The organism is Cohnella rhizoplanae, assembly GCF_948329515.1.
Taxonomy (GTDB): domain Bacteria; phylum Bacillota; class Bacilli; order Paenibacillales; family Paenibacillaceae; genus Cohnella; species Cohnella rhizoplanae.
In genome coordinates, this window is the sequence record NZ_CAOJCN010000029.1 from 1 (window position 1) to 57,671 (window position 57,671).

Sequence of the window (57,671 nt, forward strand, 5' to 3'; positions counted from 1 at the left end):
CCGTCACAGTCAACGTGGTCGCGGAGGTTGTGCTGACCGGGTCCCGTACATTATCCCAGGTGCAGGCTGACTTTGGGACGGCGTTCAGAGACTACCTGGCCAGCATCGCTTACAAAACCGATGCGAGCGTTAAGGTGGCGCGGGTCGGTTCGGTATTGCTGGACGTGCCCGGTGTAGAGGATTATTCGGAGCTGACGCTCAACGGTGGCACGGGTAACGTCGCGGTACCGGCCGGATCCGTTGCAGTCAAAGGGGGCGTGACGGTCAGTGAGTGATTTTCCGATTACTTCGCCCGCCGGCGCAGAGATGCTCAAGGATCTGCCAGGCTACTATGCGCCGATTCTCGAAATGCGCGTCTTGCTGCAGGCGAGTGGCGAGCAATTCGACCAGCTACAAGCGGATATCACCGATCAGCTCGCGCAGCGATTCGTCAGCATGGCCACATGGGATCTTGACGCGTGGGAAACTGAGCTTGGCATCGAATCGGCAGCAGGCCAACCTATCGAGCAGCGCCGAGCGGTCATCCGCTCTAAATTGCGCGGCTTCGGAAAGTTCAGCGGTCAGCTGCTGCAGAGTGTCGCGCAGGCGTACGACAATGGCGAGATCGACGTAGCGTTCGATGCGCCGAGCAGTACCTTTACGATTCGATTTGTCAGCACGGTCGGCATGCCGCCGAACATCGACAACCTCATGTCTGCGATCGCCGAGATTGTACCGGCTCATTTGCTCGTGGAATTTGAATACAGGTATCTATCGATCGGCGAAGTAGAGCAGCTTGGCTGGCTTGAAATGAATGCGCACGACTTGGGCGACTTCGCCCCATTCTTGGACTAAGGAGGGACAACATGCCGATCTATACGCCATTGCTCAATCTACTCAAGAAAGTGGCTGGTATCGATCCACCTACGGATAAGTTTAACATCCAGACCATGATGAATGACAACTGGGACAAGATTGATGCGGCCATGGCCATGCAGGCAGTGGATGGAAATGTGCGTGTTGCGACTACAGCAAATATATCCTTAACCGGATTGCAGACGGTTGATGGTGTAGTGCTTGTGGCAGGCGACCGCGTGCTCGTGAAGAATCAGACGACCGGCAGCCAAAACGGCATTTATCTCGCCGCATCCGGCGCATGGACTCGCTCCGCAGACGCAGATACCACTGCCAAGATGGCGGCGGGCATCAGTGTCTATGTCCGAGCCGGGACGGTAAACGCTGGGAAGACATTTGCCATGAGCAATGCCTCTGTCGTGATGCTGGGGACGACGGCAATAACATTCGCTGAGATAACCGCTGGGTACCTGGACCAGTCGGTCAAGACGACCTCCAGCCCGACGTTCGCGGGCGGCACGTTCACGGGGACGGTAACGGCGGCCCGGATTGTATCCACGCAGTCGTCAGGTACCGCGCCCTTTACGGTCACATCCACGACGAAAGTCACAAACCTGAACGCTGACCTGCTGGATGATATGAACGCCTCTGGAAGCGTCGCCGCAAACACGATAGCCGCCCGCGACGGATCGGGCGATCTAAGCGCCGCCACGTTTAAGTCTACGACGACAGGAGCGGCACCGCTCATTGTTACGTCTAATATCGTCGTCCCTAACCTGAACACTGACCTGTTAGACGGGAGGCACGCTTCAGGGTTTTATCAATATGAACCAACCGTCATAACAGATGCCAACGCACTAACTGTTAGTGGCGTTTACATCGTCGGGTCCGAGTTTACAGGAAGTCCGTTTACCGGATTGACTGGGGCGAATCAAGGATATTTAGAACATTTTGCGTGGGGTTCCAATGCGAACTATAGCATGCAAAGACATACCCCTATTAACGCCTCAATTGCCCAGCGCTATCGAATTAAGGATAACGGAACCTGGGGAGCATGGAGAACAGTTTTGGATGACTCCGCAACGTCTTTTATGTTCACCAAAACTAACGGACCTGTCTACATTGGAACGGGAACGAGCGGCTCTATTGTGTTCAACGTGAACGGGGACGTCAACGACATCACTAAATCCCCACTCTTCATGTCACCTAATTACTCTGTGACAATGAAGAATGTCACAATCGACCGAGGCGCAACGAATTCCCCAGCCCTTCAACTGACGTCCAGCAGCGGCGGCTGGGGGTCGGGCATGTACTTCGTAAATACCAACCCGACGGGCAAGACCTACGGCATCTATTCGGGGTCCGACGGTCAATTCCATATCGGATTAACGAATAGCGATGTCCTAACCATGAATTCGGACTTAACCGCAGCGTTCGCGTCCACGCTTACAGCGAAGCGCCTCGACGCCGTGAACACGTCGGCAACCCTATCCGTGCTATCCCGTACCGATTCGGCAACCAATGCCTCGACTGAGTACAGGACGACGGCGGGGAGCGTGTACGCGGGGAACGCAGACGGTACGAACTTCGGTATTTCCTCTGACGCGAATTTGAGCGTAGCGAAGTTCAAGGTCGATAAAACGACGGGCAAGGTACAGGCGCCGCAGTACACGGACGGCAATGCCTTCAGCAAGAACGTCGGATCATTTAATACGGCGGCGTCTACAGCGAATCAAAAGATTGACCTGTATTGGACGGGCGGCTTTGTCGGGTATCTTGACGTTACGGTACTTGGCGGCTGGAACAACGCTAACAATACGGGAGCCATTACCAAACGCTTCGGTATAGTGCTTTCCGGCGCGGGAACTATTAGTGCCCAAGAAACACGGTACACGGAAGCTATCGGCGCAATCAAAAACAGGGTCGCAATAACTGACGTCGTCTGGGATGCTACGAATAGCCGTTGGAAGATACAGATTTCTGTTCAAGCGACGTCGAACGGCGTCGAGACTTTCCGTGTGCTTATATCTGGGGCGGCGCAGGACAATACACCTGGACCGACGAATTTGCTTGCCGCAGCTTTAGGTACTGTATACACGACGGATACTTCAGTCCTCGCCCTCCCGCGCGTCACGTCGCCCGATCTGGTCGGACGAATGTCCAACGGAGAATTCCCGATTGGGACGACGAATACGACAATCCTGACAAGACCCACTAACGGCGGTAACTATATGGTCGGGGTTTACCTGCGCGTGTTAATCGCCGCGACTAACGTCACGGTCCAAGTCTGGCATCGAGATAGTGGGGGATCGCAGACGCTAACCATCGTCAACAATCAAAATATGGCGGTAGGTAGTTATTCCCTGCCGTTGACTATGGTCAATACGAATGGCGGGGCTGATAATTTATCGGTCGTTGTAAGTGCGAGTACAGCGAATCGCGTATTCGCTTCCTCGTCGATTCTGGAGGTGTAATCCATGAGTCAAATATTCATACCAGGTACCGCCGCACCGTCTGACGTTGCAGACTCCAAGACGTTCAGCGCGGGGACCAGTTACCAGGCCGCGGGGACCCTTCCCGATCGGAGGGGAAACCCTGCTGCGGGAACTTACTCGACCGCAGTTTCAGCCAAGGCGGACGGGGGCGGTAGTATCGTCTTGGAGCCGACGCTAGGGGTATACGGACCAGGTAAAAACACAAACGGATTCGGGTCGATAATTGCGACCGACCCGAACTTCGTAAAAGAAAACTGGCCGACGGACAGAACGATATTCGGGATTCAGGGGACGATGCCCACGCACTTAGGGGACCACGTGAATAGACAAGAGGTCGCTTACTGGGCAGCTGGGACGAACGGCGTAACAAACCCGAGAGTCTTTTTCCGTCCGCCGCCGGGTTATTATGACGGGAATGGATGGATATACGACGAGCCTCTTGATCTAAGACCACAAAATCTGCTAGCTGGTAAAAATCTTTTCGGGATGGTAGGAACAGCGCGCGGCCTTGAATCTGCGTTCGGGAACGGTACGTTGGGGGCGGGAGGTGCAATAAGCGCAAGCGGACTAGCTTTTCAGCCAAAAGCAATTGTAGTTTACACCGCCCCTATGGTCGGTAATGATTTTTACTATATCTCTAAATCCTACTTCGCCGCGTTCGGTCCCACGCAGTATTACACGATTACACGACGCGATATATACCAGGGCGGAACGCAGACAACGGTCGCGGATACAGGGACATGGTCTGTTGGGAGTAATAGTTTCTCGACAAGTTTCGGCAGCGGATGGGATGGGTTTTCCTTTTCCTGGCGCGCCTTCGGGGGGACCTAAATATGGAATTAGGACGAAGAATATACTATGACAAGGCGACGGGGAACGTCGTCCAGGACACGGGCGAACGGGCGGGCAGCGTCGTCGAGACGACCGTCGAGCAGGACTTCGAATCCTATCAGGCGCTGAAGGAACGCGACCCGGAAACCGTCGGGGTCCTTCAGCTGGAGTACGGGCAGTACGCCGAAGACTTCATGACCGCGACCGGCTACCGCGTCGACGTCGAGGCTGAAGAACCGCAGCTGCTCTTTACGTACCCCGACCCGGAGAACCCGCAGGAGCCACCCGTCTATCAGCTGCCGCTGACTGCCCAGGTCGCCGCGCTGCAGGCTGAGAGCGTGCAAACCATGCTCGCGGTCGCCGAGGTATACGAGACAGCCACGGCCGCCAACACGGCGCGCGAGGAAGAGGCGGTCAATACGATGCTCGGCCTCGCCGAGGCGTACGACACTATCATGCAACAGCAGGTCGTAATCGACGAGCTGAGGGCCCGGGTCGCCGCTCTCGAGGGAGGTGAGAGCTAATATGGCCCAAGTATACGCCAATCTGATCAGACGCGGTCTGAAGACGATCGACGATGTGCCCGAGAACAAGCGGGCAGAAGTTCAAGCCATCCTGGTTGCCGATGCTTAAGCGGCTGATAGGGCGGCTTTTATTTTTAATCCAAATAACGAAAGGGATGGTAGACATGGCAGTCGTATACGCAACGCTCATTATCAAGGGAGTATACACCTTCGACCGGGTACCGGTAGCGCAGCAACAAAAGGTTCGGGAGTATTTGGCCGCGATGGATCTGGATATCGACGGCACGCCGCTGCCGGATCCAGTAGGAGAGTAAGGCGACGGGCTCCGCTTCGGCGGGGCTCAATATATGACGGAGGCGGTGCGCAGCAATGAACCAAGAGATCGACCAAGTCGCCCAGCTTGCGCAGCTGGCCGAGAAGTACGGCGTCGCCCTGATCTTCGCGCTGATTTTCCTGGTGACGATGCTGTATGTCGTGCGCATGGTCGTGACCGGCAAGCTCGTACCGCGGGCGCTCTTCGATAAGGTCGAGCAGGACCGCGACGAGCTGCTGACGGCATTGATCGAGCAAAAAGATACGTATCGTTCTATCGCGGGCGTGGTAAGTAACTTGAAGAAGGATGATCCAGACGGAAGGAGCGGATGACCGCATGCTGAAATGGCTGATGCGGCTCTCCCCCTGGTATCGGGACAAGCAATCAGAGCTGAAGCGCGCCTCGCTTAAGACGAAGAGCGCGATCATCCAATATCGAACCGCGTCCCGCGAGCTGCAGGAGGAGATCCGGAGCAATAACTTCGCCAAGTACCTTATATACGAAAAAGGGGACTGATCCTTATGCTGGACTGGATCGATTACGCGCTCCTTGCCGTCTACACGGTGACGGTGGGGTGCGCCACTTATGTTTTGGCTGCTCATCGCAAGTACTTCCATGAGCGTTTCCGAAAGGGCGTCGTCAGCGCATTTATGCTGTCGATGCTCTTTTTTCTTGCCGCCTACGATTTCAAGATGATTACGGCCGTGTGGATCCGCGCGAGCGTCGCCTTCGGGTGGCAGACGCCGCGCATGGATGCAGCCCAGCGCCTCACGTGGCTGATCGTAACTGGCGGGACGATGGTCGGCCTGCTGTTGCTCGCCTACCAGACGTACACGCGCAAATATGACTTGTGGATTCGGCTGCGGCGCCGGGACAGCGAGCGGGAGGATGACGCGGAATGACAAGCGGCGATGCTCTATTTTCCTGGGACGCTCTCGCCACGCTGGCGGGGGCGTCTTTGCTGACGTCCTTCATCACGCAGTATTTTAAGGGGCTCATGGATCGCTGGGCGCCAGGCCTCCCGACGGACGTCTTCGCGGTGCTGATTGCCTGGGCGGTGCTGTCGGTGGCGCAGATCGCGGCGGGGGCGCCGGCAGCCGACTGGCGTCTGTACATCCTTGCATTCGCGAATGCGTTCCTGGTGGCGGCCGCGGCTGGCCAGATGCACAACAAGGCGCTCAACCCGCCCGGGACGACGAAAACGACGACAAAGACCCAGGCCGTCACGACGACGGAGACGGTATCCAAGGAGGAAGCGATCGATGCAAAAACGGAACAGCAATAACGCCGAGGGGATCGACGTCAGCCATCATAATGGAAAGGTTGACTGGGACAAGGTGGCCGCCGACGGAATCTCCTTCGTGTTTCTCAAGGCATCTCAGGGCAAGTCCTTCCGCGACGACACGTTCCCGGGCCACGTTAAGGCGGCGCGGGACGCGGGACTGCTGGTCGGCGCCTACCATTTCGTCGACGCGAAGACGGAAGCGGAAGCCAAGAGGGAGGCGGCCAACTTCGCAGGCGCGATCGCGGCTGCGGGCGGGGGGCAGCTGCTCGACCTGCCGCCGGTTATGGACTACGAGAATAACCCGGGCAACTTGTCCAGGACGCAGATCAACGCGGTTGCCATGACATTTCTTGGCGAGCTCGAGAGGCTGACCGGCCGGCGCCCGCTGGTCTATACCGGCAATACATTCGGCTTTAACTTCGGGCCATTGTTGTCCGGCTATCCACTCTGGATCGCCAGGTACAGCGCGTCCATTCCGCCCGACAACAACCAGGCTTGGCGCGAGTGGGCGTTCTGGCAGTACAGCGACGGCAGAGCGGGCGGCATGCGGCCGAGCGGCAGCCGGAAGGTGGCGGGCCTGGCGGGCGCCGTGGACCTGAACGTCTACGCGGGAACGGTGGAGGAGCTGCGGGCGGCGTACGGGCCAAAGACGGAGCCGAAGCCCGATGGCAAGGATACGATCAAAGTCGTCGTCAACGACAAGCTGGCAGCGTATGGGCGGCTGATTGACGGCCACGTGTACCTCCAGCTCCGGAAGCTCGGAGAGGCGCTGGGTAAGGAGATCCGCTGGGACAACGACAAAAGGCTTCCGTATATGGATGGCAAAGCCGTTTATACGTTCCTGCTGATCGACAACGTCGCGTTCGTCAGCGTGCGGGCAGCGGCTGACGTGCTTGGGGCGATGATGTCCTGGGACAATGAAGCGAAAAAGGTTTATCTGTATAAATAAGAAGCGCCCGGGCATCCGCTCCCGGGCGCTATCGTTCATTCTTCAATTAATGTATCAGCTATAGCAGAGCAAACACGATTGACTTCATCTTCAGACAGGCATTTTAAAGCCCACTCTTTAGCTAAAGTCTCCCAGACAGTTTGTTTACTTACACGAATTCTGTCTCCAATCTTAGTTGTCCAATCATGATGATCAGGTTCTAACATCGCATCTTCTAGAATACTAAATAATGTTCCGGCACCAATACCAAATCGCTCGGGGAGTTCATGCCAATTTGCATTCTTCAAATCTTGGAAAACAACTCGCTCAGGTGCTCCGTCTCCTGGAAGCTTTATAACTCCGACAGTTTCATCAGTATCGGAATCTACAACTCCCAGACCTTTGTAAGGAAGTTTTTTTTCGGAGGCTAACTTGCCCATCAGTTGGACAACATTTGCTGGTCCGACAATTAAAAAATCAAGAGATCGTATCAGCTCGGGGTCTTTTACGAGCAAAATCTCGCGTAATAGGACCTCCGCCTCCCGATCCTCTAAAAAGATATGAAGATCAGGATGGTCATCATCATCTAGTCTACTCATTGCAAATTCAGGTGATACTCCATAAACAACATTTATTGTTTGGGCACCTGGATGCAATAGAATTCTAGATTCTCTTGGTAGCTCTTGTAAAACATACGGGCTATGAGTGGACAGTATAATTTGTACCTTCTTTTGTCGACAAAACCATATTAAAAACCTAATAAGTCTGCGTTGGGCTTTGGGATGAAGAGACGCTTCAACTTCGTCTATGAGTAACAAAGAGTAGCTAGGAATGTTTTGTAGGGAACGTATTAAATCGAGAGTCGCATCCTCCCCGGCTCCTTGGTGGAATTGACTTATTTCCCCGAACTCTCTTCTTAAGAGCCCGACATCTCTTTTTACATCAACATCGGGTTTGGCAAATCTAGCATTTTCGTATGGTCTACCTAGTATGTAAGACAACCATGTCCGGTACTCTTCACTGATAACAGTATCAGCTGTTTCTCCGGCCGCAAGCTTTGCAATTCTTGCATATCCAGCTGTTGCATCAAGCGGTGCAGTTCTAGAAATATCAAGGATAAAAACATCTCTTTGATAGCGATGTTCAGGATAACTCCAACGAGCTGTTGGTTTAGAAATTTTAAATGACCGGGTTTCATCACCGCGTTTTATTCTATAGTTTAATGTTACACCTTCAATTTTATCCCAGTGTGTGTTGAAGAAGAAAGTTGAAGGATAAAAGGTTTTACTTTGATCTCTGTTTTCATAGGCACAAGCAATAGATTTAAGTATTGTACTCTTACCAGAGCCATTTTCACCAGCAATAGCAACAATAGGAAAATTAAAACTTATTGTTTGACCAGCCCAGCCTCGCAATCCATCAATTTCGATTGCTTCAACAAATTGAACCCATTGGCCAGCTCGGTATTGATCTCTTATTCTATTAATTTCTCTTCTAGAATCCATTAGCCCGTCCCCCGCGTCGTAATATGTTACCTTAATATTACAACAAGGGGATTCATTTGGCGAACCTTGGAAGACAATATTGACGATTTATATAATAAACTGCAAAAACTCCGGCGCCCGCAACATCCTTCGCCGCGTCCAATTTCTAAACCGCACCCGTGCACGTATCCGCGGTTCCATATAAACGAAGTTCTTGTCCTGCCCCGTAACCAGTCCACCAGCGACGGCGTGGAATGCTTTCTTGTGAGCTGCCGGCGCGAATTCAATGATTCCGGCCGGGCGACCTTCGTAGTGAGCGAGCCAGCCGAATTCGTCGCGGCGATATCCGGCGATCGCCACTTCGGCATATTCGTAGTTGATGACCTTTATCCAGCGCGGATCCCGGCGGCCTACGTACGGGCTATTTGCGCGTTTCGCGACGATCCCTTCAAGCTTCCGCTGCCGGATGACTTCGAACAGGTCCGTCCCCGATCCTTCCACGCTCATTACATTGCTGTAGTAAGCATTTGGCCGCAGCACTTCCTGCAGCAGCTCTTTGCGCCTTGTAAGCGGCCAGGAACGCAAGTCCTCGCCCTTATACCGAAGGATGTCGAACACGAAGAAATGAACCGGCCAGGCAGCCGCAGCCTCATGAATTTTCCGCTCTTGCCGGAGCTGAAATCGTTCCATGATCGATTCAAAATCGACGGCGCCGGTCAAGGGATCAACGCGTGCAACCTCGCCGTCTAGGATCGCATCTGAGAGATCCGCCAGAGGGACGTCGTGCAGTTCAGGGTATTGCGGCGTACATAGCGTCTCATGCCGCGTATAAAGCGTCGGGCGGCCGTCTTTGACCGAGAGGATAAGCCGATGCCCGTCGATCTTTGGTTCAAATAGATAGCGTGAATCGTCGAAGGGATCTTCGCGCTTATGAAGTAGCATGGGAGGGAGGAACATACTGCCAGCCGCCTTTCTAGATGTTCCTTCAATTGTAGCAAAGGGGAACGGCAGTATATCCCGGTAAGTATTGTAACTCCCTATCGTAATGTAAATATTTGTCGACAAACAGACTTATTATTCCTTAAATTCCCTTGTATGATTGTAGCATTACATATTGGGGAGAGGTTGCGTTTGAAAAAGTTTTTATCTTTAATTGCTTTTGTTGTTTTGTTTTCGAGTATTGGAATCAGTAGCGCGTTTGCGTTACCGACTTCGCCGGGAACTCTCAGGGGGATGGCTCCTTCATCCGTGTCTGGGACAGCTGTATTAAATCCCAACAACTTAACGGATGGTGATCCTGCAACATCCACTTACATTCCTGCTGGTAATTGGGTGGAATTCGATTTAGGACAAGCTACTGATTTGTTGAAATACTATTCACAAGTCAGCGTTAGTACTACAAACCATTTTATTTTGTATGACGCTAACCATGGGGCAATTTACGAAGGTAACTTCGCATCATACTACAATAACAATCAAACTACCTGGGTATACGATAACTTGGCTAGTGCGTTAGATAATAAGAATAAAAACATAAGGTATATCAGACTTGGCGCCCAAAATTCACCTACAGAAGTTTATGAACTTGATTTTATTACTACCTTAACTTCAGGGCCAACGGTTCCTGCAGGGCTCACTGCAACTCCCAACAGCGCTTCTGTGACGTTAAATTGGACTGCAGTAACTGGAGCAACAAGTTACAATATTAAACGCTCCATAACAGCTGGTGGTCCTTATACTACGGTCGCAACAGCCATCACCAGCACGACTTATACGAACATAGGCCTGACTAACGGCACGAAATATTATTACGTCGTCACGGCAGTAAACACAGGTGGCGAGAGCGGCAATTCCAATGAAGTGAGCGCAACGCCTGTTTCGTCCGGAGGCGGATCTGGTAGCTCCCGCGCCATTGTTACGATCCACTTAGTTGGCGGCGCTGAGAAGGAATATGACCTTTCCGCTGCCGAACTGGACAACTTTCTTAATTGGACAGACTCTGCTACACAGTCGTCCCGATATAAGTTCGTAAAGAACTGGAACATCGCACCTTTTAAGGCTAGAGCGGAATATATCGTTTACGGTAAAATAGTAAATTTTGATGTGGATGAACTTGACCCGGTTTAAAAATAATCGTAATAAGTAAGGAGTTGTTGGATTTGAAGAAAGTCGTATTAATTTTGTTTGCACTGGCTTTGCTTATACCGTTTGTCGGAACTACGGAGAAGGCTTCGGCTTATGCTGGAGGGCTTATCGCACCAAACCCATTAAAAGATTATGTTCATCAAATTGTAGGTGTATATACGGACAACGATGAATCCACTAGTGTAGGTATTTCGAGTGCAAACTACGTTTGGTATGAATTTGATTCTCCCAAAACTATTAAATCGTACAAAATGAAAGCAAATTGGGATGTTGATATCGAATTTTATGATTCCACTAATACTCTTTTACATACTGAGCATTTTCTTTGGAACAACAGCGAGAACTCTCAACACAATAACTTAGCTTTCCAATTGAACAATGTCTCCAAGGTCGTATTCATTCCTAAAACTGGTATGAGGATTTGGGAACTAGATGTATTTGATACTCTTGCTCCAGGGTCGGCAGTGAATCCTAGTGCCCCTGCTAATCTTACCGCAATGGGCGGAGACGCCGCCGCGGTTACATTGAATTGGACAGCCGTTTCGGGTGCAACCAGCTATGTCCTCAAACGCTCAACGACAGCAGGTGGTCCGTATACGACGATTGCATCGGCAGTTACCGGTACAACTTACATCGACACCGGACTGACAAACGGCACAAAGTATTACTACGTAGTTACAGCGATAAACTCGAGCGGATCGAGCGGCAATTCTAACGAAGCGAGCGCCACTCCGACAACTCCCGCATCCAGCGGCCGCGCGCTCCTAACAATCCACCTTGTCGGCGGTACTGAAAAAGAATACGACCTGTCAGCTACCGAGCTGGACACCTTCCTCGACTGGACCGATTCTGCAACGCAGTCCTCCCGGTACAAGTTTGTAAAGACCTGGAACAAGGGGCCGTTCAAGGCCCGTGCCGAGTACATTGTTTACGGAAAAATCGTCAACTTTGATGTAGACGAATACGATCCCGCTCAATAAGAATTGACCGTCTGGCTTCGGCTGGGCGGTTTTGTTTCTTCACCCCAGTGAATAACAGCTGGGGTATATTTTTGTCCTTGATTGAGAACGCTAGTTCGTATTATGATTATTGCGAACAAACGTTCGATATGGAGGCGGTCATCTTGGAGACAAAAGAGAATGTGGTTTGGGCTATCAAGGCATTAACAGACAAGCTCGGCTATCCGCCGACGGTGCGGGAGATCGCAGACGCTTCGTTCATTTCTTTGAGCGTGGCACACGGTCACCTGGAACGATTGCGCAAATGCGGGCTTGTCAGTTGGTCGCCCAATCGGTCGCGAACCATACATCTCGTCAAGCGTGGTGGTGGTCGCCATGAACCTAAATAAGCACATCGGCCGGGCTGTAGAAATGATCTACGAGGACCGTAACCATAAGATCACCCAGCGACAAGTCACGATCCGTTCACTTCGGGGAGACAACGTCATTGTATTTGATCACGGCATCGGGGAGCCGCGGTCGTTTAAGGCCGATCGCGTTCTGGCTGCCGAGCCGGTGCGTCGTCATGTCTGAGCGGACCATTTTTCTTATCGACGGGCAGTCGTTTTACGCCTCAATCGAGAAGGCGGCGCGTCCGGAACTTCGCGATAAACCCGTGGCCGTCGGGGATCCAGCACGGCGCAATGGCATCATTTTGGCAGCTTGCCCGATCGCTAAGGGCAAAGGTGTCACGACCGCCGAGCGCGTCGGCGAGGCATTGGCCAAATGTCCGGGCCTCGTCGTCGTTCGTCCGCGAATGGGGACGTACATCCAGATATCGCTGCTCATGACGCGGATCTACGAGATGTACACAGACCAAGTCGAGCCGTACAGCATCGATGAGCAATTCCTGGACGTCACCGGATCACTCTCTAACTTCGGCGCGCCCGCCGAGGTGGCCCGCAGCATCCAACAGCAGATCCAGCTCTCGACCGGCGTTTGGTCTCGGGTGGGGATTGGGCCCACAAAGATCTTGGCCAAGACGGCGACGGACAATTTTGCGAAGAAGCGGCCGGAAGGCGTATTCACACTAAACCAAGAAAACATCGAGCGAGACCTTTGGCCGCTGCCGGTCCATCAGATGTTTATGGTTGGCTCCCGAATGACGCGCCACTTTGTACGCATGGGGCTCAACACTATCGGCGACGTGGCCCGTCTGGAGCTCGGCGACTTCAAACGGCGGATGCGCCGGGAGATGGGTAAGCAGAGCGACATCCAGGCGGAGTATTACTGGCAGACCGCGCGAGGCATCGATCCAAGTCCCGTCGTGGCCGGCATCCGGAAGAAGCTGAAGTCTGTCGGCCACGGCAAAGCGCTGCGCGCTCATCTCTACCGCAAGCTCGAAGATATTGAGGTCGTGCTGCTTGAGCTTGTGATCGAGGTATGCCGGCGGGCACGGCGTCACGGCGTGATGGGCGATACGGTACATGTCGGTGCCTCCGAGACGGACGGTACACGATCGTCATATTTTGGGCGGCAGATCAAGCTGCAGCAACCGACAGCGCTCACTCACGAAGTGGCGGCCGCTGCGCTGAAGCTGCTCCGAGAATATTGGTCCGGCATGCCGGTCGCCAGGCTTTCGATAACACTCGGCGGGCTTGCCGATGACTCGGTCGATCAGCTGACGTTATTCGAGGATCGCACGAAGGTGACGAGCATTGAGCGCACGACCGATCGGCTCAAGGATCGCTATGGCCCTGCGGCAGTCATGCGCGCATCGTCTATGCTGGAGAGCGGTGTCGCCCGCGAGCGGGCAGAGCAGATCGGGGGGCACTACAAATGAGCAAGCTCGACGGTAACGAACGCTGGGGCTCCAAGATGCTGCTCACCGAGCACCAGGAACAATACGACGCCGAGAGGTCGGGGCCGGCGGCCGTTGGCGAGCCAACGCGGCCGGCCGGGCATCCGACTACGGAAGAGATGGTCATGATCCGGGACGTCATCTTACTCCCGCACATGCTGACGATGGCACAAAGGAGTATCGACGATAGCAAGCTGTCCGGCAACTTCATGAGTCAGCTGCATATCGCTGCGACCCAGGCAATCATGGACATGATCAGCAAAGACCTATATGCCCTTCGTCGCGAGCTCAGCCAACGACGGATCCGGATCGTGGCTGATGAGCAGGTTGATCTGGTGATCTATCACCGATACATTTGCCGTGGTTATGAGGAGCGGTTTGGCATTGTTCGCGAGGTCATGCGTGCGGAGATCAGCGTGAAGTTTAGCGGGTACATATCTAAAATTAAAACCATCATGAGGAGTGGACACGATGGAAATAAAAAAACCGGTGAAGAAATATAAGTCCAAGCGGCCGACACGAGACGAGTTCGAGATGGAAGAACTCGGGGAGCGCCTGGTCGAAGCAAAGGAAGAAGAGAGCGATGTCGTACTCGCAGTCTGGGACGCGGATCCGGTGCGCGGCAAGATCGTGGAAATGGATGCACGTACCAAACAGGTACACGTGCAACGACACGGCGAGCTGACGAAGGTACCCTTCATGGATATCATGCGGGTGGATAATGCTTCAGATTAAATAGGCTCCGGGTGTCGAGTGAAATTTTAGACCAAAGTGGATTAGGTGCTTATGAGAATTAAGTTTTAGACTGACCATAAAAGTGAACAGCGGCGGACCAAGACGCGATATTTAAACGTCTGAGACTGCCGATGTTCTTATTGATCTAACGTCTCCCGATAGCTCAATCAATCAGTGGAATCATTACCTTATCATTTCAATTAATTGTTGAACGTTGGCTATAAAGAAATCTAGTGCTTTTATCATCTTTCTCGATATCGGCGGCAGATGCGTATCTTGGCGTAGGAGTCGCACTCTAATGAAGGAAAACAGTGGAGGACTGATTACTAAAAGCGTACAATTGGAGCCTTGAAGCCTTGAAGCCTTGAAGCCTTGAAGCCTTGAAGCCTTGAAGCCTTGAAGCCTTGAAGCCTTGAAGCCTTGAAGCCTTGAAGCCTTGAAGCCTTGTGGGACAAGGGACTTCGGCGATAAGGCGAGGCTTCGAAATCGAATTAATTCGGTCTCGCATTCGGTGGCAGTGGTGGATCCGGAGTAATATTTTTAAAATCCTCAATTATTGTTGGCGTAGTTGTAATGCTAAATTTCAAGGTGTTAAACCAGTTGCGGTGCTCACTTGGTATACAATTGCGCACTTCTTCTATATATGTGTTCACTGCATCAAGTCGTGCCTTTTCCATAGTATCGTCTCTGATAACTCTTCCTGCATCTAATGAAACAATTTCATCAAACTTCTTAGCTGCATTTGGTGCATTTTTAAAGCAGTTTAGACTATCTAATAGATGGTGAGTATCAGGATTAGGATCCACTGCATTTACCGTTAATTTGATTCGTAGAATTCGCCTATATTTACAAGGCCATTCTTGTGATGACGGCTCACCACTACAGCCTAATGTAATCTTTTGCCCTCCGATGTTAATCTCTTGACATTTGTAATTTATTTCAATAAATTTAATGCATTTTTGATCTCGATATTCCTGATAATCCTTATAAAGTATATCGAAGTGCTTCGGGATACTAATTTTGAGTGGTGGAGGTATAATTAATGCGTTTGTAAGTGGTGGAGTAGTTGGAGTATCAGGTTGCATGGCCCTTCGTTGAGGAATTAAATTATTATAGTACGGTTGCGAGTAAAATTGTGGGGGCCAATTGGGGATGAGAAGATATCCATTGGAAAAATACACACGATTCATATCTCGATCTCCCTTCTTAATCCACATTATTCATATTTCAATAAATAGGTGTTTGTACTTAATGAACCCTTCCAAACCTTCCATCCTACCGAACTGTCTTCCTATTGGCACCGTTTGTTCAGCGCCTGGTGATTCCCCGGATCCCACGGTGCAGGATAATGTAATTGACGATCTGAGCCGAATACGGCACTTCTAGCTCCGCGCTTACATGAACCATACAGTTCTGACATTATCTTTATTTTATGATACGGTTCAGCGCGAATGATCTTAAAACTATCCTGCAAGTTAGTTTAATGTCGCGGCAGTTTCGAGAATCTGCGTGGGAGCCGCGTGGGAGCGAGGCGGGAGAAAACACCATATTTCAGTATCAAAAACTGTATTAATTAAGATCACGATTAAAAAGAAAAAGCCCGATTTTACGGGCTTTTTAGTAAATAAAATAGTATGGTATTTCTCAATCCGCCAAATTGAGGGGCTGGCGGTAGCAATACCGTGGAGGTTCGAGTCCTCTCGACCGCACCATAACTTAAATGACAAAATCCCTGGAGCCATAAGGGATTTTTTTTATTTTCTCAGAAGCGGATGCAAGGGACCGATTCAGTTGAACCCGTTCCTATTCAGGCGGCTTGTTGAAAATGGCGCGAACTAACAAACGAATTCTAGAATATGGAAGCAAGCCTTGTGAATATAGTCTCCATAAGGATCGTATGGAGGAGGAGTACGTTTGCCGGACGCATTCGTAGCCCGTTCACTGGATGAGATTCAATTCTGGTCGCGCATCATGAAAGAACATGCCTTGTTTTTAAAACTGGGTTTCAGGTGCGAAGATACGCAGCTGATTCAGGAAGCCAATCATTTCTATGCCGTTTTTGAAGCCATCGAAAACAGATCGCATCTGCTGCCGTTAGATTCGGATCCCCAAATCATTATGCGATTTAATCTCGAGGTGCACAACGCAGTATCCCACATCTGGGCATTTAAAAGAAAGATCCTGGGTTTAATCTTAGGATGTCAACTGCCTGGCGCGAACAATTTTCCGTTATTGGTGGATCACACGAGCAGAGAAGCCAACTATTTTCGGAATCGTCTGACGGAATTGAATATGGGTACGCTCGAACCTCTTCCGGACGCCATTATCGACGAGAACGTTTTTTTCCTGAGGATCATGGCCGATCATGCGAAGTTCATCAGTCATCTGCTGGACCCGTCGGAACGGAAGCTGGTCGATCAGGCGCGGGAATTCAGCCAAGACTTCGATCAGTTGTTGTTTCAGGCCAAAGATTTGGATTCGATGCGGCCTCAATCTCAGACGGTTCCCCTGCTCGATCAGTTCCTGGATCAAAATCGCGTATCCGTAAAGTCATTGCGGGATTTCAAGCAAACGGCCCGCGACTTAATCTATTCTTGCAAGATTAAAAGCATTATCCACCCCTTGTTAGCGGACCATGTATTTCGCGAAGCGGAGAGATTCCTGCACATTATCGATATGTTCGAGCAGCATTTAATGGGCAATAAGGTTCAATTGCAGCAGTTGGAGCATTGACTCCCCACGCCCATTGCCGCCCCTTCGGGGGCGGCTTTTTCCTTGCCCGGCAACGCCTTCGAATGCTTTCCGCGTGGCGCAAATCCGATTGTCCACAAAAAAATGGATTGACACTTCATTAAAAATCGCATATCTTTACGATAAATTGGTCAGACAACTTACTAATTTGATGAAGATAGGAGATAGAGCTTCTTGCTTAAACCTTTAAAGCGGCAAAGGCTGCATGAATCGATCTCGGAGGAAGTCCTCAAATACATCATGGACAACGGCCTGAGCCAAGGCGATCGCCTGCCGCCCGAACGTTTCTTTTGCGAACAATTCCAGATCAGCAGGGCTTCGTTCCGGGAGGCCATGAAAAAGCTGGAAGGCTATGGCATGATCGAGATCAAACCGGGCAGCGGAATGTTTCTCCGGGCCGAGAAAACGATATTGGGCGAGATCGCGGATCTGAAGCTGCGCGTATCGCTCGAGAAAAGGTCGCTGCTGGAAATGCTGGACCTTCGGGAAATGATGGAGCAGTACGCCATTGAGCAGATTGTGAACCAGGGCCAAAGCGCCTGCCTGGAGACGCTGGAAGCCATCATCTCGGAATACGACCGGAAACGAAACCAAGGAGAAATTCCCCGGCAAGAGGATTATTTGTTCCATAAAACCTTATATGAAGGCGCTAACAACAGGCTCCTGCTGAAATTGTTCCAATCGATCGAGGATCTTGAAAACCTCTGGGCGGTGCACGTCATCGATTCCGTTAACGTTTCCATATTCGGCAGGGAGACGGAGCCGCTGCATCGGCAAATCCTCGACGCCATGAAGTCCGGAGACGTGAAATCCGCAAAACGCCTGATGCGCAAACACTTTGAAATTCTTAGAGCGGACTTGTACCGGTTGGACGAGAAGCTGTTCCAATAAACGGCATGATCTTAAACTAACAGACAGGCAGGTGGCCTCCCATCTCAAACCTTGAAGATTGCCTAGAAATACTGCATCATCCGCCGGCTGAGGCGAAGGGATTCACGCGTTGGTGGTGGTACGGCGCGGCCGTGACCAAGGACGAGATTCGCCGGGAGCTTGCCTATATGCAGGAAGCGGGGTTAGGCGGGGTCGAACTTCAAATCACGTATCCCCTACAGGAGGATTCCGAAGCCCAGGGCATTAAGAATCATGCCTACTATTCGCCGGAATTCATGGAGCTGCTGGATTATACGCTGACGACAGCGGCGGAAATGGACCTCTTCGTTGACCTGACGCTCTGCTCGGGCTGGCCCTTCGGAGGGCCGTTCGTCCCCTACGACATGGCGCCGGATATCCTGATTCCCTACCAGGTCGATGTTATGGGACCTTCCGAATACGAGCAAGACTTTACGACGATCCTGCCGGGCAAGCCCTGCAAAGCCGTAATGGGTAAATTCGAGAACGGCGCGATCCTCGCGGAGACCTTGGTCGATATCTCGGATCGTCTGGACACGACTTGGCTGCACGGCTGGCAGTGGGGCGACCGACTGAACAAGGTGAGCATCCCGGAAGGCCACTGGAAGGTTTATCTCTTTATTACGAACATGTACAAGCAGCAGGTGGGCATACCGGCGCCGGGCATGGAGGGCTATGCCATCGACCATTGCCGCAAGGACGTGTCCGACTTTTACTTCGCGCAGTTAGGCGACCCGTTGTTGGAAAGGCTGGGGCAAGGACGCATACGCGCATTCTTCTGCGACTCGATCGAGCTCGGCGGCAACAACTGGACTCCGATCTTGCTCGAGGAATTCGCGGCACGCAGAGGCTATGATTTGACGCCGTTCATGCCGGCCTTATGGGGGCATATAGGCGAGATCACGGCGGATATCCGCTATGACTTTTACAGAACCTTTTCGGAGCTCACCATCGAGAACTTTTTCCGCAACTTTACCGAATGGAGCCATGCCAGGGGAGTCAAAACCAGAATACAAGCGCATGGGACTTGGGGCGATATTCTGCAGGCTTATTCGGCTGCCGATTATCCGGAAGGCGAGACGTTCGGCGCGAACGACAAGTACGAGGTGAACACGGTGCATCGCAGGCTGGCATCCTCTGCCGGTCATGTATACGGCCGCGCCGTTATCTCGAACGAGACGTTCACCTGGCTTCGGACGCCGCGGTTCTTGGAAACGCTGGAAATGATGAAAGCGGCGGTCGACGCGGTTTTCCTCGACGGCATCAACCAGATCGTCAATCATGGCTACTCCTATTCGCCGGAATCGGCAGGAAAGCCGGGCTGGGCATTTTATGCCTCCTCCTTCATTTCTCATAATAATACGTGGTGGGAATACTACCCGATCCTCTCTTCTTATATCCATACGGTGTCCGCTTTTCTGCAGACGGGGGAGAGCTATGCGGAAGCGGCGATCTATCTGCCGCAGGCCGACATCTGGTCCTCCATGCCGCTGGCCGAGCTGCATCTGGCGATGAAGCTGGAGGCGCATATCGGCAAAAGCCTGGTCGATCGGGTGCAGAAATCGGGTTATTATTTTGATTTTCTCAATGACGAGGCCATTACGCATTTATCCCGTAAGACGGCTGCGGGACTGGAAATCGGCGCAAACCGCTACAAAACGATGATTCTGCCGCATGTCTCCCGTCTGCCGCTGGATACCGCCTATCATTTGCTTGATTACGTACGCGCAGGAGGCGTCCTGATCGCCGTCTCGGATCGCCCTCGCACTGCGCCCGGTTACGTGGGCAGAGAATCGAACAATCCGAGCCTCGAGCAGCTGATGAACGAGTTGTTCTGCGGCGAGACGGGGCGATGGAGGACCGTGGGGAAAGGGAAGACGATTGTCGTCGAGAATGAAGATCAATTGGTTGAGCGGCTCAAGGAATCCGAGGCGCCCGATGTGAGGATCGAATCGTTGGGCGATGCAAGCGCCATCGACCAGGCTGCGCAGACCATCGGGTATGTGCATCGAATTTATAAAGGCGGCCACGTTTATTTTGTCGCGAACGTGAGCGGCGAGGCGCAGCATGCACGAATCCGGTTCAAATACGGAGGCCGATCCGCGACCGTGCTCGATCCGATGACGCGACGAACCCTCCGGCGCATCCAGCTTCCGCCGGAACGCGAAGCGGGCAGCCTGGAACTCGCGTTCGAGCCGTTTCAGTCCTTTATGGTCGTGTTCGACGAAGCTCCCGCGAATACGACGGCGGCGGCGGGGGACAACGGAGAATTGCCGGAAATGCGGCAGTCCGTCCAGTCCATCGACATCACGGAGAACTGGACGTTGCGCATTCCGGAAGCGCGTTTCGAGCAAGAACTAGACCAGCTGCAAACCTGGGAGCGGTTCGCGGACGTACGCCATTACTGCGGCAGCGCTTATTACGAGAAAAAGGTAACGTTACCCGCGATTCGGCCGGATCAGCGCGTATGGCTGCATCTGGAGGATGTTCGAGAAGTGGCCGAGGTGTTCGTGAACGGCCATAGCGCCGGCGTGCTCTGGAAAGCGCCGAGGCGGCTGGACTTGACGGATGGGTTGGCGGAGGGCGAGAACTCGCTAAGCATAAAAACAACCAACTTGTGGATTAACCATATGCTCGACCCGGAGCTGGATGAGCCCAAACCGAGCAGTCCGCTCTCGGAGAACTGGCCGCACTTTACGGAAAAGATCCAACAAATTCGCGACAGACGCCTGTATGCCCGCAAGGAAAGACAGCAAGTCCAGTCGCCGCAGCCCTCCGGCCTCTCCGGGAAGGCGACGCTGCAAATATCGATTCGGAAGGGAGAAGAGCCGTGCGAGGACTGAAGGGGAAAACGGCCGTCGTTACCGGCGGCGCGCAAGGGCTGGGAAAAGCTATCGCCCAGCGTTTAAGCGAAGAAGGCTGCCAGGTATGGATTCTCGACTTGCGGCAGGACGTCGAAGAAACGGCGAACGGCATTCGGCAAGCGACCGGTTATCCCGTTTATTTTGCGCAAACGGATATCGGCCAAGAGAATCAGATCGAACAGGCTTTCCGTCGCGTCGCGGAAGTGTCGGGCAGCGTCGATATTCTGATTAATAACGCCGCGCGATTCATATTCAAGGGGATCGAAGCAACGGCGCAGGAATGGAAAGAGATTCTGGACGTGAACATCGTCGGGACATCGCTCGTTACCCAGCATTGCGTGCCGCTGATGAAGAAGGCCGGCGGCGGAGCCATTGTTAATTTATCGTCCGTGAGCGGCTTTATCGGACAATCCAGCTTCGCGACCTACAATGCGACCAAATTCGCGATTCGCGGATTGACCAAGTGCTGGGCGATCGATCTAAACGAATTTAAGATACGCGTCAACAGCGTGTGCCCGGGCTACATCCGGACCGAGGCATTCGAGAATAGCTGCATCCAGCTCGGCATCGATCCGGAAGAGGAGAATGCGCGGATCTCGCAGCTCCATATTCTGGGCCGGCAAGGAACGGCGGAGGAAGTATCGGGCGTCGTCGCCTTTGTGGCGTCGGACGATGCGTCGTTCATGACCGGAGAAGACTTGATGGTGGACGGAGGTTATCTGGCTAAGTAACGAGAATGCGATTACAAGACGCCTATGCGGCCAAATGAAGCCAAGCGACAGACGGGAGAAATGGATCCATGCGGGCATTAGTATATCAGGGACCTGAGAAGCTAGCGATCGAGGAAGTGGAAGTTCCGGGCATTCAACCCCATGAAATACGCGTTAAGGTAGAGAGCGTGGGCATCTGCGGCAGCGAATTGGAAGGCTACCTGGGCCACAGCAGCGTACGCGTGCCGCCGCTGGTCATGGGGCACGAGTTCTGCGGACGCGTCGACGCGATGGGAGATCAGGTAAGCGGGCTATCGCTCGCGGACAAAGTCATCGTCAACCCGCTCATCGCTTGCCGTACCTGCGCGAGCTGCCTGAGGGGGGAGACCAATATATGCCGCAATCGCCGGATTATCGGGATTCATCGGCCGGGCGCCTTTGCCGATTACGTAAGCGTGCCTTATGAGAACGCGATCCGGGTTCCGCAAGAGATGGATGCTTCCCTCGCCTCGCTGGCAGAACCGTTAGCCGTAGCGATCCATGCCGTCAAGCTGGGCTGCAGGCCGCTTGACGATCTGCTCATTTACGGGGCCGGTCCCATCGGGCTGCTGTGCGCGTCGGCGGCTCTGCAGATGGGTGCGGGCAGCGTCGTCGTGCTTGATCTTCAGCCGGCAAGACTCGCGCATGCGACAAGGTTGGGCGCCGTCGGTCTCTCGCCGCGACAGATCGAAGATCGGCGGGACGATCTGTTTCCCGACGGGATCCCGGTCATTATCGATTGCGTGGGCATTCAGGCGACGAGAGAGCAAGCGATGAACCTCGTGGATCCGGGCGGATCGGTCATCATGGTGGGGCTCGGCCATGGCACGTCGGAGCTGCCCATGAATCATTTGGTGAGGCAAGAGATCTCTCTTATCGGTTCTTATACGTACGCCCACGAGGATTTTCGGCAAGCCGTCGAGCTGCTGCGGCAGGGGAAGGTCGCGATCGAGGGCTGGACGGAGGGGCGTCCATTGGAGCAAGGGCCCGAAGCGTTCGAGGAGCTGGCCGGGGGTAAAAGCCGGTTTGCGAAGATCTTTTTAAAGCCATGAATCCAGCTTGATCAGAGGGAAGGAGATGTACGTATGACCTTTAAAATCGTCGATTTATCGCTTGAGATTTACCATGGCGCGCCCAATTTCGCGTGGGATCCGAAATGCGCCGTGATCGTGCACAATACGACGGAAACGATTGGGTATAATATGACGCAACTTTCCATGAGCACGCATCAAGGCACGCACTTGGACGCGCCGTATCATTTCCTGGACGATGGCAAGACGGTCGATCAATTAGAGCTGCAGCAATGCATCGGCAAGGCGATTCTCGTGGATCTGACCTATAAGCAGCCCAAGGAGCCCATCGAAGTCAAGGACTTCGAGCCCTACGCGGACCGCATCGTTGAGGGTTCGAAGGTGATCTATCGAACGGACTGGTTCAAGCAGCTGCCGGAGCGGCATTACTTTACCGATTTCCCTTATATGACGGTAGAGCTGGCGACATGGCTTGCCGAGCGGAAGGTCGGATTGATCGGGATGGACGTGCCCACTCCGAATCCGGCGGATTACGAGCCCGTTCATAAAATTCTGTTACAGGCCGAGATCGTCATCGTCGAAGGCTTGGCGAATCTGGGCGATATCGACGCGGACGAATTTTATTTTGCCGCCGCGCCGCTCAAGATCAGGGGCAGAGACGGGGCGCCGATTCGAGCGTTCGCGATGCTCGGGCTGTAGTTCATTAGCGGAATGGGGTAGTACAACCCGGCTCGGACGTGATAGAATGGGCGCAATTCCATACATCCGCCCGACGGAGCGAGCTTGGGAGGAGATGCGGCGACATGCGTTTCTGGAACAGCCTGCACACCAAATTTTTCCTCACGTATTCGCTCATCGTGGTTGCGATCATCCTGCTGGTTTGCATGCCGATGTACGTCTACTTGCAGAACAATATCGAGAAAAACTCCATCTCCAGATTCGACGAGACGGTCTCGAAAATCAAAGACCGGCTGGACGAACGCGTCAACCAGTTCGATGTCCTCAGCAAAATGCTGTACTGGTCGTCGATCACGAACGGCAGTCCCGCCGTCAGCTATCTGAACGGACTCGCGAGCTCCCAGGACTTTTACGAACGCTACCAGCTCCGGGGCTCGCTGAAAAACTTCGTCACGATGCTGTCGACGATATACCCCGATGCGATCAATATCCGCATTTTCACGATGAACGGCGATCTGATCTCGGACAGCGAAGACGATCGAACTTCGATCGGTCCGCTGGACACCTACGCAGATTTAAGACGGATCGCCGCCACCAACGGAGAGACGCTCCTGAGCTACGCGCCGAGAGATCCTTGGAATCCGTCGAACGCCATGCCCGTATTCGTCTTCAGCCGCATGCTGCTGCCGTGGGAGACGAGGGCCGGCATCCTCCAAGTCATGGTCAAAGCGGACGAGCTGCTGGATCTGCAGACGCTAAGCCAAATCCATGGCGCGGAGCTGAATCTCTTTTTCGACGACGCGATCATCTCCTCGACCAAGAATGGAAAAGACGGGCTCGCGCTTGCGGACATGCAGGAATATAACCGCTTGAAGCAGCGGTCGTCGACGGAGAAATACCCTTATATGGCGACGTCGTTCGGAGATAAGCAGTACGTTTTCTACAAGTCGAGCGAGAAGTCCCAATTCGGAGTCATGCTCACCGTTCCCCAAAAGGTCGTGTTCGCCTCTCTGGTCAATTTTCGGAACGTCGCGATCGCGGCCATGCTTCTGCTTATCCTGATCTCGGTCGCGCTCTTCTACATTTTATCCAGAATACTGACCCGGCCGCTGAAGCAGCTGAAACGATCGATCGACCGGATCAGCTTGGACGCGAACGACGAGCAGCCCAACGTCGACAATAAATACGAGATGGACGAAATTCACCTGATCAACCGTTCCTTCCGCAACATGAGCGACCGGTTGAAAAATTCGCTGGAGGAAACCGTCCGCTTTCGGACGCTGCAGCTGCAGGCCCACTTCGATATGATGCAAGCGCAGATCAACCCGCATTTTCTTTTTAACATGCTCGGATTCATCCAGTCCAGCGCGGAGGACCGCAATTTGAATCAGGTGAGCGCGCTAAGTCAGAATCTGCTCGGATTTTTCCGCTACTCGATATCCACGCAGTCCCCGATTATCACGCTGGAGAAGGAGATCGAGTTCACGATTCAATATCTGGAGCTGATGAAGATCCGCTTCGTCGATAAGCTCCGCTATACGGTCGAGGTGGATCCGATGCTGACGAATCTGGTCGTGCCCAAGCTGGTCCTGCAGCCGCTCGTGGAGAACAGCATTCAGCACGGCTTCAACGAATCGACGAACTCCTTGGAGGTCGAGGTCGCCGCTTATATCGATACCGCCCATTGGGTCATCCGGATTCAAGACAACGGCATCGGCATGACGGAGCAGCGATTGATCCAAGTCAAAGCGAAAGTCGAGGATTACCTCGAGCAGATGCTCTCCAGCGCCGAAGGAGAGGGAATCTCCCAGGGCGGCATGGGCGTCGCCAACTCGATGGGCCGATTGAAGTTCATGTTCAAGGATCAATTCGCCTACGAAATCGAGAATAGGGAAGATGCCTCGGGCGTCCGCATCCGCTTGCGGGGACCGCTAAGGCGTTAGCCGGCCGAAGCATCGGACTCAACTAAAGGAGGCGCGCTCATGCGCATCATGCTGGTAGACGACGATCCTTTTTCCATCGATAAGCTCAAGGCCCGTATCCTGCAGCTGAGCGAGCAATTGGGCACCGTCTTCGAGATCGTGTCCGAATGCTACAGCGGACAATCCGCTATGGAGCAAATGCCGCTCGTCAATCCCGACACGGTGTTCACGGATATTCAGATGTCCGCCATGAACGGCATCGAGCTCGCCAAGGCGATCCAGGTCCGTTGGCCGTCCGTTCGCGTCGTGGTGATCAGCGCCTATCCGACGTTCGAATACGCGCGCGAGGCGATGAAGGCGAACGTGATGGAATATTTGCTCAAGCCCGTCGATACGGCGGCATTGCGGGATGTGCTGCTGAAGCTGCTCGACGTGAACCGGAACCAAAGCTACGACAGGTCGAAGGAGTTATTGCGGGCGATCCTGAGCGGGGATCTGGAAGGCGCGATGGAGAATACCGCCGTACAGGCCCTATTTCCGTTCGAGGGATACCGGATGCTGCTCATTCAGAACGTCGAAGCGCTGTACGACGTCCGATTGCTGATGCCGAGGAGCGAGTTCGATAGCGAGCCGCTGCGCCGTCAGTTGAGCGAGCATATAGAACGACGGGAGCAATGCTGGTTCCTTCCGTCCGACGACCGCAAGTCGATCTTGCTGATCTTCGGCTTATTCGACCTACATCCGGGCCGATTCCCGCAGCTGCTCCAAGCGGCCCAGCAGGCCTGCGCGCGCGACGGCGTCCTCCCTACGATCGTCTACAGCGGTTCGTTCGCGAGCCTCGAGGAAATCAGGTCCTTGCACAAGCGGCTCTACGTCGCGCTGTCGGAGCGCATCGTCATCGGCAAGCCGCGTATGGTCGCCTTGGAAGCGGAATTCGCGGAGCCCTCCGCGCAGTTCTCCGCGACGGACGAGAAGCGGTTCGCGCAGCTGCTGCAGAAGCGGGACGTGCCCGGCTTGAAGAGCCTGATCGCGGGCCTGTTCGACAACTGGGAGCGGCACGATTGCACGAGCATGATCGCCGAGATCCATCTCAAGCGGATCGTTCACTTGTTCGAGCAGCAATACCGCACCTCGTCCGTGTCGCAATACAAGACGCTGGAGACGCGAATCGAGGAGCTCGTCGATACTTGCCGCACGTTCGGCGAACTGGAGGAAGCGTTCTATGCGATGCTGGCGAGCGCGTTTCAATTCGCGGGAGGAGACGCCCGCGACGGGGATGCCAGGCAATTGTTCGACAAGATCGAGATGTACATCTCTTCCAATATCGGCCAGCCGCTCTCGCTGCAGACGCTGACCGACCAATTCCACGTATCGCGGACGGTCATTTGCACGCTTTTCCGCGACTACAGCAACAAATCCTATGTGGAGTATCTGACCTCGCTCCGGATGAAGATCGCGCAGGACCTCATGCGCGATTATCCGAAAATGCTGAACAAGGAAATCGCCGAGGTCGTCGGCTATACCGATCAGAATTATTTCAGCCACGTCTTTAAGACGGTAACCGACATGAGTCCGACCCGATACCGCGAGAGCTTAAGCCGTGCCCGATGATAACCGTCATCGGGTTCTTTTTTTGCGCGACGATCCGTTCATATTTGAAGATGCGGCAGGACGATTTTCTATTCCGCGCGGATGGAGGCGGTTCTACAATAAATGGGCATGCAGCAAGACCACTTGACGCAAAAGGCGGTATCCCGATGAAGCTAAGCTTCCGCATTCTGATTCCCCGATACGAATCGGAGGAACAATTCAGGGAATTGCTCGACTTCTTGATTCAGCACCGAGGCGCCGTAGACGAGATCATGTTATTCACTGAATATTGGCATCAAGGCTATAACCCGCTCGATCGGTTCGGCGAGCTATGCGGCATCATGAAGGACCGGTTGACGAGGCTGCGCGCGAACGGCTTCGACCAGGTGGGCATCAACATGCTGGCGACGCTCGGCCACTTCGACGAAGCGTGGGACTGGCTGCCCGCGATCCCGTTCCAGCCGACCGTCGGCCGGGACGGCTTGTCCTCCAAGAGCAGCTTCTGCCCGAACTCGGCAGCGTTCCGCGAATACATCGCCCGCAAGTACGCGCTCGTCGCGGAAGCCGGGCCTTCGTTCGTCTGGGTCGACGACGACATCCGCATGTTCGGTCTCGGTTCGTCCGATTATGCGTGCTTCTGCCCGGAATGTATCGATATCTATAACCGGAAGCATGGCACGGCATACTCGCGCGAGCAATTGGTCGACGTATTGAACGCCCCGGACGGCGGCGAAGCGCGGGAACGGTGGGTACGGCAGAACGCCGAGTCGATCGAGCGGCTGCTCGCCCATATCGAAGAAGCGGTGCATCGCGTGGACGACCGAATCGAGCTGGGCCTCATGACGGTCAGTCTCGGCATCTCCACCTATACGGGCGTGGACTATCCGAGCTGGTTCAAAGCGCTGAAGGCGGGCAGGGCCAGGCCCGGCGGCGGCTTCTTCGAAGATTCCAAACCGTTCGGACTCGTGCGCAAGGCGCATGAGGTCAACCGGCAGATCGCGCATTATCCCGACTTCGTGCGGGACATCCAGTACGAGCTGGAGAACTTCCCGTTCCAGCGTTTGTCCAAGTCGGTTCGCATTACGATCGAGGAATGCACGGCTGCGATCCTGTCCGGATGCAACGGCGTCGCCTTCGACGCGCTGAGGGGCGAGCTCGGTTCGCTGGGCGAATATCACGAGCTGATGGACGCGATCGAGGCGGCCCGGCCGCGCTGGGCGGAGATCGAACGGATCGCGGGCGGATACGGAACGGGCGGCATGTATCCGGCGTTGTCCCATCTTCACGAGGCGAGAAGAGCGGTGGAGAACGGCAACTGGTTCGATAGCCTGTCCGTCGACAATAGCTTGAACGGCTACGCGCTCAGCGAGATCGGCTTTCCGCTGTCCATGAACGCGGCTCAGGCCCGCGGCACGATACTGAGCGAGAACGCGGCGGAAGGTTATACGACCGAGGAGCTGCGGGAGATGCTCCGCGGCGGCGTACTGATGGATGGGAAGTCGCTTGCGATCTTGACGGCCAGAGGACTTGGCGAATACTGCGGCGCAGAGGTCGTGCGCACGTACGATAACGGCATCACCGAGATCTTGTCCGGCGATCCGCTGAACGGAGATGACGCCGGCGAACAGCGCGACGCCCGTTTTGCGATGAAAAAAGGCGTAGCCTACGCGCTGAAGCCGACGAGCGACAAGACGAGAGTGCTCAGCAGGCTCGTGAGCTTTACGAAGGACGATCTGGGTCCGGGGTCTACGGTATTCGAGAACGAATGGGGCGGAAGGGTCGCGGTGCAGGGGTACCCGCCTTGGCAGATGATTCACTCGGGCTTCAAGCGGAAGCAGCTGCTCCGGATCGGCGAGTGGCTGTGCGGCGGCCAGCTTCCGGCCTTCATCGACCGGTCGCTGCGGGTCGTTCCGTTCGTCAAATACGCGGCGGACGAGCGCGGGTGGCTGATCCTGCTGCTGAACGCCTCCTATGACGAGACGGGAGCGTTCGAGGTCAAGCTCGGGTATCCGGAAGCCGCGGGCCGCGACATCTATGAGCTGCTGCCCGACGGCACGAGCGTCAAGCATCGACAAGGCGCCGCGCCGAGCGGCGAAGGACTGCAGGCGACGCTATCCGTAGACAACGTCGGCGTCTGGCAGAGCCGTATCTTCTATACGCGTTAAGTAGAATCGAGAGGTGTCCCGGATGAGCGGAAGACTGAAGCTGTATGAATTGAAGACGGAAAATACCGTCAATCCGCTGGGGATTGGCAGCACGCGGCCTTTGTTCAGCTGGAAGCTGGCATCGGACCGGCGTGCCCAGCGCCAAACGGCGTACCGGATCGTCGTCGATCGCGACGAGACGCGTCTCGGCCGCGAAGAGGGCGGATGCTGGGACAGCGGCAAGGTCGCATCCGACGAGACCCTGCAGCTCCGCTATGCGGGCGAGCCATTGGCGTCGGAAACCCGCTATTACTGGAGGGCGATGGCGTGGGACAAAGACGGCGAGCCTTCCGCGTGGAGCGCTCCGGCTTGGTTCGAGACGGGACTGCTCAGGCCCGAAGAATGGGCTGCCGAATGGATCGGCGGCGCTACGGAACGCAATCCGCTGGCGGGAGCGCGCTGGGCATGGCACTCCCTTGATCTGCCGGCCGCCCGTCCCGCCGAAGGTCCGGCGCGGCTCGTCCATTTCCGCAAGTCCTTCAAGGCGCCGGAGGGCAGGAAGGTTCGTTATGCGTTCTTCCATGGCACGGGCGGTTCGCCGTTCACCGTCTTCGTGAACGGAAGCACGATCGCCAAGCTGAATACGCGCTGGAAGCAGGATTGGACGTCCCCGTTCGTGTATATCGATTTTACCTCCAAGCTGCGGGACGGGGACAACGGCTTCTCTTGGGTCGTCGAGCATTCGCCGTCGGACGGAGCGGGCATCCTCGGCAAGTTCGAGCTCGGCTACGACGACGGCTCGGTCGAGACGATCTGGACGGACGATACGTGGCGCGTATCGGCCATACCGGATGCGACGGACGTGACGGAGCCGGCCTGGAAGCTGGCCGAGCACGACGATGCCGCCTGGGCGCTGTCGCGGACGATCGCGTCCTACGGCGACGCGCCATGGGGCGATATCCGCCGCAGGGGCTCCGCTCCGCTGCTCCGCAAGGAGTTCCGGGCGAAGCAGGCGGTGAAGTCCGCCAGGCTGCATATCGCCTGTCTCGGCTACTTTGAAGCGCACTTGAACGGGCAACGGCTCGGCGACGGGTTGCTGCAGCCGGATTATACGCAATTTCCCAAGCGCACGTACGCGATTACGTTCGACGGTACGCAGCTGCTGCAGGAAGGGCCGAACTGCGTCGCGATCGAGCTCGGACGCGGCCATTACGCATACGGCAAGGATTGGATCGGCGACAACTTCAGCCGCCCGGATCCCGCCACGGGCACGATCGAACCGAAGGTGCGGGCGCAGCTGAGGGTCGAATACGCGGACGGCGCGATCGAGACGATCGCCACCGACGGCACGTGGCGAACGACGGACGGGCCGACGGTCGACGACAACATCTGGTACGGCGACAAATACGATGCCCGCCTCGAGCGCGCGGGCTGGCAGCTCGCAGGATACGCGGACGACGACTGGACGGCCGTCAGCAAGATGGCGCCGTACGAGGGCAGCGTCGAATCCGCCTTCGTCCCCCCGATCCGCGTCGTAGAGACGATTGCGTGCGCGTATCTATCGAGCCCCGCGCCGAACGTCTACGTGTACGATGCCGGTCTCGTCACGACCGGTTGGGCGAAGCTCTCGGTGCAGGCGCCGAGAGGCACGAGCGTCAAGCTCGTATACGGGGAGATTCTCCGCGAGAACGGTTCGCTCGATATCTGGAAGGAAGGCTACGACCATCAGTTCTGGGAGAATCCGCAGGAGGACGTGTACATCGCCAAGGGCGAGGGCGTCGAGATCTGGGAGCCGAAGTTCAGCTACAAAGGCTTCCGCTATCTCCAGATCGAGAGCGCCGCGAAGCCGGTGTCCGTCGAAGCCCGCGTCTTCCATAACGATCTGGAGACGATCGGCGCCTTCGACAGCTCGAACGACCTATTCAACCGCATTCATGAGGCGATGAAGAATACGATGCTGAACAACTTCCACAGCATTCCGACCGACACGCCCTTCCATGAAAAGCGGGGCTGGACGGGCGACGGGCAAGTGATCGCGGAATGCGCCTCGATGAACTTCGATATGTCGGCGTTCTTCGCCAAGTGGACGCAGGATATCGCCGACTCGCAGCAGCCGGCAGGGGAGGTCGCCCACACCTGTCCGGGGCCGTTCCTGTACCTGACGCCGACGCCCGCCTGGATGAGCGCGTTCGTCATCGTGCCTTGGACCTTGTACGCGTACTACGGCGACAAGGAGACGCTGCGCAAGCATTACGACGGCATGAAGCATTACATGCAGTACGAGCTGAACAGACTGAAGGACGGCGTGAGCTCGGACGAGAGCTACGCGGATTGGGCAGTCCCGGGGCCGTTCATCGGGCCGGAGGGCGGCACGCTGCTGGCGACGGCTTACGTCTGCTACTGCTGCTCGCTGATGGCGCAGATCGCCGGCGTGCTGGGCCAGTCGGAGGATGCCGTTTATTATGCGGATGCGCAAGCGCGGCTGGCGAAGGTCGTGAACGAGAAGTTCTACTCGCCGGGCGGCGCCGAATACCACACGGAGATCGAAGCCGGCTACCGGCAGACGTCCAACGTGCTCCCGGTGGCGTTCGGCATCGCGCCGGAGGGAGAGATCGACCGCATCGTCGACCGCCTGGCGCGCGACATCCTGGAGAGCAAGGACGGGCATCTGGACACGGGCTGCTTCGGCACGAAGTATCTGGCGCCCGTGCTCACCGAGCACGGTAGAGGCGATGTCGCGTATACGCTCGCCAACAAGGAGACGTTCCCGAGCTGGGGCTATTGCCTGGCGGAAGGCGGGACGTCCTTCTGGGAGGCGTGGGAGGCGAAGACGCGGTCCTACGACCACTATTTCCTCGGCACGATCGACGATTGGTTCTTCAAGCATCTGGCCGGCATCCAGACGGAGACCAACGGCTATAAGACGAGCGTCCTCAAGCCGTATCTCTTGGGCGACATGACGTATGCCAGCGGCACGGTCGAGACGGTCCGCGGGCCGATCGGGTCGGCTTGGCGGTCGACCGCGGACGGGCTCGTCCACGAGGTGACCGTGCCGGTCAACACGACGGCCGTCGTATACGTGCCCAAGGCGGGGAGCGGGCAGCTGACGGAGAGCGGCGTCGCCGCGGAAGCCGCGGAAGGCGTCGAGATCGTAGGAGAAGACGGGCAGTATTGGTCGGTGAAGGTCGGCTCGGGCGCCTACCGCTTCGCGTGCCATTGACGAACTTACGTTCAATATTCAAGAAGGCCCCGTACGTTTTTCTATATATCAAGGGAATGTTAAGAAAGTAAAATGAGATGGTAATCGGCGCGAAAGAGCAGGGTACTAACGCAATCATACGAACTGATGGGGGTTAAAGTCGATGGCAAAACGAAAGTTATCGGTCTCGCTTGGTCTCATTTTAGCGTTATCCACGACTCTGGCGGCGTGCGGCGGGAACAACGGCAACAACGGCAACAACGCAGCGGAAGGCAGCGCTTCTCCCGGCGGTTCGGCTGCAGCCAGCACGGCGGCGGCAACGGAATCGGCGGCGCCTGCCAAGGATCCCGTAGAATTGACGTTCATGGGCCCGACGTCCTGGATGGCCGGCACCGGCGTTCAAGACATGCTCAAAGCCTATGAAGCCGCTACCGGCAACAAGATCAAGCAAGAAGTCGTGCCGGACGATCAATACCTCAACGTCATGAAGACCAAGATGTCTACGGACGATGCGCCGGACCTGCTGTTCCACAATAAAGGCTTCAATTATATCCCCGCCAATTTCCTGGAGCCGATCACGGGCCCGATCCTGGATCGCATCGACCCGACGGTCGGCGCCGTCACGACGATCGACGGCAAGTTCTATCAAGCGCCGGCCGCCCCGCACAGCTTCTATGGAATCATCTACAATACGGAAGTTTTCGATAAGGCCGGCATTAAGGTGCCGCTGAAGACCTACCAGGAGTTCATCGCCGCAGCCGATAAGTTGCTCGCGATGGGCGTCACCCCGCTCGGACTCGCAGGCAAATCGACCTGGACGGCGAACCAGCCTTACTTGGTCGGCGGCGCTTATGTGTTCGCGAAAAATCCGGACCTTGCGAAGCAAATCTCGACGAATAAGATCAAACCGGCCGATTCGCCCGAATACCTCGAGATGGTGAACCGTTATGTGAGCTTGAAAAAGTATATCGCGAAGGACTACTTGTCTTCCGATCAACCGATCATCCAAAAGGGCTTGCTGGACGGCACGATCGCCATGGAATTTTATCCGGACGTCACTTACGGCGATTTTGAAAAGGAAGACGCGGCAAAAGCGGAAAAGCTCGGCTATATGCCGTTCACGCTCGGCGACGATTATATCGCCGCGACGTTCCCGCCGACGGACGAGGCGGCGCTCTCGATTCCCGTCAACGCGAAGCACAAGGCCGAGGCCAACGATTTCATTAACTTCGCGACGCAAAAAGACAACTTTATCCTGCTGAACACCAAGGACGGAACGCCGGGATCGGGGATCTCTCCGTACAAGGACTTCACCGTCGGGCTCAACCACTTCCAGCAATCGATGGCGGATATGATCGCGGCCAACGACATTCCGGCTGCTCCGTTCCTTCTGGGATACCTGGATCCGAACTTCCAGCTCGGCGACTTCAACAAGCACGTGAACGACATGATGGCGGGCAAGGCGCCTGCCCAGGCCCTTGACGATTGGTACAAGGATTACGCCAAGGTGAACAAGACGGCCAAAACGGAAGGTTTCTAAGTAGTCGTAAAAGGGATAATCCTATGAGACATTCAGGGGATTATCCCTTTTAAGAAAGGTGGTTTGCTATGATTCCCAAAATGATCATGAGAAATTATCCGATCCTCTTTATCGTTCCCGCGGTCATCCTCTACACGGTGTTTTCGGTCGTTCCGAGTTTTGTGGGTCTAGCGGCCGCGTTTACGGATTGGTCGACGTTTTATCTCTTTAATCCGACGTTCGTCGGGTGGCAGAACTTCAAGGATTTGTTCGAATCCACCGGGTTTATCGGGGCCATCAGACACACCTTGATGTACACCGCCCTGCACACGGTGTTCGTCATCGCGATCGGCTATGCGCTGGCGATCATTCTGAACAATCAGGTGAAGTTCAAGAACGCCTACCGGGTCATTATCTTCTCGCCGGTCGTGATTAACCCGCTCGTCATCTCCCTCGTCTTCAGCGCGCTATATAATCCCACCTATGGGCCCATTAACACGTTCCTCCGGAAGATCGGGCTCGGTGCATTGGCGCAGAATTGGCTGACGGAACCGAAAATCGCCATGTATTCCGTCATCATCATGGGCGTTTGGGTCGGCTTGGGATCGACGGTCGTCATCTTCCTCGCGGGCCTGCAATCCGTATCCGCGGACTTCTACGAATCGGCCACGATCGACGGCGCCGGCGGGATCAAGAAATTCCGTTACATTACGCTGCCTTTAACCATGCATGCGTTAACTATCAACACCTTGCTCGTGCTAATCTCCGGGTTAAACGTATTCGGCGAAGTTTACGGCTTAACCAACGGCGGACCGAACGGGGCCACCGAGGTGTTCGGAACCTTCATTTTCGCCAACTTCTCGCAGGGCTTATACGGCTATGCGGCTGCGGCGGGTCTTGTCTTTACGGTCGTGGTTAGTATCTCCAGCTTCACGCTTCTGGGCTTGTTTAGGAAAATGGAGGTCGAATACTAATGCAGCTGCTGAAGAGGTGGAGGCTTACGCCGACTCGGGCGATTCTGGAGATTCTGATGATCGGCGTCGCCCTCTGTTATTTGATCCCGATCTGGATGGTGTTCTCCAATTCGCTCAAGGATTCGACGGGAGCGGGCCTCATGGGATTAACGCTGCCGTCCAAGCCGGTATGGGAAAATTATGCGACCGTATTCAGAGAGTCCAATATTTTAAGAGGTTTGTATAACGGCCTGCTGCTGGGACTCATCACGGTCATCTCCAATGTCGTCGTCGCTTCGATGTGCTCCTTTTATCTGGCCAGAATCAAGAGAAAGCTTTCGACTTTCTTTTATAACTACTTTATCGCCGGCCTAATCGTTCCGGGATCGATCATCCCGATTTATCTGGAAATGCGGCTTCTCCAATTAAACAACACGTACATCGGCCTGGTCATGCTTTTCGTTACCGCAACGCTCCCCTTCGGCATTTTTCTGTTCACAGGGTTCATCAAAACGATTCCTCGCGAGATCGACGAAGCCGCGATTATCGACGGCAGCAATCCCTATCAGTTATATTTCAGGATTGTCTTCCCCTTGTTAAAGCCCGTAACCATTACGGTATCGATATTCGTATTTATCGCCGTTTGGAACAACGTTGCCTATTACCTCTACTTCTCCAAATCGACGCAATACCCGCTTCCGCTTAGTATTTACTCTTTCTTCGGCAAGTACAGCCAGAGCTGGAACCTCGTGTTCGCGGATATTTTGGTGGGCATCGTTCCTTGCCTGATCCTGTTTATGTTCGCGCAGAAATACATGGTCTCCGGCATTACCGCCGGCGCCGTCAAAGGCTAACGAGACCAGAAGATCGACCATTCGACAATGAGACAGGAGAGGATCGGGATGAACATCCTGGCGATCGGCGCGCATCCGGACGATATCGAGGTATTTTGCGCAGGCACGCTGTTGAAATACAAGCAGCAGGGGCACAGCATTTTCATTGCGCTGACGACAAGCGGGAACATCGGCTCGAACGAGTATGACACCCGGGAGGACATCGCTCGCGTAAGGGAGCAGGAGCAGCTGGAGGCGGCGACGCTCTTGGGCGCGGAGGTGAGGTTCCTTAGGTTCGACGACCAAGGACTGCAGGACACCCCCGAGACGAGGCGTGCCGTCATCAACGCGATCCGATGGGCGAATCCGGACGTGATCCTGGTGAACTATCCCGAGGATCCGAGTACAGATCATGCCGTCACCGGTAAGATCGTAAGCGAAGTCATGCTGTCGATTCCCGGCAAGCTGATCCCCGCGGACGAACCTCCGATCGCGAAGAATCCGTCTCTCTTTTATTACGGAACGCCGGTCGGCATCGGCTTTGAGCCGGAAGTGTACGTAGACACGACCGACGTGTTCGACTTGAAAAAAGAAGCCTTGGCCCTGCACAAGAGCCAGTATGCCTGGATGGACGTGTACCAGACCCACGGCTTGCTCGACATCTTGGAGATCACGGACAGATTCAGGGGACTTCAAGCGGGCTTCGCCTACGCCGAAGGCTTCAGGGCATACCGGATCCACGGCTACATGCCGAACTTCAAATTACTTCCGTAATCATGGGAGGCTACGCGGGATGAAACTGCAATATAGCATGGCGCATGAACCGCTGATCGATCGGGCGACGAGGGATGAGCTCGTCGAACGGATGAAGCAAGCCGGCATCCAGAAGCTCTGGATCGCGGGATTCTTCTCGGGCAAAATGGTCGATATCGAAGAGCTGAAGGAAGCGAAGGCGTTCGCCGAGTCGCATGGCTTCGAGGTCGGGGCGGTCACGATCCCGATCGGACACCCCGGTAATTCGCTGAATCCGGACGATCCGGATCTCGATCTGGAGATCCCGAAGACCTGGCATTACAGGGTCGATAACCTGGGGGAGACGGTGTACTTCTGCGGGGCGATCGACAGCTGCCTGATCGAGGACAACGGCAAGGCCGCCAGGCTCCTGCGCGAAGCGGGCTTCCGGGAAGTGTTCCTGGACGACGATCTGCGCGTCGGCAATTTCAACGCGCAGATCGAAGGCTGCTATTGCGATGCCTGCCTGGCGGAATTCAATGAGAGCTACGGCCATCGGGAGACCCGAGAGTCGTTGATGGCGCAGCTGACGAGGAAGCAGAACGCGGCATTGATGAAGGACTGGGTAGCCTTTCAATGCGATAAGATCACGGCGGTCATGGAAGCGACGCGCGATGAGGGCGTTCAAGCCGGCATCATGGTCATGCACTTCGGCGACGAGCGGCACGGGATCGATATTCCCGCCATCCGCGCTCGCATCCCGAATGCGCTGTTCCGGGTCGGCGAGCTGCAGTTCAACGATGCGAGCTTTACGAAGCCCTACGCCAAAGCGGAGGAGATGCTGGGCATCGCCTATCACCTGAATTTCCTGGATCGGAGTTTCGCGTATAGCGAGTCTACCATTTTCCCTCCCCGCTCTCTCCAGCCGCATAACCTGGTGTACAAAGCGAAAATGGCCATCGCCTCGGGACTGGAGAACGTCCTGTTCATGAGCGGGACCTGGGTGCTGGAAGAGAATTATTGGCGCGCGATCGCGGATGCGCTCCCGGTACTGCGGGAATTGGACCAGGCGATCGCAGGCGCGGCCAGAAGCTATCCCGTCCACCTTGCGTACGGAACGCACGGCGCCTACGCGGAGCCGATCGTCCCGACGAGCTTGCCGGTCCTGGCCGGATTGCCGGTCAAGCCCGTCCGCGCGGATCAGGACAGCGAAGGCGGAGAGCTGCTGCTATTTTTCGGGGCCTATGAATTGACGGAAGCGTGGCAGAGGAAGCTCCCTTCGTATCGGCAGGTGATCTTCGACCGGACGGCAGCGCTGCACAATAAAGAGGTGCTGGATCGGTTGGCGCCGGATGCGGCGAATCTGTCGATCTGGGATCATCAGACGACGGCGAGACCTTCGAATGAAGAGATCTCCCGGCTTCAACGCCGGGTGGGAGAGGGCAACTGGCACTTCCCGCGAATGGCCGAGGGGAGCAACATCGGATTGATCTGGTTGCGGGAGCACGGCCGGGCGATCTTGTTCAACCTGCTCGAGACCGAGAACCGGGGCGTGCTGGAGATGTCCGGCAGCCGGTATCCCGTCTCCTTGAAGGCGTTATCCTTCGCGATCGTCGACGGCGAGGGCGCATGGACGCAATACGATACCCACGTCGAACTCGGGGGTTAACGATGCAGAACAAAGTATGGCAATGGACGGGGCCGAACGAAGTGACGTCGGGCGTAGCCGAACGTAAAGATCCGGGCTCGGGCGAAGCGGAGATCCGCATTCTGTCGATCGGCGTATGCGGTACCGATCTGCATATCATGAGCGGCCATGCGGGCTTCGGCACGCCGCCGCTCCCGCTCGGCCATGAGCTTGCAGGGGTCGTCGAGCGGATCGGCGCCGGCGTAGCCGGATGGCAGCCGGGAGACCGCGTGTGCATCGACCCGCTGATCGGCTGCGGGACATGCCGGGAATGCCTGGCCGGCAACAAGCACCGCTGCGCGAAGTCGGGCGAGATCGGGCTGCACTTCCCCGGCGGCTGGCAGGAGTATCTGACCGTTCCCGCGGCGAATCTGTATCGTCTGCCCGATTCCGTCGGCTTCGCGGAGGCGACGCAGGCCGAGACGTTGCACTGCTGCCTGGGCGGCATCGATAAACTGAATATTCGCCTGGGGACCCATGCCGCCGTGATCGGTGACGGTCCGACAGGCTTATATTACGTGCAGCTGTTAAAAGCGGCCGGCGCCAGCCATATTTCTCTATACGGCATGCGGGACAGCAGGCTCGATCTGGGCCGACGGCTGGGAGCGGACGTCACGGTCAATCTGCGGTCTCCCGACGCGGCAGCGGCGGCGATCGCATCGGAAACGCAGGATATCGCGATCGACGCGGCCGGCAACGAGGCCTCGCTCAAGCTCGGCATCGAGCTGCTGAAAAGAAGCGGGCAGCTCCTGTTGTTCGGATTGCCCGGCCAACCGATCCTGGCGGATATACAAGCGGTCGTATTGAAGGAATTGACGTTGTCGGGCTCGACCAACGCGCCGCAAGTATGGCCGCGGGTGCTCGAGATGATGGCTTCCGGCAGCGTGCGCGTGGAGCCGCTCCTTACGCAGCGCTATCCGTTCGAGGAGCTGGACCAAGCGATCGCGTTCGCCCGCAGCGAGCCGGACGAGGCGGTTAAGGTCATCGTAGGCCAGGCATAAGACTTAGGAGGAATTTCCATGAAGATTACGGCTGTCCATACCAGAACGATAAAAATCCCATTCTACAAAGGCGAAAAATGGTCGGGGGGCACGAGATACAGCGCGCCGTCGCTGATCGTGCAGATCGAGACGGACGAAGGCTTGACCGGCATCGGCGAATCGGTCGGGCCCACCATCCCGGTCATCCAGACCGTCGTGGACAAGGAGTTCGCCCCGTTCGTCGTCGGACGCGATCCGATGGAGCTCGAATCCATCCTGCACCGGCTAGAAGAATATTGCGTGAATTGGAAGCATATCGGCTATTACGCCATGGCGGGCATCGAGATGGCCTTGCTGGACCTGCGCGGCAAAATCCTGAACACGCCGGTCTACAATTTGTTAGGCGGGAAGGTGAAGCAAGAGGTCGCTTTTGCCGGATATATCTTCATCGACAAGCCGGAGAACAACGCAGAGGAAGCGCGCAGCTTCGCCGCCGCGGGCTATACGGAGCTGAAGCTTAAGGTCGGGCGCGATATCGATCTCGATACGCAGCGCGTGAAGGCGGTGCGGGAAGCGGTGGGCCCGAAGATGAAGATCCGCATCGACGCGAACCAGAACTGGAGCGTGCCGACCGCGATCAAGGCGATCCGCAAGATGGAGAAGTACGATCTGCAGATGGTCGAGCAGCCGACGCGGTATGACGACGTGGACGGCATGGCTGCGGTGGCCCGCGCCGTCGACGTGCCGATTATCGCCGACGAAGGCTGCGCCACCTACGAAGACGCCCTGCGCTTGATCGACAAGAGGGCCTGCGCCTGTTTTCTGGTCTACCCGTCCGAAGCGGGCGGCATCCTCAAAGCCAAGCAGATCGTCGATCTGGCCAACCACGCGGGCATCTGGTGCGTGACGGGGAGCTGGGCGGAGACCGGCATCGGCACGCTCGGCAACGTACACATGGTCGCCTCTTCGCGGAACTTCCCGTTCGCGAACGATACGCATCTGAAATTCATGAAGGGCGACCTGCTTCGCGAAGAACTGGCATTCAACAACGGCAGCATTGCCGTACCCGACCGTCCGGGCTTCGGCATCGATTTGAATATTGCGAAGCTGGACCGGTTCGGCGAGAATTTCGAACGGGAAATGGTATTCTACGATCCGCAGGACCCGCAATTCCAGCCGCGGATCGGGCAGATTCTGTAGCGATAACATGTCGGTCCGAACGATCATGCTTCGATTGTCAGCCGTCTCCGTTTTGTGGGGGTGCAACTATGTGGCGAGCGCCTACCTGCTCCGCGAATTTTCGCCGGTCTTGCTGGCGCTGTCCCGGCTAGCGGTCACTTCCCTTTTCCTGTTAAGCGTCGGCCTGACGAGCAAGCCGCTCAAGAAGCCGACCAGGCAGGAATGGAAGTGGCTCGTATGGATCGGGCTGACCAGCTCCCTGATGTACCAGTTGTTCTACTTCCTCGGGCTGGCGCATTCCAGCGCCGGGAACGCGGCGTTGATCATCGCCCTGTCGCCGATCGCGACGGCGCTATTGGCGCGCGTCGCGCTCAAGGAAAGGATAACGGGCTATAAATTAGCCGGCGCCGCGGCCGCGCTCGCCGGCGTGGCGATCATCGTCCTGAACGGCGGGAAGGTCACGGGGGTTTCGCGCGGCGACCTCATGATCCTGCTGGCGATGCTGACGCTGGCCGTCAGCGTTCTGTTCATCCGCAGAGCGACGTCAACCATGCCGTCCGCGGACGTAACGATCTACTCGACGCTCATCGGCACGATCCTCCTGATGCCCGCCGCGGGGGTCGAGTGGGCGCAGGGGCATCTGCATGCCAGCGGCAGCGCGGCCACCTGGGCGATGCTGATCGTCGTCGCGCTCATCGCGCAAGGACTGGCGGGACTATGGTGGAATCAAGGCATATCCCGGGTTGGCGCTTCTACCAGCGCGATGTTCATGAACATTCCGCCGTTCGTGGCGATCCTGGTCGCCTATATCGCGCTCGGGGATCCGATACGGCTCGCGCAGATGGCGGGAGGCGTCCTGATCGTCATCGGCGTCGCCGTATCGAGCAAGAAGCCGGCCGGCAAGGCCGTTCCCGTCCATACCGTCATCAGAGGATAAGGAGACTGCGGCGCATGAACCAAAAGACTAGCGCGGGGGAGGAGCTGCGGTGGCGCTCGCCAGCCGGCGCTCCCTTTCAGATCAACGGATTCGCATGGTGGGCGAAGGAGCGCAAGTTCCGGCGCCTGCCTGCCGTCCAACCGGGAGCCATCCGCGAGATCTTGGACGAACTGGCGGACCATACGTCGGGCGGACAGATTCGCTTTGCGACCGACGCCACCAAGCTGGCGATTAAGGCCAAGCTGCTCGGACCGAACGTCGCGGAGCATGTGACCGCCACCGCGGTCAACGGCTTTGACTGCTATTTGGGCAAGCCGGGCTCGCAGCTTTATTTCGGAACGACCCGGTTCGCCCACGACTCCGCCGAGTACGAATACGTATTTTTTGAAAATAGGGAAGCCGAATTGCGTTACGTAACGCTTCACTTTCCGTTGTTCCAAGGCGTGCGCGACGTGCAGATCGGAACGAACGCAGGCGCCGGCATCTTCGAATTCCCGGCCTATTCCACCCGGCGCAAGGTCGTTCTGTACGGAACGTCGATCACGCAGGGGGGCTGCGCTTCCCGTCCGGGCATGTCTTATCCGAATATTCTAAGTCGTCGCTTCGACATGGAGTTTATTAATCTGGGCTTCTCGGGCAACGGCAAGGGCGATCCGGAGATCGCGCGGTTCATGAACGAGATCGAGGATCCGGCCTGTATCGTCGTGGATTACGACGCCAACAACGTGCTGGCGGACGACCTGATCCGCACGATGCCCGAGTTCCTCCGCATTCTGCGCAGCAGGCATGCGCAAGTGCCGATCCTCGTCCTGTCGCGAATTCCGTACAGCTACGAGCACACGATGACCGCTTCCCGCGAAGACCGGACGGTCAGAAGGGACTTCCAAAGGGATCTGGTCGAATCGTTGCGGATGGAGGGAGACCGGTTCATCTACTTCCAGGACGGCGCCGACTTGCTCGGCGGGATATGGAACGAGTGCACGGTCGACGGCGTACATCCGACCGATCTGGGTCTCATGCGGATCGCGGACGGGTTAACGCCGCTGCTCCAAGAAATTCTGCCGCGCTAACAGCGGCCAGTGGGCGACGTCAATATAGAAACTTGGAGTGAAGAGCCATGCGTATGCAGACGATGCTCGCCCATTTCGGCGAAGAGACCTTCCACGGCGCGGTCGTGCCTCCGCTATTCCTCAATTCGATATTTACGTCGAATACGTTCGACGAGATGAAGGCGCCCGACACGCCGTACCGATATTCCCGCATGGGCAATCCTACGACGGACATGCTGGAAAAAAAGCTCGCGGCGCTCGATAACGGCGAAGCCGCCAAAGTGTTCGCATCGGGCATGGCCGCGATTTCTACCACGCTGCTTCATTTTCTCAAGCAGGGCGATCACGTGATCTGCAGCTATCCGATCTACGGCGGGACCTATGCCATGCTGTCCGGATGGATGGCGCGTTTTGGCGTGACCTGCGACTTCGTGGACTTCAGGAATCTGGACAATATCCGAGGCGCCGCGAAGCCGAACACCCGTATGCTGTTTACGGAGGGATACTCCACGATGTTCATGGACGTCTTCGATCTGCGCGGCGCGATCGAGATCTCCAAGGCGCACGGATGGGTGTCCATTATCGATAATACCTGCGCGACGCCGGCGACGCTGAAGCCGCTGGATTGGGGCTTCGACGTCGTCGTGCATTCGTTGTCCAAGTATCTGTCGGGCCATAGCGACGTGATCGGCGGCGTCGTCGTCTCCAGCCGGGATACGATCCGGAAGCTGACCGAGATCGAAGTCTCTCTCATCGGAGGCAGCCTGCCGCCCTTCGACGCCTGGCTCGCCAATCGGGGAATACGCACGTTCGGACTGCGCATGAAGCAGCAGGGCGAATCGGCCATGCGCGTGGCGGCCCTGCTCGCCGGCCACCCGCAAGTGGAGCGGGTGAACTTCCCGTTCCTGCCCGGTCTCGGCCAGCACGAGCTCGCCGCCTCGCAGATGAGCGGGCCGACCGGACTGCTCAGCTTCGAGCTGCGGGGGGGAGAGCCTGCGGTACGCAGATTCGTCGATGCCCTGCGCTGGTTCAAGCTTGGCGTCAGCTGGGGAGGCTTCGAGAGCTTGGTCTACGCGACGGCGATCGGATGGCAGCGGGAGCAAGTGGCCGGGACCGAATACGAGAGCAGAGTGGATAAGCTGGTCAGGTTATCCATCGGCTTGGAGGACGCGGAGGATCTGCTGGAGGACGTGGAGCAAGCCTTGGCGCGAATCTAGCGAAGGCGACATAGGAAAGAGAGCTTGCAGAAAGGAGCGGCGATTGCAGATGAAGAGAATAGCGCTGGTCAATTTTGCGACCGTCGACTACGCGGTAGAAGAACGTATATTGCGCCAAGCGGGTTATGAAGTGAAGATCTATGACGGCATTGCGACCGCGGATCTGCCGCAGGCGATCCAGGATGCCGAGGTTCTGGTCGTGCAGCTGCAGCAAGTTACGGAAGCGCTGCTCGCGCGGATGCCCAGTCTGCGTCTGATTGCCAGAGAAGGCATCGGCCTGGACAGCGTCCCGCTGCAGGCTGCGAGCGAGCGCGGGATTACGGTCATGAACGTGCCGGATTATTGCTTGGAGGAGGTGGCCGTCCACGCCGTCAGCTTGATTCTTGCGTCGCATCGCAAGCTATTCCCCGCTGCCGCGCTCGTCCGCGAAGGGCGATGGGCGAGCATGCCCGAGCTGAAGCCGATCTTCGCCTTGTCCGAATCGACGTTGGGACTGATCGGGATGGGACGGATCGGGGCTCAGGTCATCGCCCGCATGCGAGGGTTCGGCTGTCGGATGATCGTGAGCGATCCATTCTTGACGAAGGCTAACGTACCCGATGGAGTCGAGCTTGTGTCCTTGGACGAACTGCTCGCGCAATCCGATATCATCTCGTTGCACTGCCCGTATACGGAAGACACGAAGCACATCATCGATCGCGAGCGGATCGGGAAAATGAAAAAGAGGCCCGTGCTGATCAATGTCTCGCGCGGACCGCTTATTCATGAAGGCGATTTATGGGATGCGCTGAACGGAGGGGATATTTCATTTGCGGGACTGGACGTCTTGACCGACGAGCCTCCGGCAGACGATCATCCGCTGCTGCGTCACCCTAGAACGATCGTCACCAACCATATGGCCTGGTATTCCGAGCAATCGGAAGCGCGGCTGCGGAAATTGACTTCCAACCGCATCATCGACTTCCTTGAGGGCAGGGAGATTCCGAATGTCGTAAACCAAAAAGCATGATAAACGAAGGACCCTCGATGACTTCAAACCGAAGCCGTCTAGGGTCCTTCCTTTTCTTACTCGTCCACCATCCGGTTCGTGAGCGAGCCCAGCTTTTCGATCTCGATCGTGACGATATCCCCGTGCTTCAAGTACACGCGCTCCCCGATCGGACGGCCGAGGACGACGCCTTCCGGCGTTCCGGTCAAGATCACGTCCCCGGGATACAGCGTCATATGCTGCGATACGTAGCTGACAATCTCATCGCAGGGGAAGATCATGTCGGAGGTGCTGGAGTTCTGCCTGACCTCCCCGTTCACGATGGATCTCATGGCGAGCGCGTTGGGGTCCCCGACTTCTTTGGCCGTAACCAAGTACGGGCCGAGCGGACTGAATTTGTCCAGCGACTTGCCGAGCAGCCATTGGTGCGTCCGCATCTGCAGATCTCTCGCGGACAGATCGTTCACGCAGCAGTAGCCGAATACATATTCGAGCGCCTCGCCTTTACCGACGTATTTGGCCTCCTTGCCGATGACGATGGCCAACTCCGCTTCGTAATCGACTTCGGCCGTCACCCGGTTGGGAAGAGGGATATCGTCGCCATGCGCGGCCAGGGTGTTGTTGAACTTATTGAACAGAATCGGAAACTCGGGGATCGGCGCGTTCGATTCCTCGGCGTGCTTGCGATAATTCAACCCGATGCAGATGATCTTGCTTGGGTTCGTGACGCAGGGGCCGAAGCGGGCATCGCGCTCATGGAGGCGGTAAGCCTGCGGTCCTGCCGGGAGGTTCGAGATATAACGCTCGACTGCGGAGACCGCCTCTTTTCCGCCGCGGATCAGCTCCATCGCATCGGTCGGCACGCCCTGCGCCGGCACGGCTGCCAACGCTTTTCCCAAATGAACGATTTCTTCCCCGCTCGCAACCCCTAAGGCGAATTCGCGGTCTTCCCGGATCGTAACGAATTTCATTTAATCGTCTCCTTATCCCAATGAATGGTCGCTATGCATTCTTGCCGAACGTGACGCCTCCGTCGATATACAGCGGCGAGCCCATCATGAATCCGGATTCGTCCGAGGCGAGAAACACCGCGGCGTTCGCCACGTCCTCGGGCTTGCCGAGTTCGCCGCTTAACTGGCGGCTCTTGATGGCTAGGATCGCTTTTTCCGGATCGTCGTACGAGGTCTGCAGGTACTTCTCGACGAACGGCGTCATGATCGTGCCCGGGAGCAGGGCGTTCACCCGGATGCCGTAAGGCGCGTAGTCCACCTGCATGGATTTGGTCAGCGCGAGGACGGCGCCTTTGGAAGCGGCGTACGAGGCGCGCCGGGCAAGGCCGATCTCGGCGATGCAGGACGACATATTGATGATGCAGCCGGAGCGCCGCTCCATCATGCTAGGCAGCAGGTATTTGCTAGGCAGAAACACGCCGGCGATATTGACGCGCATCACCTTATCCCACTGGTCGAGTTCCAGTTCGTGCAGCGCTCCGACGCCGCTGATGCCGGCATTGTTGAACAGCACGTCCACGCGCCCGAACGCTTGAATTGCGGAATGCGCCATACGCTCCATCTCTTCGGGAGACGTGACATCGCCGGCGATAAAGACGGCGTTGCCGCCGTTCTTTTTGATTTCCGCGACCGTTGCTTCTCCTTGATCGCCATTCAGATCGTTAACGATGACCGACGCGCCTTCTTGGGCGAATCTCAGGGCCGAACCTTTGCCGATGCCCGAACCCGAACCGGTTATTAAACATACCTTGCCGTTTAGCCGCATATGGAAAGGGTCACGTCCTTTTGTTTAATATAATAAACTTAATTTAATATATAAAACAAATATAGCATCCGTCCACGGCGAAGGTCAACGAAAAAGAACCCGCTTTCAACGCTTCGGCGCGTTGAAAAACGAGTTCTGATCCGTTCTGCGTCTCATCCTGCGATTATTGTAAAAAGGACAATTGCTCCGCCAATCGCAGAACTTCCGATCGGGCGTCCGGCTTTTTGGCTTCCCATCGAGCCAATGGAATCGTGAAGCTGACTGCCGCGACCGGGACGCCGGCAGGATCCCGGACGGCGGCCGCGATGCACGCGATCCCGATCACGATCTCTTCTTCATCCACCGCGTACCCGGCATGCCGGACGCGCGCGAGCTGTCCGATCAGCGCTTCCGCGCTCGATACGGTTTTTTCGGTAAACCTTTCAAACTCGGCGTTCGCGAACAACCCGCGGACCTGCTCGTCCGACAGATGCGACAACAGCGCCTTGCCCATCGCCGTCGCGTAGGCCGGGATCCGCATTCCCGGCTCGGATACGATCCGGACGGGCGCGGGCGCTTCTCTTTTCGCCAGGTACAGAATATCGGTTCCTTCCAATCTGGCCAGCTGCACCGTCTCGCCGACCCGCTCGGCGGCGTTCGCGGCCAAGCGATGGAATTGCCCGACCAGATCGATGCCGGAAAAATAGGCGCGGCCCAGCGTCGCGAAAACGGGCCCCAAGGCGTAGGTTTCGCCTTTCTCCCGATGCACCCATTGCAGCTTTTCCATGGTCTGCAGAAGCGAGAACATCGTGCTTTTGTTAATTCCCGTTTCGGACACCAGATCCATCATTCGCATTTTCGAAGGGCGGGCCGCAAGGCAATGAAGAACTTCGTGAGCTCTTTCCAAAGCCGGCACCCAATATTTGTGATTCGAGCGTTCCATCATCTCACCAGATCTCTCCAATAAACTGGGTTTATTATAGCATGAGCTCCACGAGGTTTAATATTCCGAACAAGGAAGCGCGGAAATTGTAGAAAAAGTAAAAAAAAGAGTAGCCCTCCGACGTTTCGTCTGTTATATTTAGTACAAATTTCCTGATTTGGAGGATTCATAATGAGTGGGTCTAAAGTATTGAAATGGATCACGGGAGCGTTAGAAATTCTATTGGGCATTCCTGTGTTGGGCGCCATCATCGTCATCGGTTTTGGATATGTACCGCTGTTCGTCATGTTTGTCCTGCACATCGTCACGCTGGTGCTGTCGGCCAAAAATCAAGAAGCGAAATACGGATCGATCCTGGGAATCGTAACCTCGCTCGTCGCCTGGATCCCGTTCGTAGGCATGATCATGCATATCATTACGGGCATTCTATTAATGGTAAGCGCGGCGAAAAGAGAGCAATCCTCCGTATACGAACAGCCCCCGGCTCCAAACGGATTTTAAATCATACTGAGAATTACCTACCGCGGTAGATATATGGTATAGTAAATCTCAGAGGTTCGAGTCCTCTCGATCGCACCCTAATTCATCAGATCGAATCCCTTGAAGCGCAAGGGATTTTTTTATTTGTTCAGGAGGTTGACCGATGCCAGAGGTGAAAAAGCCGGGAAAGAGATACAAAGCCAAGCGGCCGACGCGCGACGAATTCGAGCTGGAGGAGCTGGGCGAACGCTTGGTCGAGGCCAAGCAAGAGGAGAGCACCGTCGTCCTGACGATATGGGACGAGCCGGCGCCGGTTCGCGGCCGGATCGTAAAGCTGGACGCGCGGACGAGGCTCGTCCACGTCGAAGCGCAGGAGTCGACCGTTAAGATTCCATTTCTGGACATCATGCGGATCGAGAGTCCGAGAGACTGATCGCAAATGACGACGGACAGCCATCGGAAATCCAGTTCACGAAAAGGGGATATCCTTTTCCTTTATGAATAGACCGATTTTATCGACGAAATTGTACATTCCCGTCTCCCGGTCCAAGCTTGTTCCCCGTAAGCGTCTGATGGAGCGGCTAAGCGAGGGCCTCGACCGCCGCAAGCTCACGCTCGTCTCCGCCTCCGCCGGCTTCGGCAAGACGACGCTGGTCGGCGAATGGGCCGCCCGCTGCGGCCGGCCTGCCGCCTGGCTGTCCCTGGACGAAGGGGATAACGAGGGCGCGAGCTTTTTGACGCACCTCGCCGCCGCCGTCAACAAAATCTCCGAGTCGGCCGGGCAGGCCGCTATCGGCGCGCTCGAAGCGTCGCAGACGCCGTCTTCCGAAGCCATTTTGACGACGCTGCTCAATGCCGTATCGGCCCTCCCGTACGCGTTCGTATTGGTCCTCGACGATTACCACGTCATTCATGCCGAGCGCATTCACGCCTCCGTTGCCTTCCTGCTCGAGCATCTGCCGCAGCAGATGCATCTCGTCGTCGTGACCCGCGAGGATCCGCGGCTCCCGCTGAGCCGGCTGCGCGCCGGCGGTCATCTGACCGAATTGCGTGCAGCGGATCTGCGTTTTACCCCTGACGAAGCCGCCGCGTTTCTGGAGCGGGTGATGGGACTGGTCCTCGCGGCGGACAACGTCGCCGCGCTGGAGAGCCGTACCGAAGGCTGGATCGCGGGTCTCCAGCTTGCGGCGTTGTCGATGCAGGGCCGAGCGGACATACCGGCGATCATCCGGTCGTTCTCGGGAGACCACCGCTATATCGCGGATTACCTGGTCGAGGAGGTCCTGCGGCGTCAGCCTGGGCACATCCGCGACTTTTTGCTTCGGACCTCCGTGCTAGGCGGGTTGTACGGCCCGCTGTGCGATGCCGTGACCGGCCAGCAGGACGGCGCCGCGCGACTGGAGGCGCTGGAGCGGGGCAACTTTTTCGTCGTCCCGCTGGACGACAAGCGCCGCTGGTATCGCTACCATCATCTCTTCGCGGAGATGCTCGCCGAGCGTCTGAAGGCGGATCGGCCGCAGGAAGTCGCCGCGCTGCACCTGCGCGCGAGCGCATGGCATGAGCGGTCCGGCTCGATGGCCGACGCGATCCGCCACGCCCTGGCGGCCGAGGATCATCCGAGGGCGGCGGACCTGATCGAGCTGGCCTGGCCGGCGATGCGCAGGGACAGACAGGGGCTGGCCGTGCTGCGATGGCTCAGAGCGCTGCCCGACGCGTCGATCCGCGGCAGGCCCGTGCTGAGCGCGGCGTATGCGTGGGCGCTGCTGGCCGGCGGCGAGCTCGGGGCCGTCGAAGGCCGGCTCCGGGACGCGGAGCGCTGGCTGGAGCGGACGGCGGACCTGCAGGAGAGACCCGCGGGGATGGTCGTCGCGGACGAGGAGGAGTACCGGCATCTCCGCGCCACGATCGCCGGGTACCGGTCCGCGCACGCCCAGGTGCAGGGAGACATACCCGCCGCGATCGGCTACGCCCGGCAGGTGCTGGAGCTTGCGCACGAGGACGATCATCTTCGGCGCGGCGCGGCGTCGGCGCTGCTGGGGTTGGCGGCTTGGACGGGCGGAGAGCTGAAGACCGCGCACCGGATGTTCGCAGCCGGCATGGAGAGCGTCCGGCTGGCCGGAAATATCTCCGACGCGATCGGAGGCACGATCGCGCTGGGCGAGATTCTGATCGGCCAGGGGCGGCTGGGCGAGGCGATGCGCGCCTATGAGCGAGGCCTGCAGCTCGCAGCCGAGCACGGAGAGTCGGCTGGACGGACGGCGGCGGACTTATACGCCGGACTCGGCGAGCTCTGCCGCGAGCGAGGCGATCTGTCCGCCGCCAGGCAGCACCTTGCGAGAAGCGAGGAACTGAGCAGACGGGCCGGTCGCGCGGACAACGGGCATCGCTGGCATGTCGCGATGGCTCGACTGGCGATGGCGGAGGGAGATCCGGAGGGAGCCCTTGTCCAGATACGGGAGGCCGAGCGTCAGTACGCTGGCGACTTTTTCCCCAACGTCCGTCCGGTATCGGCATGGAAGGCACGGATCGAGATCGCGATGGGCCAGTTGGACGCTGCCCTTCAATGGATGCGGGATCGCGGCCTGACGGACAACGACGATCTTGCCTATCTGCGCGAGTTCGAGCACATCACCGTGGCCAGGGCGCTGCTGGCCTGGCACCGGCGGGACCGTGCGGACCGGACGATCGCGGATGCCCGGGGACTGCTGGACCGGCTCCTCCATGCCGCGCAGACGGGCAAGAGAACCGGAAGCGCGGTAGAGATTCTCGTCTTGCAGGCGCTGGCTTGCGATCAGCAGGGCGACCTGCCTGCCGCGCTGGACAAGCTGGAGAGCGCCCTGGCTCTTGCCGGGCCGGAAGGTTACGTCCGCCTGTTCGCGGACGAAGGCAGGCCGATGGCGGACCTGCTGGAGGAAGCCTCCAAGCAGGGGATCGCCGCATTCGATGCCGGTCGTTTGCTGGCCGCCTTCGGCGATAACTGGAGCGGCGCGCCGGCCAATGCTGTTACGCCTTCCGACCCGGCCAATCCCGCGGCGAGCATGACGCTGAGCGATCGGGAGCGGGAGGTGCTGCGGCTGCTCCGGACCGACCTGGGCGGCCCGGACATCGCCCGGGAGCTGCACATCTCGCTAAATACCCTGCGGACGCATACCAAAAATATTTTCGGCAAGCTCGAGGTCAACAACCGCCGGGCCGCCGTCCGCCGGGCGGAGGAACTCCGTTGTTTCTAATGCCCGCGGACTTACCGGCCGCAAGCCGGGACAAGGTATACAGGGTTCGCGTGCTTTGGTAAGATAGGGAAGAAAAATCGGGCGTACCTCAACCACTCCAAAAGGCGGGAACTGCTTGAAAAAGATTCAGCCGATCCTTTTCATCAGAAACAGAACGAACTCCCTTTTCCTAAGGCTAATCGCGGGATTTCTCTGCATCGTCCTGCTGCTCGCCTCCCTGACCTTCTATTCCGTCTCCGAGTCCAAGAAAAACGTCAAGCACGAGGTCGTGAAGTATAACACCTCCCTGCTCGCCAACACGCGGGACAGCTACGAGAATCATCTGGATCTCATCAAGAAGCAGATGCTGCTGTTCTTTTCCGACGAGAAAATACTGCTGCTTCAGAGTAAACCCAGCAATACGCTCTATCCGGAGATCGTGCGCGAGATCCAGCGATGGACGACCGTGCCTTATTACTATATTAACAATATCGTGTTCTTTTCGAAGAAGAACGACCTGGTGCTGGAGAGAGGGACGAGCACGAACGCCAAAGCGATGTTCGGCGTCTTCTCCATTAGCCGGGATTATCCGCTTGCGTTCTGGATGAGGCAGTTCGAGGAAAAGAGAACGTTCCGCATTCTGCCCGCATCCTCCTTTTACTCAGAGATCTCGGAAGGCAGCCAGCAGCCGCTCGGAGAGATGATACCGGTCGTCATCAAAGGGCTGTACAATCCGGACTTCATCATGATCGTGTACCTCAATGCCTCCAGGATGTACCAGGCGTTCCACCAGAGCGTAAACGAGGAACTGCTGATCTATGACGATGCGGGCAATCGCATGTTCGGAAGAACCGAAGGAGAGCCTTTTCTTTCTTTCGAGGATCTGCGGGGGATCGGCGATTCCGAAATGTTCGTGCGGGACGGAAAGTATTACTTTGCGTTCAAGGGACAGGGTACCGGCTTCACGTACCTCAGCCGGGTACCCGTCGACCGGATCGCCGCCCAGACCCGGATCAATATTACCTTGCTCGCCATTATCGTGGCGGCCATCGCGCTCAGCGTCCTGTTCTCGTTTATGTTCGCCGCCCGAATCAACAACCCGCTCAAGCGGGTCATCGAATCGATCCGCGGCATGAACAGCGAGGGCGCGCCACTCCGTTCGAACATCAAGGAATTCGATATCATCAGCGGGCAGATTCACGGCAATCGGATGCTGACCCGGCAGCTGTCGTTTATGAACCACCTCAAGGCGATCCGCGGTCAAGAGTCCGAAGCGCCCAAGCTCGATTTTGCCGGCAAGCCGTTCGTTTTCCTCCTCTTCCAGATTCAGCCCGGCAGGAACGAGTCGAACTCGGCGGAGGTGATCCAGAACTGGGTGTATTACTTGAGAATTTTCATCGACAGCAAGCTCAAGCCCAAATTCCCCGATTCGCTGACGTTCCAGATCGAACGGGATCAGATTCTGAGCCTGGTGTTCACGGAGAGCATGGAGAAGATCGGCGCGCTGCTCGGCGAGATGAAGACGGTGTTCGATCAGGACCGGGAGCACGGCATCATGACCATGGCCGTCACGTCCGCCTACTCCGATTCGAAACAGTTCACCGCCGCGTACGAAGAAGCCCAGGAGCTGGCTGGAGAGCGGCTGCTGACGGACGAGACGCAGATCATCTCAGAGCGGGTCGCCGCTCCGGTCGCGGTCGGCTTCTCGCCGGATCAGGAGAAGGAGCTGGAAGCGAACCTAAAGGCGGGGAACGCGGCGCAGGTGGCCGCGTTGATCGAGCAGCAGTTCGCCAAGTGGCACCGCAAACCGCCGACGGCTGTATCGCTCGTCCGGTTCGCGGAGACGGCCGCAGCCAAGATCAGAGGAATCGTGACGCCGTTCCCGCTGGATGCGGAGACCGTGGACGCCTTGCTGAGCCGGGAAGGGGAGCGGATCTCGCGCTGCAGTACGATCAAGGAGCTGGAGCTGCTGCTCGTCGGGTGGGTGACGGAGATCGCCCAGGCCGTCCGGGAGAAGAAGGACGAGAAGCACCCGATCACGACGCAGATCGCCGAGTATATCAACGAGCACTTGGCGGAAGAGATCTATCTGGACGTGCTGGCGGATAAATTCAAGATGAGCAGCGGGTACTTGTCTTCCTACTTCAAAAACAAGACCGGGATGAATATCGTCGACTACATCAACGAGACCCGGATCAAAAAAGCGGCGGGCCTGCTGGACGACGACACGCTGAAGATCCGCGAAGCGGCGGAGCAGGTCGGCTACAAGAACATCACGTCGTTCAACCGGATGTTCAAGAAGTACATGGGGCTTACCCCAAGCGAATACAGGAAGCGGAACGAATCCATATGAGTCGTCGGCCATTCGCCGCGAGAGCTAAGCCAACGTTAGGAAGGGAACCCCGAGGCCGGGGTTCCTTTTTTATAAAGGTTTAATGCCGGCGCAGCCGCCCGTTTTCGATGTAGGCTGTTTTTCAGATGCTGATATTATTCTTAGAAAAGCGTAAAGGAATTGCAATCTCGGAAGTTCAGAAGATATACGCGCCGGGCATCCGGCCGTAAGATTGGAGTACAGGTTGGCCGCTGCTGTTGAAAGCGAATTCGCCAACTTGCAGCAATGAACCGAACCGCAAGGGACCGAATCGCGAGAAGTAAAAAATCGAAAAGGGACGGTGTGTTCAAGGCTATGCAGAAAACAAACGACAGAAAAAGAATTTACAGTATTACCGCGTTATCGGCTGCCTTGCTGATGACGAGTACGCTTGCCGCGTGTTCCGGCAATAACGACAACAAGAACGCGCAGTCTCCTTCGGCGTCCGCTAGTCCGAGCGGTACGGCCAGCGCATCGGCAACTGCGGCTGCGCCGGAGCCGGCGACTCTGCGCCTGCTGACCGACCAGTCGCAAGCGTGGCCGGTCAAGCCGGATTGGGCGGTCTGGAAGTGGATCAAGGAAGCGACCAATATCGAGATCAAGCAAGAGCTGCAGACGGGACCCGAGTCGCTGCCCCTCGCCATCTCTTCGGGCGATATGCCGGACCTGATGTCCGTGTTCCCGGGGGACGCGCAGAAGTATGGACCGCAGGGCGCCTTCCTGGACCTGTCCAAGCATCTCGACAAGATGCCTAACGTAAAGAAGTATCTGGAGGAAAGACCGACTGTCGCGCAACGGATGACCTCTCCGGGCGGGGAAATGTACCATATTCTCAACGACGGTGGCGGCGCGGGCAACAATGTCGTTTACTTCTACCGAGACGATATTTTCGCCAAGCATTCGCTTCAAGTGCCGACGACCTGGGATGAGTTGTACGAAACCTCGAAAAAGCTGAAGGAGCTGTACCCTGACAGCTATCCGTTCGTCTTCCGTCACGGCATCGGCACTTTGAGATCCTTCGCTCCGGCGTTCGGCATCTACCCATGGTTCTATGAAGAGCCGGGCACCGAAAAAATTAAATTCGGCGTCGCCGATCCTAACTTCAAGAAGCTGGTCGAATATTTGAACAAGTTCTATAAGGACGGTCTGTTCCCGCCGGACTGGCTGTCCATGGACTACAAGGCCTGGACCCAGTTTATCACGACGAACAAGTCGTTTATCTCCATCCAGTTTATCGGTCAAATCGAAATCATGAATTCGCAGCTGAAGGACGGAGCGCATCTGAAGTTCATGGCGCCGCCGCTCGGCGCCGGCAGCCAGCCTTATCTCGCCAAGGCGAACTTCGAAGAATACGGCTTCGCCGTGTCCTCCAACACGAAAAACCTGGACGCCGCTCTCCGGTACCTCGACTTCATTTATTCCGAAGAAGGATCCGACCTGCTCAGCTGGGGCAAAGAAGGCGAGTCCTATACGATGGTAGACGGCAAGCGCAAGCTGCTGCCGCAATTCAAAGAGCCGAACGACCTCCGCAAGGAACTGGGCATGTTCACTACGGGCGCGGTCGGTCTGGCCAATATGGAATCTTCCCTGTCGCTGAGCAACGAGAACGAGCGGTACTCGTATGCCGAAGCGGAAAAGTACCAGTTCCCGACCATGAACATCACGCCGCCGCTGACCAATGAGGAGAAGAGCGCCGTCGTTCTGATCGAAGAGCAGGTGCTCAAGCATTACGAAGCCTCGGTCGCCAAGTTCATCAACGGCGAAACGCCGATGACGCAGTGGGACGCCTTTTTGGCCGAACTGGACAAAATGGGCGCGCAAAAATTGCTCGAGACGTACCAGGTCGCATTGGACCGCCTCAAAGCGAACTCGAAATAAGAATTCGATCATATAGGGTCGGCCGCCCGTTCGCGGCGGCCGGCTTTATATCCGATGGAAGGAGACCCGGCATTGAAGCTATCCATCCTAGGGCAAATCAGGCGCGATCGGATCTTCCTTCTGCTGCTGGCGCCCACGATTATCTTTTACGTCATGTTCCGGTACGTGCCGATGTTCGGGATCGCCATCTCGTTCATGGATTATAACCTGTTCAGGGGCATTACGGGGAGCCCGTGGGTCGGGCTCAAATATTACCGGATGTTCCTGGAGAATCCCGACGCCAGAATCATTGTCAAGAATACGGTGCTTCTCGGGTTTTATAAGCTGCTGTTCGGCTTCCCGGCGCCGGTCATTCTGGCCTTGATGCTGAACGAAGTGCGAAACATGTTATTCAAAAGGTTTGTGCAAACGGTCAGCTATCTACCGTATTTCCTGTCCATCGTGGTCGTCGCCAGCATGATCGACATGTTCTTGTCGCCCAGCACCGGCTGGCTGAATCACGCCCTGCAGGACCTGGGATTCCCCGCCATTAACTTCTTGCAGGAGCCCGGCTGGTTCCGGACGATCTTCGTCAGTTCGGAAATTTGGCAGCAAGTCGGATGGGGCTCCATCATCTACCTGGCAGCCGTTACGACGATCGATCCGCAGCTTTATGAAGCGGCGAGAATGGACGGCGCGGGCCGGCTGAAGCAGATGTGGCACGTCACGCTTCCCGGAATCGCGACGACGGTCGCCATCATGTTCCTGATGCAGATCGGACAGATTCTCGAGATCAGCTTCGAAAAAGTATTCCTGCTGTCCAATGCGGCGACGTACGATACGTCGGATATCATCGGGACCTATGTATACCGGATTGGCCTCCTGCAAGGGAATTTCAGCTACGGCGCAGCGATCGACCTGTTCATGGGCGTAATCGGATTCGCGCTGGTCTACGCGAGCAACAGGGTCAGCCGCAGATTCAGCGAGACCAGTCTATGGTAAAGGAGCGGAAGACGGATTGAAACAGCGAACGGGTATTTTTGATATCGTGAATGTCCTGATTCTGGCTCTCTTTGCCTGCACCATGCTTTTTCCTTTCGTCCATATGGCGGCGGTGTCGCTTAGCTCCGCGGAATTCGTGGTCGGCAATCAGATCAGCATCTGGCCCAAGGGGATCAACTTCGACGCCTATACGGCCGTATTAAGCGATGACCGAATTCTGACCGGGTACAGGAACACGCTCCTTTACGTCGTGCTCGGAACGACGTTATCTCTGATTGTCACGACGATGGGCGCCTACTCCCTATCGAGAAGAAACCTCGTCTTCGGCAGAACTTTCATGCTGATGATCGTGTTCACGATACTATTCTCAGGGGGCATGATCCCCACTTACCTCACGGTGCGCAATTACCATATGCTCGACACGATCTGGGCCATGGTGATCCCGAACCTCGTTACGGCCTTTAACCTGATCATCATGCGCACGTTCTTCCAGGGGCTCCCGAAGGAACTGGAGGAGTCCGGCAAGATCGACGGATTGTCCGACGCCGGAATCCTGACGCGGATCGTCCTTCCGTTGTCCAAGCCCGTGCTGCTCACGGTCATGTTGTTTTACGCGGTTCAGATCTGGGGCAATTTCTTCAGCGCCCTGCTCTATCTTCGGAATGCGGACCTGTATCCGCTGCAGGTGATCATTCGGAATATCGTCATGATGGGCGTGATGTCGGATATCACGGTTAGCTCCGCCCTCGGAGACAAGGCGGTCGTGCTCGAATCGTTGAAGTACGCGGTCATTCTCGTCGGCACGCTGCCGATCCTGTTGTTCTACCCGTTCATCCAGAAGCACTTCATCAAAGGCGCCATGATGGGATCGGTCAAAGGGTGAGGAGGCGAAGGGGGGCCGCAAAAGCCCCCCTTCCGCTTATGCCAACCGTGTCCAATCGAACAGAACGCCCATGGCCGAGCTTCGATCGCCCGTGAGCAAGCCGTAAGCTTCAGGCGCATCCAGCGGCGAATACCGGTGCGTGATCAGCGGACCGATATCCATACGGCCTTGAATGAGATAGCTTAGGAACAGCTCGGACATGGCGGGGTGGTTCCAGTCGCGGTAATTCTTGAGGGAATGCATGCCCAGAATCGATACGGCATCCGACACGACGTTCGGACCGAGCGTTTGTTGAGAGGGGACGGAAGTATCTCCGAGCAGCACGACGCGGCCGAACGGCTTGACCAGCAGGGTGGCCTGGGCGAGCACGGACGGATGGCCGGTCACGTCGAATACGACGTCCAGCATCTGGCCCGCCGTCGCCGCGCGGATCTCCTCTCTCGCGGCTCCCGCGTCCATGGCCAGCGGGCGGATGCCCGGAAGCTTGGGGAGCAGGTCCAGGCGGCTTGCGGCTGGATCGATGGCGTAGAGCTCCTTGGCGCCAGAGAGATACGCGTACTGGGCGACCAGCTGGCCCAGCAGGCCGAGCCCGATGACGCCGACCGTTTCCCCTAGCTGCAGCTCAGCCCGCCGGACGCCAAGCTGCGTCGTTTTGGCCAGGCTCAGCCATAATCCCTGCTCGGCGCTGATTTCCTTCGGAAGAAGGTAGACGTCCCTGGCTTCGGCCTTGAAGTATTGCGCATGCGGATGCGCCGCGTTGACGCGGTCTCCTGCGCGAACGCCCGTCACTTCCGGACCGACCTCCAGCACCTCGGCAGTCGTCAGATAGCCGGGCTGGAAGGGGTACTTCACCCATTCCGACCAGTTGGTCCCCGCGTCGAATACGC

Annotated in this window: 52 protein-coding genes and 1 pseudogene (1 of these 53 running past the window's edge); 46 read left to right on the plus strand and 7 right to left on the minus strand. The window is 56.6% G+C overall.

The annotated features are described in order from the left end of the window. From PQG80_RS25765 to PQG80_RS25820, 12 genes and pseudogenes are all read left to right on the plus strand, one after another. Positions 1-275: pseudogene (locus PQG80_RS25765) on the plus strand (baseplate J/gp47 family protein); the annotation flags it as partial. Next, a complete protein-coding gene (locus PQG80_RS25770; RefSeq protein WP_271754584.1) occupies positions 268-834 on the plus strand; it encodes a putative phage tail protein in 567 nt (188 codons plus the stop codon). The pseudogene PQG80_RS25765 and the gene PQG80_RS25770, both read left to right, overlap by 8 nt. An 11-nt stretch (positions 835-845) precedes the next feature. Then, positions 846-3,308 (plus strand): hypothetical protein, encoded by a 2,463-nt coding sequence (locus PQG80_RS25775; RefSeq protein ID WP_271754585.1) that lies wholly within the window; start codon positions 846-848, stop codon positions 3,306-3,308. Positions 3,309-3,311: 3 nt separating this feature from the next. Continuing rightward, positions 3,312-4,160: a hypothetical protein gene (locus tag PQG80_RS25780; RefSeq protein WP_271754586.1), complete on the plus strand. Its 849-nt coding sequence runs from the start codon at positions 3,312-3,314 to the stop codon at positions 4,158-4,160. Positions 4,161-4,162: 2 nt separating this feature from the next. Next, positions 4,163-4,684, plus strand: a complete 522-nt coding sequence (locus PQG80_RS28880; protein WP_334219851.1) for a hypothetical protein — start codon at positions 4,163-4,165, stop codon at positions 4,682-4,684. Between the two features lies 1 nt (position 4,685). Beyond that, complete coding sequence (locus tag PQG80_RS25790; protein ID WP_271754587.1) at positions 4,686-4,793, plus strand: CD1375 family protein; 108 nt, start codon at positions 4,686-4,688, stop codon at positions 4,791-4,793. A 55-nt stretch (positions 4,794-4,848) separates the two neighbouring features. Then, positions 4,849-4,998, plus strand: coding sequence for a CD1375 family protein (locus tag PQG80_RS25795; RefSeq protein ID WP_271754588.1), 150 nt, complete (start codon positions 4,849-4,851; stop codon positions 4,996-4,998). A gap of 55 nt (positions 4,999-5,053) precedes the next feature. Beyond that, positions 5,054-5,329 carry a hypothetical protein gene (locus tag PQG80_RS25800; RefSeq protein WP_271754589.1) on the plus strand — a complete coding sequence of 92 codons (276 nt, stop codon included), beginning with the start codon at positions 5,054-5,056 and terminating at the stop codon, positions 5,327-5,329. Positions 5,330-5,333: 4 nt separating this feature from the next. Next, positions 5,334-5,513 carry a hypothetical protein gene (locus tag PQG80_RS25805; protein ID WP_271754590.1) on the plus strand — a complete coding sequence of 60 codons (180 nt, stop codon included), beginning with the start codon at positions 5,334-5,336 and terminating at the stop codon, positions 5,511-5,513. Between the two features lie 5 nt (positions 5,514-5,518). Further along, a complete protein-coding gene (locus tag PQG80_RS25810) occupies positions 5,519-5,899 on the plus strand; it encodes a hypothetical protein (RefSeq protein ID WP_271754591.1) in 381 nt (126 codons plus the stop codon). Further along, complete coding sequence (locus PQG80_RS25815; RefSeq protein ID WP_271754592.1) at positions 5,896-6,282, plus strand: hypothetical protein; 387 nt, start codon at positions 5,896-5,898, stop codon at positions 6,280-6,282. Before PQG80_RS25810 ends, PQG80_RS25815 begins: the two co-directional genes overlap by 4 nt. After that, the gene (locus PQG80_RS25820; RefSeq protein WP_271754593.1) at positions 6,260-7,231 is read left to right on the plus strand and encodes a GH25 family lysozyme; all 972 of its coding nucleotides are present in this window, start codon (positions 6,260-6,262) and stop codon (positions 7,229-7,231) included. Before PQG80_RS25815 ends, PQG80_RS25820 begins: the two co-directional genes overlap by 23 nt. A gap of 35 nt (positions 7,232-7,266) precedes the next feature. Here PQG80_RS25820 and PQG80_RS25825 read toward each other — a convergent pair whose 3' ends face one another. After that, on the minus strand, positions 7,267-8,715 hold the full coding sequence (locus tag PQG80_RS25825) for an ATP-dependent nuclease (protein WP_271754594.1): 1,449 nt from the start codon (positions 8,713-8,715) through the stop codon (positions 7,267-7,269). Between the two features lie 87 nt (positions 8,716-8,802). After that, on the minus strand, positions 8,803-9,651 hold the full coding sequence (locus PQG80_RS25830) for an ATP-dependent DNA ligase (protein ID WP_271754595.1): 849 nt from the start codon (positions 9,649-9,651) through the stop codon (positions 8,803-8,805). A gap of 174 nt (positions 9,652-9,825) precedes the next feature. Between PQG80_RS25830 and PQG80_RS25835 the strand changes: the two genes are divergently transcribed. The 6 genes from PQG80_RS25835 (at position 9,826) to PQG80_RS25860 (ending at position 14,373) form a co-directional block, all read left to right on the plus strand. Then, a complete protein-coding gene (locus tag PQG80_RS25835) occupies positions 9,826-10,821 on the plus strand; it encodes a fibronectin type III domain-containing protein (RefSeq protein ID WP_271754596.1) in 996 nt (331 codons plus the stop codon). A gap of 32 nt (positions 10,822-10,853) precedes the next feature. Next, positions 10,854-11,819, plus strand: coding sequence for a fibronectin type III domain-containing protein (locus PQG80_RS25840; protein ID WP_271754597.1), 966 nt, complete (start codon positions 10,854-10,856; stop codon positions 11,817-11,819). 143 nt (positions 11,820-11,962) lie between these two features. Beyond that, entirely contained in the window at positions 11,963-12,187 is a 225-nt protein-coding gene (locus tag PQG80_RS25845) for a LexA family protein (RefSeq protein WP_271754599.1), read from the plus strand. Positions 12,188-12,363: 176 nt separating this feature from the next. After that, complete coding sequence (locus tag PQG80_RS25850) at positions 12,364-13,620, plus strand: DNA polymerase IV (RefSeq protein WP_271754641.1); 1,257 nt, start codon at positions 12,364-12,366, stop codon at positions 13,618-13,620. After that, complete coding sequence (locus tag PQG80_RS25855; protein ID WP_271754600.1) at positions 13,617-14,141, plus strand: YhjD family protein; 525 nt, start codon at positions 13,617-13,619, stop codon at positions 14,139-14,141. Before PQG80_RS25850 ends, PQG80_RS25855 begins: the two co-directional genes overlap by 4 nt. Then, a complete protein-coding gene (locus PQG80_RS25860) occupies positions 14,110-14,373 on the plus strand; it encodes a YolD-like family protein (protein WP_271754601.1) in 264 nt (87 codons plus the stop codon). The genes PQG80_RS25855 and PQG80_RS25860 overlap by 32 nt, the downstream gene beginning before the upstream one ends. A 491-nt stretch (positions 14,374-14,864) precedes the next feature. Here PQG80_RS25860 and PQG80_RS25865 read toward each other — a convergent pair whose 3' ends face one another. Next, the gene (locus PQG80_RS25865) at positions 14,865-15,563 is read right to left on the minus strand and encodes a hypothetical protein (protein WP_271754602.1); all 699 of its coding nucleotides are present in this window, start codon (positions 15,561-15,563) and stop codon (positions 14,865-14,867) included. Positions 15,564-16,287: 724 nt separating this feature from the next. Between PQG80_RS25865 and PQG80_RS25870 the strand changes: the two genes are divergently transcribed. The 21 genes from PQG80_RS25870 to PQG80_RS25970 all read left to right on the plus strand — a co-directional run bounded on the left by PQG80_RS25870 (position 16,288) and on the right by PQG80_RS25970 (position 44,305). Then, a complete protein-coding gene (locus tag PQG80_RS25870; protein ID WP_271754603.1) occupies positions 16,288-17,106 on the plus strand; it encodes a DUF2935 domain-containing protein in 819 nt (272 codons plus the stop codon). A 192-nt stretch (positions 17,107-17,298) separates the two neighbouring features. Beyond that, positions 17,299-18,015: a FadR/GntR family transcriptional regulator gene (locus PQG80_RS25875; protein WP_271754605.1), complete on the plus strand. Its 717-nt coding sequence runs from the start codon at positions 17,299-17,301 to the stop codon at positions 18,013-18,015. A gap of 71 nt (positions 18,016-18,086) precedes the next feature. Continuing rightward, complete coding sequence (locus PQG80_RS25880) at positions 18,087-20,876, plus strand: glycosyl hydrolase (RefSeq protein ID WP_271754642.1); 2,790 nt, start codon at positions 18,087-18,089, stop codon at positions 20,874-20,876. Next, on the plus strand, positions 20,864-21,628 hold the full coding sequence (locus tag PQG80_RS25885) for an SDR family NAD(P)-dependent oxidoreductase (protein ID WP_271754606.1): 765 nt from the start codon (positions 20,864-20,866) through the stop codon (positions 21,626-21,628). The genes PQG80_RS25880 and PQG80_RS25885 overlap by 13 nt, the downstream gene beginning before the upstream one ends. 68 nt (positions 21,629-21,696) lie before the next feature. After that, positions 21,697-22,698 (plus strand): zinc-dependent alcohol dehydrogenase, encoded by a 1,002-nt coding sequence (locus PQG80_RS25890; RefSeq protein ID WP_271754607.1) that lies wholly within the window; start codon positions 21,697-21,699, stop codon positions 22,696-22,698. A 33-nt stretch (positions 22,699-22,731) separates the two neighbouring features. Beyond that, positions 22,732-23,376, plus strand: a complete 645-nt coding sequence (locus PQG80_RS25895) for a cyclase family protein (RefSeq protein ID WP_271754608.1) — start codon at positions 22,732-22,734, stop codon at positions 23,374-23,376. 104 nt (positions 23,377-23,480) lie between these two features. Next, entirely contained in the window at positions 23,481-25,298 is a 1,818-nt protein-coding gene (locus tag PQG80_RS25900; RefSeq protein WP_271754609.1) for a sensor histidine kinase, read from the plus strand. A 39-nt stretch (positions 25,299-25,337) separates the two neighbouring features. Further along, on the plus strand, positions 25,338-26,888 hold the full coding sequence (locus PQG80_RS25905; protein WP_271754610.1) for a response regulator: 1,551 nt from the start codon (positions 25,338-25,340) through the stop codon (positions 26,886-26,888). A 146-nt stretch (positions 26,889-27,034) separates the two neighbouring features. After that, a complete protein-coding gene (locus PQG80_RS25910; RefSeq protein ID WP_271754611.1) occupies positions 27,035-29,032 on the plus strand; it encodes a hypothetical protein in 1,998 nt (665 codons plus the stop codon). A gap of 22 nt (positions 29,033-29,054) precedes the next feature. Further along, positions 29,055-32,231, plus strand: a complete 3,177-nt coding sequence (locus PQG80_RS25915) for an alpha-L-rhamnosidase (RefSeq protein WP_271754612.1) — start codon at positions 29,055-29,057, stop codon at positions 32,229-32,231. 142 nt (positions 32,232-32,373) lie between these two features. Next, positions 32,374-33,750, plus strand: coding sequence for an ABC transporter substrate-binding protein (locus PQG80_RS25920; RefSeq protein ID WP_271754613.1), 1,377 nt, complete (start codon positions 32,374-32,376; stop codon positions 33,748-33,750). A gap of 68 nt (positions 33,751-33,818) precedes the next feature. Continuing rightward, positions 33,819-34,703 carry a carbohydrate ABC transporter permease gene (locus PQG80_RS25925; protein WP_271754614.1) on the plus strand — a complete coding sequence of 295 codons (885 nt, stop codon included), beginning with the start codon at positions 33,819-33,821 and terminating at the stop codon, positions 34,701-34,703. Continuing rightward, positions 34,703-35,536: a carbohydrate ABC transporter permease gene (locus PQG80_RS25930; protein WP_271754615.1), complete on the plus strand. Its 834-nt coding sequence runs from the start codon at positions 34,703-34,705 to the stop codon at positions 35,534-35,536. The genes PQG80_RS25925 and PQG80_RS25930 overlap by 1 nt, the downstream gene beginning before the upstream one ends. 48 nt (positions 35,537-35,584) lie before the next feature. Further along, the gene (locus PQG80_RS25935; RefSeq protein ID WP_271754616.1) at positions 35,585-36,289 is read left to right on the plus strand and encodes a PIG-L deacetylase family protein; all 705 of its coding nucleotides are present in this window, start codon (positions 35,585-35,587) and stop codon (positions 36,287-36,289) included. 19 nt (positions 36,290-36,308) lie between these two features. Next, positions 36,309-37,916, plus strand: coding sequence for a hypothetical protein (locus PQG80_RS25940; RefSeq protein WP_271754617.1), 1,608 nt, complete (start codon positions 36,309-36,311; stop codon positions 37,914-37,916). Positions 37,917-37,918: 2 nt separating this feature from the next. After that, on the plus strand, positions 37,919-38,935 hold the full coding sequence (locus PQG80_RS25945; RefSeq protein ID WP_271754618.1) for a zinc-dependent alcohol dehydrogenase: 1,017 nt from the start codon (positions 37,919-37,921) through the stop codon (positions 38,933-38,935). 18 nt (positions 38,936-38,953) lie between these two features. Beyond that, positions 38,954-40,114, plus strand: a complete 1,161-nt coding sequence (locus PQG80_RS25950; protein WP_271754619.1) for a mandelate racemase/muconate lactonizing enzyme family protein — start codon at positions 38,954-38,956, stop codon at positions 40,112-40,114. A 25-nt stretch (positions 40,115-40,139) separates the two neighbouring features. Beyond that, complete coding sequence (locus PQG80_RS25955; protein WP_271754620.1) at positions 40,140-41,030, plus strand: DMT family transporter; 891 nt, start codon at positions 40,140-40,142, stop codon at positions 41,028-41,030. A 14-nt stretch (positions 41,031-41,044) separates the two neighbouring features. Further along, the gene (locus PQG80_RS25960) at positions 41,045-42,100 is read left to right on the plus strand and encodes an SGNH/GDSL hydrolase family protein (protein WP_271754621.1); all 1,056 of its coding nucleotides are present in this window, start codon (positions 41,045-41,047) and stop codon (positions 42,098-42,100) included. Positions 42,101-42,147: 47 nt separating this feature from the next. Then, positions 42,148-43,296 (plus strand): trans-sulfuration enzyme family protein, encoded by a 1,149-nt coding sequence (locus PQG80_RS25965; RefSeq protein WP_271754623.1) that lies wholly within the window; start codon positions 42,148-42,150, stop codon positions 43,294-43,296. A 49-nt stretch (positions 43,297-43,345) separates the two neighbouring features. After that, a complete protein-coding gene (locus PQG80_RS25970; protein ID WP_271754625.1) occupies positions 43,346-44,305 on the plus strand; it encodes a C-terminal binding protein in 960 nt (319 codons plus the stop codon). A gap of 56 nt (positions 44,306-44,361) precedes the next feature. On the opposite strand, the gene PQG80_RS25975 is transcribed toward PQG80_RS25970, so the two are convergent. The 3 genes from PQG80_RS25975 to PQG80_RS25985 all read right to left on the minus strand — a co-directional run bounded on the left by PQG80_RS25975 (position 44,362) and on the right by PQG80_RS25985 (position 46,985). Then, complete coding sequence (locus PQG80_RS25975) at positions 44,362-45,255, minus strand: fumarylacetoacetate hydrolase family protein (protein WP_271754626.1); 894 nt, start codon at positions 45,253-45,255, stop codon at positions 44,362-44,364. Positions 45,256-45,286: 31 nt separating this feature from the next. After that, entirely contained in the window at positions 45,287-46,060 is a 774-nt protein-coding gene (locus PQG80_RS25980; protein ID WP_271754628.1) for an SDR family NAD(P)-dependent oxidoreductase, read from the minus strand. A gap of 163 nt (positions 46,061-46,223) precedes the next feature. After that, entirely contained in the window at positions 46,224-46,985 is a 762-nt protein-coding gene (locus PQG80_RS25985; RefSeq protein WP_334219852.1) for an IclR family transcriptional regulator, read from the minus strand. A 168-nt stretch (positions 46,986-47,153) separates the two neighbouring features. Here PQG80_RS25985 and PQG80_RS25990 point away from each other — a divergent pair, with 168 nt between their 5' ends. The 7 genes from PQG80_RS25990 (at position 47,154) to PQG80_RS26020 (ending at position 56,784) form a co-directional block, all read left to right on the plus strand. Next, a complete protein-coding gene (locus tag PQG80_RS25990) occupies positions 47,154-47,483 on the plus strand; it encodes a hypothetical protein (protein ID WP_271754629.1) in 330 nt (109 codons plus the stop codon). A gap of 142 nt (positions 47,484-47,625) precedes the next feature. Next, complete coding sequence (locus tag PQG80_RS25995; protein WP_271754630.1) at positions 47,626-47,895, plus strand: YolD-like family protein; 270 nt, start codon at positions 47,626-47,628, stop codon at positions 47,893-47,895. A gap of 64 nt (positions 47,896-47,959) precedes the next feature. Continuing rightward, the gene (locus PQG80_RS26000) at positions 47,960-50,692 is read left to right on the plus strand and encodes a winged helix-turn-helix domain-containing protein (protein ID WP_271754631.1); all 2,733 of its coding nucleotides are present in this window, start codon (positions 47,960-47,962) and stop codon (positions 50,690-50,692) included. Positions 50,693-50,807: 115 nt separating this feature from the next. After that, the gene (locus PQG80_RS26005) at positions 50,808-53,024 is read left to right on the plus strand and encodes a helix-turn-helix domain-containing protein (protein WP_271754632.1); all 2,217 of its coding nucleotides are present in this window, start codon (positions 50,808-50,810) and stop codon (positions 53,022-53,024) included. A gap of 396 nt (positions 53,025-53,420) precedes the next feature. Next, the gene (locus PQG80_RS26010; RefSeq protein WP_271754633.1) at positions 53,421-54,920 is read left to right on the plus strand and encodes an extracellular solute-binding protein; all 1,500 of its coding nucleotides are present in this window, start codon (positions 53,421-53,423) and stop codon (positions 54,918-54,920) included. A 54-nt stretch (positions 54,921-54,974) separates the two neighbouring features. After that, on the plus strand, positions 54,975-55,901 hold the full coding sequence (locus PQG80_RS26015; protein ID WP_432432811.1) for an ABC transporter permease: 927 nt from the start codon (positions 54,975-54,977) through the stop codon (positions 55,899-55,901). Positions 55,902-55,917: 16 nt separating this feature from the next. Continuing rightward, a complete protein-coding gene (locus PQG80_RS26020; RefSeq protein WP_271754635.1) occupies positions 55,918-56,784 on the plus strand; it encodes a carbohydrate ABC transporter permease in 867 nt (288 codons plus the stop codon). Between the two features lie 36 nt (positions 56,785-56,820). Here PQG80_RS26020 and PQG80_RS26025 read toward each other — a convergent pair whose 3' ends face one another. Further along, positions 56,821-57,671: the 3' portion of a zinc-dependent alcohol dehydrogenase gene (locus PQG80_RS26025; RefSeq protein ID WP_271754636.1), read on the minus strand. The gene runs 148 nt beyond the window's last position; only the last 851 of its 999 coding nucleotides appear in the window; its start codon lies beyond the right edge, outside the window; it ends in the stop codon at positions 56,821-56,823.

What these genes read in the sequence shown, in the direction of transcription:
- PQG80_RS25775 (WP_271754585.1), top strand. Translation starts at nt 846, where the DNA reads ATGCCGATCTATACGCCATTGCTCAATCTACTCAAGAAAGTGGCTGGT.
- PQG80_RS25780 (WP_271754586.1), top strand. Translation starts at nt 3,312, where the DNA reads ATGAGTCAAATATTCATACCAGGTACCGCCGCACCGTCTGACGTTGCA.
- PQG80_RS28880 (WP_334219851.1), top strand. Translation starts at nt 4,163, where the DNA reads ATGGAATTAGGACGAAGAATATACTATGACAAGGCGACGGGGAACGTC.
- PQG80_RS25790 (WP_271754587.1), top strand. Translation starts at nt 4,686, where the DNA reads ATGGCCCAAGTATACGCCAATCTGATCAGACGCGGTCTGAAGACGATC.
- PQG80_RS25795 (WP_271754588.1), top strand. Translation starts at nt 4,849, where the DNA reads ATGGCAGTCGTATACGCAACGCTCATTATCAAGGGAGTATACACCTTC.
- PQG80_RS25800 (WP_271754589.1), top strand. Translation starts at nt 5,054, where the DNA reads ATGAACCAAGAGATCGACCAAGTCGCCCAGCTTGCGCAGCTGGCCGAG.
- PQG80_RS25805 (WP_271754590.1), top strand. Translation starts at nt 5,334, where the DNA reads ATGCTGAAATGGCTGATGCGGCTCTCCCCCTGGTATCGGGACAAGCAA.
- PQG80_RS25810 (WP_271754591.1), top strand. Translation starts at nt 5,519, where the DNA reads ATGCTGGACTGGATCGATTACGCGCTCCTTGCCGTCTACACGGTGACG.
- PQG80_RS25815 (WP_271754592.1), top strand. Translation starts at nt 5,896, where the DNA reads ATGACAAGCGGCGATGCTCTATTTTCCTGGGACGCTCTCGCCACGCTG.
- PQG80_RS25820 (WP_271754593.1), top strand. Translation starts at nt 6,260, where the DNA reads ATGCAAAAACGGAACAGCAATAACGCCGAGGGGATCGACGTCAGCCAT.
- PQG80_RS25825 (WP_271754594.1), bottom strand. Translation starts at nt 8,715, where the DNA reads ATGGATTCTAGAAGAGAAATTAATAGAATAAGAGATCAATACCGAGCT.
- PQG80_RS25830 (WP_271754595.1), bottom strand. Translation starts at nt 9,651, where the DNA reads ATGTTCCTCCCTCCCATGCTACTTCATAAGCGCGAAGATCCCTTCGAC.
- PQG80_RS25850 (WP_271754641.1), top strand. Translation starts at nt 12,364, where the DNA reads ATGTCTGAGCGGACCATTTTTCTTATCGACGGGCAGTCGTTTTACGCC.
- PQG80_RS25855 (WP_271754600.1), top strand. Translation starts at nt 13,617, where the DNA reads ATGAGCAAGCTCGACGGTAACGAACGCTGGGGCTCCAAGATGCTGCTC.
- PQG80_RS25860 (WP_271754601.1), top strand. Translation starts at nt 14,110, where the DNA reads ATGGAAATAAAAAAACCGGTGAAGAAATATAAGTCCAAGCGGCCGACA.
- PQG80_RS25865 (WP_271754602.1), bottom strand. Translation starts at nt 15,563, where the DNA reads ATGAATCGTGTGTATTTTTCCAATGGATATCTTCTCATCCCCAATTGG.
- PQG80_RS25890 (WP_271754607.1), top strand. Translation starts at nt 21,697, where the DNA reads ATGCGGGCATTAGTATATCAGGGACCTGAGAAGCTAGCGATCGAGGAA.
- PQG80_RS25895 (WP_271754608.1), top strand. Translation starts at nt 22,732, where the DNA reads ATGACCTTTAAAATCGTCGATTTATCGCTTGAGATTTACCATGGCGCG.
- PQG80_RS25900 (WP_271754609.1), top strand. Translation starts at nt 23,481, where the DNA reads ATGCGTTTCTGGAACAGCCTGCACACCAAATTTTTCCTCACGTATTCG.
- PQG80_RS25905 (WP_271754610.1), top strand. Translation starts at nt 25,338, where the DNA reads ATGCGCATCATGCTGGTAGACGACGATCCTTTTTCCATCGATAAGCTC.
- PQG80_RS25910 (WP_271754611.1), top strand. Translation starts at nt 27,035, where the DNA reads ATGAAGCTAAGCTTCCGCATTCTGATTCCCCGATACGAATCGGAGGAA.
- PQG80_RS25915 (WP_271754612.1), top strand. Translation starts at nt 29,055, where the DNA reads ATGAGCGGAAGACTGAAGCTGTATGAATTGAAGACGGAAAATACCGTC.
- PQG80_RS25920 (WP_271754613.1), top strand. Translation starts at nt 32,374, where the DNA reads ATGGCAAAACGAAAGTTATCGGTCTCGCTTGGTCTCATTTTAGCGTTA.
- PQG80_RS25925 (WP_271754614.1), top strand. Translation starts at nt 33,819, where the DNA reads ATGATTCCCAAAATGATCATGAGAAATTATCCGATCCTCTTTATCGTT.
- PQG80_RS25930 (WP_271754615.1), top strand. Translation starts at nt 34,703, where the DNA reads ATGCAGCTGCTGAAGAGGTGGAGGCTTACGCCGACTCGGGCGATTCTG.
- PQG80_RS25935 (WP_271754616.1), top strand. Translation starts at nt 35,585, where the DNA reads ATGAACATCCTGGCGATCGGCGCGCATCCGGACGATATCGAGGTATTT.
- PQG80_RS25940 (WP_271754617.1), top strand. Translation starts at nt 36,309, where the DNA reads ATGAAACTGCAATATAGCATGGCGCATGAACCGCTGATCGATCGGGCG.
- PQG80_RS25945 (WP_271754618.1), top strand. Translation starts at nt 37,919, where the DNA reads ATGCAGAACAAAGTATGGCAATGGACGGGGCCGAACGAAGTGACGTCG.
- PQG80_RS25950 (WP_271754619.1), top strand. Translation starts at nt 38,954, where the DNA reads ATGAAGATTACGGCTGTCCATACCAGAACGATAAAAATCCCATTCTAC.
- PQG80_RS25955 (WP_271754620.1), top strand. Translation starts at nt 40,140, where the DNA reads ATGCTTCGATTGTCAGCCGTCTCCGTTTTGTGGGGGTGCAACTATGTG.
- PQG80_RS25960 (WP_271754621.1), top strand. Translation starts at nt 41,045, where the DNA reads ATGAACCAAAAGACTAGCGCGGGGGAGGAGCTGCGGTGGCGCTCGCCA.
- PQG80_RS25965 (WP_271754623.1), top strand. Translation starts at nt 42,148, where the DNA reads ATGCGTATGCAGACGATGCTCGCCCATTTCGGCGAAGAGACCTTCCAC.
- PQG80_RS25970 (WP_271754625.1), top strand. Translation starts at nt 43,346, where the DNA reads ATGAAGAGAATAGCGCTGGTCAATTTTGCGACCGTCGACTACGCGGTA.
- PQG80_RS25975 (WP_271754626.1), bottom strand. Translation starts at nt 45,255, where the DNA reads ATGAAATTCGTTACGATCCGGGAAGACCGCGAATTCGCCTTAGGGGTT.
- PQG80_RS25980 (WP_271754628.1), bottom strand. Translation starts at nt 46,060, where the DNA reads ATGCGGCTAAACGGCAAGGTATGTTTAATAACCGGTTCGGGTTCGGGC.
- PQG80_RS25985 (WP_334219852.1), bottom strand. Translation starts at nt 46,985, where the DNA reads ATGATGGAACGCTCGAATCACAAATATTGGGTGCCGGCTTTGGAAAGA.
- PQG80_RS25990 (WP_271754629.1), top strand. Translation starts at nt 47,154, where the DNA reads ATGAGTGGGTCTAAAGTATTGAAATGGATCACGGGAGCGTTAGAAATT.
- PQG80_RS25995 (WP_271754630.1), top strand. Translation starts at nt 47,626, where the DNA reads ATGCCAGAGGTGAAAAAGCCGGGAAAGAGATACAAAGCCAAGCGGCCG.
- PQG80_RS26000 (WP_271754631.1), top strand. Translation starts at nt 47,960, where the DNA reads ATGAATAGACCGATTTTATCGACGAAATTGTACATTCCCGTCTCCCGG.
- PQG80_RS26010 (WP_271754633.1), top strand. Translation starts at nt 53,421, where the DNA reads ATGACGAGTACGCTTGCCGCGTGTTCCGGCAATAACGACAACAAGAAC.
- PQG80_RS26015 (WP_432432811.1), top strand. Translation starts at nt 54,975, where the DNA reads ATGGAAGGAGACCCGGCATTGAAGCTATCCATCCTAGGGCAAATCAGG.